At 72.5% G+C, this 56915-nt stretch carries 52 protein-coding genes (1 of these 52 cut by a window edge); 20 read left to right on the top strand and 32 right to left on the bottom strand.

What is annotated here, in order from left to right; genetic code table 11:
• The 4 genes in view from IEZ03_RS10765 to IEZ03_RS10750 are tightly spaced (at most 11 nt apart) and all read right to left on the bottom strand, a layout consistent with a single transcriptional unit that may run on beyond the window.
• Positions 1–6: the start of a FecCD family ABC transporter permease gene (locus IEZ03_RS10765; protein ID WP_184888645.1), read on the bottom strand. The gene continues 1014 nt to the left of window position 1, outside the view; 6 of the gene's 1020 nt are visible here — the first part of the coding sequence; it begins with the start codon at positions 4–6; the stop codon falls past the left edge of the window.
• Positions 3–1067 carry a FecCD family ABC transporter permease gene (locus IEZ03_RS10760; RefSeq protein ID WP_229808199.1) on the bottom strand — a complete coding sequence of 355 codons (1065 nt, stop codon included), beginning with the start codon at positions 1065–1067 and terminating at the stop codon, positions 3–5. Before IEZ03_RS10760 ends, IEZ03_RS10765 begins: the two co-directional genes overlap by 4 nt.
• Positions 1054–1887, bottom strand: coding sequence for a siderophore-interacting protein (locus tag IEZ03_RS10755; RefSeq protein WP_184888647.1), 834 nt, complete (start codon positions 1885–1887; stop codon positions 1054–1056). Before IEZ03_RS10755 ends, IEZ03_RS10760 begins: the two co-directional genes overlap by 14 nt.
• 11 nt (positions 1888–1898) lie before the next feature.
• Complete coding sequence (locus tag IEZ03_RS10750) at positions 1899–2894, bottom strand: ABC transporter substrate-binding protein (RefSeq protein WP_184888649.1); 996 nt, start codon at positions 2892–2894, stop codon at positions 1899–1901.
• A gap of 121 nt (positions 2895–3015) precedes the next feature.
• Between IEZ03_RS10750 and IEZ03_RS10745 the strand changes: the two genes are divergently transcribed.
• The gene (locus tag IEZ03_RS10745; RefSeq protein ID WP_184888651.1) at positions 3016–3864 is read left to right on the top strand and encodes a helix-turn-helix transcriptional regulator; all 849 of its coding nucleotides are present in this window, start codon (positions 3016–3018) and stop codon (positions 3862–3864) included.
• Between the two features lie 115 nt (positions 3865–3979).
• Here IEZ03_RS10745 and IEZ03_RS10740 read toward each other — a convergent pair whose 3' ends face one another.
• On the bottom strand, positions 3980–5296 hold the full coding sequence (locus IEZ03_RS10740; protein WP_184888653.1) for a KamA family radical SAM protein: 1317 nt from the start codon (positions 5294–5296) through the stop codon (positions 3980–3982).
• Positions 5297–5675: 379 nt separating this feature from the next.
• Here IEZ03_RS10740 and IEZ03_RS10735 point away from each other — a divergent pair, with 379 nt between their 5' ends.
• From IEZ03_RS10735 to argS, 4 genes are all read left to right on the top strand, one after another.
• Positions 5676–6563: an alpha/beta fold hydrolase gene (locus IEZ03_RS10735; RefSeq protein WP_184888655.1), complete on the top strand. Its 888-nt coding sequence runs from the start codon at positions 5676–5678 to the stop codon at positions 6561–6563.
• Between the two features lie 94 nt (positions 6564–6657).
• Positions 6658–7080 (top strand): hypothetical protein, encoded by a 423-nt coding sequence (locus tag IEZ03_RS10730; RefSeq protein WP_184888657.1) that lies wholly within the window; start codon positions 6658–6660, stop codon positions 7078–7080.
• Between the two features lie 121 nt (positions 7081–7201).
• A complete protein-coding gene (gene plsX, locus IEZ03_RS10725) occupies positions 7202–8404 on the top strand; it encodes a phosphate acyltransferase PlsX (protein ID WP_184888659.1) in 1203 nt (400 codons plus the stop codon).
• A 56-nt stretch (positions 8405–8460) separates the two neighbouring features.
• Complete coding sequence (argS, locus tag IEZ03_RS10720; protein ID WP_184888661.1) at positions 8461–10206, top strand: arginine--tRNA ligase; 1746 nt, start codon at positions 8461–8463, stop codon at positions 10204–10206.
• Positions 10207–10209: 3 nt separating this feature from the next.
• Here the strand turns inward: argS and IEZ03_RS10715 are convergent, their stop codons facing one another.
• From IEZ03_RS10715 to deoC, 6 genes are all read right to left on the bottom strand, one after another.
• Positions 10210–11139, bottom strand: a complete 930-nt coding sequence (locus tag IEZ03_RS10715; RefSeq protein ID WP_184888663.1) for an LLM class flavin-dependent oxidoreductase — start codon at positions 11137–11139, stop codon at positions 10210–10212.
• Positions 11136–11399 (bottom strand): DUF2630 family protein, encoded by a 264-nt coding sequence (locus IEZ03_RS10710; protein ID WP_229808198.1) that lies wholly within the window; start codon positions 11397–11399, stop codon positions 11136–11138. Before IEZ03_RS10710 ends, IEZ03_RS10715 begins: the two co-directional genes overlap by 4 nt.
• Positions 11389–12291 (bottom strand): hypothetical protein, encoded by a 903-nt coding sequence (locus IEZ03_RS10705; protein ID WP_184888665.1) that lies wholly within the window; start codon positions 12289–12291, stop codon positions 11389–11391. Before IEZ03_RS10705 ends, IEZ03_RS10710 begins: the two co-directional genes overlap by 11 nt.
• Positions 12292–12373: 82 nt before the next feature.
• Complete coding sequence (locus IEZ03_RS10700) at positions 12374–13243, bottom strand: aldehyde dehydrogenase family protein (protein WP_184888667.1); 870 nt, start codon at positions 13241–13243, stop codon at positions 12374–12376.
• Positions 13236–14678, bottom strand: a complete 1443-nt coding sequence (locus tag IEZ03_RS10695; RefSeq protein WP_221480887.1) for an aldehyde dehydrogenase family protein — start codon at positions 14676–14678, stop codon at positions 13236–13238. The genes IEZ03_RS10700 and IEZ03_RS10695 overlap by 8 nt, the downstream gene beginning before the upstream one ends.
• Positions 14679–14681: 3 nt before the next feature.
• Positions 14682–15611, bottom strand: a complete 930-nt coding sequence (deoC, locus tag IEZ03_RS10690) for a deoxyribose-phosphate aldolase (RefSeq protein WP_184888669.1) — start codon at positions 15609–15611, stop codon at positions 14682–14684.
• A 107-nt stretch (positions 15612–15718) separates the two neighbouring features.
• Between deoC and IEZ03_RS10685 the strand changes: the two genes are divergently transcribed.
• Positions 15719–16123, top strand: coding sequence for a GntR family transcriptional regulator (locus IEZ03_RS10685; protein ID WP_132044376.1), 405 nt, complete (start codon positions 15719–15721; stop codon positions 16121–16123).
• 14 nt (positions 16124–16137) lie between these two features.
• On the opposite strand, the gene IEZ03_RS10680 is transcribed toward IEZ03_RS10685, so the two are convergent.
• Entirely contained in the window at positions 16138–17349 is a 1212-nt protein-coding gene (locus IEZ03_RS10680; protein WP_184888672.1) for an RNA-guided endonuclease InsQ/TnpB family protein, read from the bottom strand.
• Positions 17350–17421: 72 nt separating this feature from the next.
• On the opposite strand from IEZ03_RS10680, the gene IEZ03_RS10675 reads away from it, so the two are divergent.
• Both IEZ03_RS10675 and IEZ03_RS10670 read left to right on the top strand, forming a co-directional pair.
• The gene (locus IEZ03_RS10675) at positions 17422–18393 is read left to right on the top strand and encodes an ABC transporter ATP-binding protein (protein WP_184888674.1); all 972 of its coding nucleotides are present in this window, start codon (positions 17422–17424) and stop codon (positions 18391–18393) included.
• Positions 18390–19424, top strand: coding sequence for an ABC-2 membrane transporter-related protein (locus IEZ03_RS10670; RefSeq protein WP_184888676.1), 1035 nt, complete (start codon positions 18390–18392; stop codon positions 19422–19424). The genes IEZ03_RS10675 and IEZ03_RS10670 overlap by 4 nt, the downstream gene beginning before the upstream one ends.
• A gap of 102 nt (positions 19425–19526) precedes the next feature.
• Here IEZ03_RS10670 and IEZ03_RS38530 read toward each other — a convergent pair whose 3' ends face one another.
• The gene (locus IEZ03_RS38530; RefSeq protein ID WP_184888678.1) at positions 19527–20285 is read right to left on the bottom strand and encodes an IclR family transcriptional regulator; all 759 of its coding nucleotides are present in this window, start codon (positions 20283–20285) and stop codon (positions 19527–19529) included.
• Positions 20286–20494: 209 nt separating this feature from the next.
• Between IEZ03_RS38530 and IEZ03_RS10660 the strand changes: the two genes are divergently transcribed.
• Positions 20495–22474 carry an acyl-CoA dehydrogenase family protein gene (locus tag IEZ03_RS10660; protein WP_184888680.1) on the top strand — a complete coding sequence of 660 codons (1980 nt, stop codon included), beginning with the start codon at positions 20495–20497 and terminating at the stop codon, positions 22472–22474.
• Positions 22475–22722: 248 nt separating this feature from the next.
• Positions 22723–23553 carry a class I SAM-dependent methyltransferase gene (locus IEZ03_RS10655; RefSeq protein ID WP_184888683.1) on the top strand — a complete coding sequence of 277 codons (831 nt, stop codon included), beginning with the start codon at positions 22723–22725 and terminating at the stop codon, positions 23551–23553.
• Positions 23554–23850: 297 nt separating this feature from the next.
• On the opposite strand, the gene IEZ03_RS38695 is transcribed toward IEZ03_RS10655, so the two are convergent.
• Both IEZ03_RS38695 and IEZ03_RS10645 read right to left on the bottom strand, forming a co-directional pair.
• Positions 23851–26769, bottom strand: coding sequence for a helix-turn-helix transcriptional regulator (locus tag IEZ03_RS38695; protein WP_308427957.1), 2919 nt, complete (start codon positions 26767–26769; stop codon positions 23851–23853).
• 42 nt (positions 26770–26811) lie between these two features.
• Positions 26812–27846 (bottom strand): CaiB/BaiF CoA transferase family protein, encoded by a 1035-nt coding sequence (locus IEZ03_RS10645; protein WP_184888685.1) that lies wholly within the window; start codon positions 27844–27846, stop codon positions 26812–26814.
• Between the two features lie 195 nt (positions 27847–28041).
• On the opposite strand from IEZ03_RS10645, the gene IEZ03_RS10640 reads away from it, so the two are divergent.
• Positions 28042–29706: an LLM class flavin-dependent oxidoreductase gene (locus tag IEZ03_RS10640; RefSeq protein ID WP_221480888.1), complete on the top strand. Its 1665-nt coding sequence runs from the start codon at positions 28042–28044 to the stop codon at positions 29704–29706.
• A 204-nt stretch (positions 29707–29910) separates the two neighbouring features.
• On the opposite strand, the gene IEZ03_RS10635 is transcribed toward IEZ03_RS10640, so the two are convergent.
• Entirely contained in the window at positions 29911–30648 is a 738-nt protein-coding gene (locus tag IEZ03_RS10635) for a hypothetical protein (protein WP_184888689.1), read from the bottom strand.
• A gap of 56 nt (positions 30649–30704) precedes the next feature.
• Positions 30705–31223 (bottom strand): ATP-binding protein, encoded by a 519-nt coding sequence (locus IEZ03_RS10630; RefSeq protein WP_184888690.1) that lies wholly within the window; start codon positions 31221–31223, stop codon positions 30705–30707.
• Between IEZ03_RS10630 and IEZ03_RS10625 the strand changes: the two genes are divergently transcribed.
• From IEZ03_RS10625 to IEZ03_RS10605, 5 genes are all read left to right on the top strand, one after another.
• Positions 31206–32129: a helix-turn-helix domain-containing protein gene (locus tag IEZ03_RS10625; RefSeq protein WP_184888692.1), complete on the top strand. Its 924-nt coding sequence runs from the start codon at positions 31206–31208 to the stop codon at positions 32127–32129. The genes IEZ03_RS10630 and IEZ03_RS10625 overlap by 18 nt on opposite strands.
• Entirely contained in the window at positions 32126–32326 is a 201-nt protein-coding gene (locus tag IEZ03_RS10620) for a DUF397 domain-containing protein (RefSeq protein ID WP_184888694.1), read from the top strand. Before IEZ03_RS10625 ends, IEZ03_RS10620 begins: the two co-directional genes overlap by 4 nt.
• A gap of 209 nt (positions 32327–32535) precedes the next feature.
• Positions 32536–33933: an HNH endonuclease signature motif containing protein gene (locus IEZ03_RS10615; RefSeq protein ID WP_184888696.1), complete on the top strand. Its 1398-nt coding sequence runs from the start codon at positions 32536–32538 to the stop codon at positions 33931–33933.
• A 359-nt stretch (positions 33934–34292) separates the two neighbouring features.
• On the top strand, positions 34293–34748 hold the full coding sequence (locus IEZ03_RS10610; protein ID WP_184888698.1) for a GNAT family N-acetyltransferase: 456 nt from the start codon (positions 34293–34295) through the stop codon (positions 34746–34748).
• Between the two features lie 51 nt (positions 34749–34799).
• Positions 34800–35543, top strand: a complete 744-nt coding sequence (locus tag IEZ03_RS10605) for a class I SAM-dependent methyltransferase (RefSeq protein ID WP_184888700.1) — start codon at positions 34800–34802, stop codon at positions 35541–35543.
• 82 nt (positions 35544–35625) lie between these two features.
• Here IEZ03_RS10605 and IEZ03_RS10600 read toward each other — a convergent pair whose 3' ends face one another.
• The 4 genes from IEZ03_RS10600 to ahcY (IEZ03_RS10585) form a co-directional block, all read right to left on the bottom strand.
• The gene (locus IEZ03_RS10600; protein WP_184888702.1) at positions 35626–36513 is read right to left on the bottom strand and encodes a hypothetical protein; all 888 of its coding nucleotides are present in this window, start codon (positions 36511–36513) and stop codon (positions 35626–35628) included.
• 113 nt (positions 36514–36626) lie between these two features.
• On the bottom strand, positions 36627–37205 hold the full coding sequence (locus IEZ03_RS10595; RefSeq protein WP_184888704.1) for a hypothetical protein: 579 nt from the start codon (positions 37203–37205) through the stop codon (positions 36627–36629).
• Positions 37206–37210: 5 nt separating this feature from the next.
• Positions 37211–38467 carry an adenosylhomocysteinase gene (ahcY, locus tag IEZ03_RS10590; RefSeq protein ID WP_184888706.1) on the bottom strand — a complete coding sequence of 419 codons (1257 nt, stop codon included), beginning with the start codon at positions 38465–38467 and terminating at the stop codon, positions 37211–37213.
• Between the two features lie 233 nt (positions 38468–38700).
• Positions 38701–40131, bottom strand: coding sequence for an adenosylhomocysteinase (gene ahcY, locus IEZ03_RS10585; RefSeq protein ID WP_184888708.1), 1431 nt, complete (start codon positions 40129–40131; stop codon positions 38701–38703).
• Between the two features lie 133 nt (positions 40132–40264).
• On the opposite strand from ahcY (IEZ03_RS10585), the gene IEZ03_RS10580 reads away from it, so the two are divergent.
• The gene (locus IEZ03_RS10580) at positions 40265–40624 is read left to right on the top strand and encodes a MerR family transcriptional regulator (protein WP_184888710.1); all 360 of its coding nucleotides are present in this window, start codon (positions 40265–40267) and stop codon (positions 40622–40624) included.
• A gap of 24 nt (positions 40625–40648) precedes the next feature.
• On the opposite strand, the gene IEZ03_RS10575 is transcribed toward IEZ03_RS10580, so the two are convergent.
• From IEZ03_RS10575 to IEZ03_RS10545, 7 genes are all read right to left on the bottom strand, one after another.
• On the bottom strand, positions 40649–41320 hold the full coding sequence (locus tag IEZ03_RS10575) for a response regulator (protein ID WP_184888712.1): 672 nt from the start codon (positions 41318–41320) through the stop codon (positions 40649–40651).
• Positions 41321–41347: 27 nt separating this feature from the next.
• Entirely contained in the window at positions 41348–42979 is a 1632-nt protein-coding gene (locus IEZ03_RS37750; RefSeq protein ID WP_229808196.1) for a sensor histidine kinase, read from the bottom strand.
• Positions 42980–43388: 409 nt separating this feature from the next.
• The gene (locus IEZ03_RS10565) at positions 43389–44369 is read right to left on the bottom strand and encodes a cation diffusion facilitator family transporter (protein WP_184888714.1); all 981 of its coding nucleotides are present in this window, start codon (positions 44367–44369) and stop codon (positions 43389–43391) included.
• Entirely contained in the window at positions 44366–45553 is a 1188-nt protein-coding gene (locus IEZ03_RS10560; protein WP_184888716.1) for an SIS domain-containing protein, read from the bottom strand. The genes IEZ03_RS10565 and IEZ03_RS10560 overlap by 4 nt, the downstream gene beginning before the upstream one ends.
• Positions 45554–45596: 43 nt before the next feature.
• On the bottom strand, positions 45597–45779 hold the full coding sequence (locus IEZ03_RS10555) for a Trm112 family protein (protein ID WP_184888718.1): 183 nt from the start codon (positions 45777–45779) through the stop codon (positions 45597–45599).
• A 40-nt stretch (positions 45780–45819) separates the two neighbouring features.
• Positions 45820–47175: a phosphomannomutase/phosphoglucomutase gene (locus IEZ03_RS10550; protein WP_184888720.1), complete on the bottom strand. Its 1356-nt coding sequence runs from the start codon at positions 47173–47175 to the stop codon at positions 45820–45822.
• A 228-nt stretch (positions 47176–47403) separates the two neighbouring features.
• Complete coding sequence (locus tag IEZ03_RS10545; RefSeq protein ID WP_132044426.1) at positions 47404–47784, bottom strand: DUF3499 domain-containing protein; 381 nt, start codon at positions 47782–47784, stop codon at positions 47404–47406.
• 307 nt (positions 47785–48091) lie between these two features.
• On the opposite strand from IEZ03_RS10545, the gene IEZ03_RS10540 reads away from it, so the two are divergent.
• On the top strand, positions 48092–48481 hold the full coding sequence (locus tag IEZ03_RS10540) for a metallopeptidase family protein (RefSeq protein ID WP_221481719.1): 390 nt from the start codon (positions 48092–48094) through the stop codon (positions 48479–48481).
• A 9-nt stretch (positions 48482–48490) separates the two neighbouring features.
• On the opposite strand, the gene IEZ03_RS10535 is transcribed toward IEZ03_RS10540, so the two are convergent.
• From IEZ03_RS10535 to IEZ03_RS10520, 4 genes are all read right to left on the bottom strand, one after another.
• Complete coding sequence (locus IEZ03_RS10535; RefSeq protein ID WP_184888722.1) at positions 48491–50044, bottom strand: DUF5719 family protein; 1554 nt, start codon at positions 50042–50044, stop codon at positions 48491–48493.
• Entirely contained in the window at positions 50041–53340 is a 3300-nt protein-coding gene (locus IEZ03_RS10530; protein WP_184888724.1) for a glycosyltransferase, read from the bottom strand. Before IEZ03_RS10530 ends, IEZ03_RS10535 begins: the two co-directional genes overlap by 4 nt.
• A gap of 223 nt (positions 53341–53563) precedes the next feature.
• On the bottom strand, positions 53564–53827 hold the full coding sequence (locus IEZ03_RS10525) for a WhiB family transcriptional regulator (RefSeq protein WP_021594342.1): 264 nt from the start codon (positions 53825–53827) through the stop codon (positions 53564–53566).
• 283 nt (positions 53828–54110) lie between these two features.
• Positions 54111–55103: a hypothetical protein gene (locus IEZ03_RS10520; protein ID WP_184888726.1), complete on the bottom strand. Its 993-nt coding sequence runs from the start codon at positions 55101–55103 to the stop codon at positions 54111–54113.
• Positions 55104–55244: 141 nt separating this feature from the next.
• Between IEZ03_RS10520 and cofD the strand changes: the two genes are divergently transcribed.
• Together cofD and IEZ03_RS37745 are read left to right on the top strand one after the other, a co-directional pair.
• The gene (gene cofD / locus IEZ03_RS10515; RefSeq protein ID WP_184888728.1) at positions 55245–56198 is read left to right on the top strand and encodes a 2-phospho-L-lactate transferase; all 954 of its coding nucleotides are present in this window, start codon (positions 55245–55247) and stop codon (positions 56196–56198) included.
• On the top strand, positions 56195–56915 hold a 721-nt coding region (locus tag IEZ03_RS37745; protein WP_229808195.1), incomplete at its 3' end, for a coenzyme F420-0:L-glutamate ligase. The genes cofD and IEZ03_RS37745, both read left to right, overlap by 4 nt.

Raw genomic sequence — 56915 nt, 5'->3', positions numbered from 1 at the left:
GCTCACAGCTCCACCGCCCCGTACCGCCGGACGACCCAGATCAGCGCGGGGCCGCCGAGGAACGCGGTGACGACGGCCACGGGCACCTCGCCGGTCGGCAGCAGTACCCGCGCCCCGATGTCGGAGACGAGCATCAGGATGGGGCCGAGCAGCATCGTGTAGCCCATCAGCCACGGGATCGACCCGCGCGCGGCGTGCCGCGCCAGGTGCGGGACGATCAGCCCCACGAACGCGATCGGCCCCGCGACGGCGGTCGCGGCCCCGGCCAGGACGGTGACGAGCGCGAGCACCGCCACCCTCGTCCGGGCGACGCGGGCGCCGAGCGCATGCGCGACGTCCTCGCCGAGCGCGATCCCCGACAGGGGGCGGGTCGCCAGCAGCGCGCCGGCGAGGGCGAGGACGATCGCGAGCAGCGGCACCTCGAACGGCGTCTGCTCCCGCCCGGCGAGCGACCCGACCGACCAGAACCGGAACCGGTCCAGGACGTCCGGGTACAGCAGCCGCAGCGCGAGCGACATCCCCGACAGCACGAACGTGAAGGCGACGCCGGCGAGGACGAGCCGCAGCGGGACGGTCCGGCCGACGCCGTAGACCACCAGCGAGGCGACCACCGCGCCGACCAGCGCGAGCCCGAGCTGGGCGGTCTGCGACCCGGCGATCCCGAGCACCGTGCCGACGGTGATCGCGAACCCGGCGCCGGAGGTCACGCCGAGGATGCCGGGTTCGGCGAGGGGGTTGCGGGTCAGCGTCTGGATGAGCGTGCCCGCTGTGCCGAGGGCCGCGCCCACGCAGATGGCGAGGATCGTCCGCGGCACCCGGATGTCGCGGACGATCACGTGCTCGTTCGTCCCCGCGTAGCCGGTCAGCGCCCGCCACACCTCCTGCGGCGGCGTGCGGCCCGCCCCGACGGCCAGGCTCGCGCCCGCGCAGACCGCCAGGAGCAGGACGGCGCCCGCCAGGAGCACGACCCGCCGGTCCAGGCCGGGCCGGGGGGACGCGGAAGGAGCGGAGCCCGCCTCCGCCAGGCCGCGCCCCGCCGTTCCGGGCGCCGGATCAGTCGTCCTCAAGCCCCGCCACTCCGCGCTTCCAGTAGCCGGTGAACAGCGCGTCCAGCCGCCCCTCGCCCTTGAGCTCGCGGGCCCAGGCGCGCAGCGGCTTGATCGCCCCCGCCTCCCCGGCGGCGAACAGGAACGTGCGGCCCGCGGGCGGGTCGAGCGCCCGGACGGCGTCCGCCAGCGGGGACCGCTCGCCGTCCCGGACGAGCCAGGTGACCTCCACCCCGTCGCGGGCCGCGAGCGGGTAGGCGTGGTCGGCGGCGTCCCCGGTCTCGATGACCAGCCGGGCGGACACGTCCTGCGGGGACTCCTCCAGCCACCGCGCCGCGGCGGGCAGCGCGGTGGCGTCGACCGCGAACAGGTAGTGGTCGTAGTTGTGCGGGAACGCCTTGGCGCCGGGCGGGCCGGCGACCGCGACCTCGTCCCCCGGCCGGGCGGCCGCCGCCCAGTCCGAGGCGAGCCCGCCCGGGTGCAGGACGAAGTCGAGGTCGAGTTCGCGGGCCTCGGCGTCGAAGCGGCGGATCGTGTACTTGCGGGCGGGCGGCAGCGGCCTCGGCCAGTCCAGTTCGAGGTCGGCGTTGACGACCGGGAGGCGGCGGGCGCCGTCCGCGTCCGGGAAGACGATCTTCACGTGGTCGTCGGCCTGGTAGGTGTGGAACCCGTCCAGCTCCGGCCCGCCCACGGTCAGCCGCAGGATGCTGCGCGTGATCTGCTCGCGGCGCACCACCCGGACGGTGCGGATGCCGATCGGGTACCCGATGCGGCGGACGCCCGTGCCCGTCCGGTGGTGCTCCAGGACCCGGCCGCGCGGATCCCGCCGGTCGATGCTCACCGGTGCCCCGCTCACTGCCCGAGCAGCGGCGCGAGCGCCTTGTCGACCTCGTCCAGCGTCCGCATCGCCGACTCGTAGGTCGCCGCCTCGGTGTAGCGGACGGGGTATGCCTTGCCGTCCTTGACGGCCGGCAGGTTCTTCCACAGCTTGGAGTCGAGCACGTACTTCACCTCCGCGGCGGGCTTGCCGTCGGCCTCGACCGTGTAGGTGATGGCGTCGGCGTCCCCGAGGCTCTTGGGCAGTTCCTCGATGGAGGGGTACTCGCTGACGTCCTCGGCGCCGCCGCCCTTCTCCTTGACCTCGCCGTAGTAGGCGACGCCCATGTCCTGGGCGATGTTGGTCCCCCACGAGCCCGCGAACTCGCGCATGAACGTCCCGGCGGAGATGTCGCCGTAGGCGCCGACATGCCCGAACTTCACGCCTGCCAGGGCGTCCTGGTATTTGGCCTTGAGGTCCGCGGCCTTCTTCTCGTACGCGGCCTTCGCCGTCGCGAGCTCGCCGCTCTGGCCGGCGGCGTCGGCCTGCCGCTGCGAGAGCTCGCGCCACGCCGACGGCAGCGTCGGCCCGATGACCGCGACCGGGGCGATCGATTCGAGGCGCTTCAGGTCGAGGTCGGCGAGGGCGGGCTTCGGGACGCCGATGACGATGAGGTCCGGGTCGGCCTTGGCGACGGCCTCGTAGTTGGTGTCGGCGGCCCGCTCCCCCGCGACCTTGGTGAGGCCGTCGTACGTCTTGCGGTCGTCCTCGCTCATCAGCGGCAGGCCGCGCTTCCAGGACGAGATCCCGACCAGCTTCGCCTTGGCCTCGATGAGGACCGGCACGGCGTATCCGGTCGCGACGACCCGCTGCGGCTCGACGGGGATCGTGACCTTGCCGTTGTCGGCCTCGAAGACCCGCGTCTCGGCGGAGCCGCCGGACGCGGAGTCCGAGCCGGATCCGCAGGCGGTGGCGAGGACGAGCGCGGCGGCCACCGCGCCGGCGAGTCTCCAGGGCTTGCGAGAGTGCATGGTCGTGTTTCCTTCAGGGTGTTGCAGGGACGCTCGGGGGCCGGCACCCCGCTGACATGGGCCGACGCCTGGTTAGGTTAGCCTTACTTAAATCGCGCCCATATCGCTGGGAGGACATCCTGTGCCGGTCACACGACACCTCTGGGACGATCCCGAGTCGTGCGAGGAGTACGGCTACGGCCTCGGCGCACCCGACGGGATCCTCGTGCTCAAGTACCGCTCCTCGGGCGGCCTGGCGTTCGGCGAGAACCGCGAGGACTTCCTGCACCAGCTCTACTGGTCACCGGACGGCATCCTCGCGACGCTGTACGGGTCGGCTACCACGTTCCTCGGTCCGGGCGAGGCGTTCTGGGTGATGCGCGCCGTCAGCCACGACGTGCGCGCGGGCGACCGGCAGACCGTCTACCGGATCTGCCTGCGCGAGGCACCGGCCGCCCTGAACGGCCTCCGCGCGGGCCCGGCGACCATCGACGCCGAGGCAGCGCGGCTGATCGAGACGATCGCCCGCCGCGGCTGCGACGAGGCGACCGCGCTCGCCGCCCGCCGCCGCATCCTGAGCGGCCTCGGGGCACCGACCGCCCCCGCGCCCCCGGCGCACGTCCACGGGACGGGCCTGGCGCTGTCCGTCGCCCGCGCCCTTTCCCACGACCCCGCCGACCCGACCCGACTGGACGAGTGGGCCGAGCGGCTGCGGGTGAGCACCAAGACGCTCCAGCGCGACTTCGTCCGCGAGTTCGGCATGCCCTACACCCAGTGGCGGACCCGCCTCCGCCTGCGCGCCGCCCGCGTCCTCCTGGACTCCCACCCCGTCACCAAGGTCGCCCACCAGGTCGGCTACGCCAGCGCCTCCGCCTTCATCACGGCCTTCACAAAGGAATACGGCCAGACCCCCGGAAGAATCAGCACTAGCCCAGGGGGAACCCCCGCTCCGCACGACGAGCCGTTTCCCGATCCGCTCCGCGTCTCGTGAAACGGCCCGCTTTGTTACCCAGGGGGCGACCCCCTGGAACCCCCGCTCCGCACGACGAGCCGTTTCCCGATCCGCTCCGCGTCTCGTGAAACGGCCCGCCGTGCGGCGGGTCGTCCTACTTCTGCCAGGGGAAGCGGTCGGTGAAGGCCGGCTTCAGGTCGTCCAGCCAGACCGCGTTCGGGTCGTACTGGGCGTAGAAGGGCTTGCCCACCAGGTCGGCGTCGCGGCACTGGATGAGGTGGAGCGCGAACGCCTTCTCACCGGCCAGGTCCACGACGCCGTCCACGCAGACCTTGCCCGGGGTGGCGGACATGGACGGTCCGCGGACGGTGCGGGCGAGGCCGGAGACGTTCTTGTAGGCGTCCCGGAAGATCTCGTACGCGTCGGCGAGCGGGACGGCGAAGTAGTCCTGCGGGCCCGTGTCGCGCTCGACGAACATGTAGTACGGGATCAGGCCCATCCGGGTCTGGGTGCGCCACATGCTCTCCCAGTCGGCGGCGCTGTCGTTGATCGTCCGGATCAGCGGCGCCTGGGTGCGGATGACCGCGCCGGTGTCGCGGATGCGGCGGCACGCCTCGGCGACCATGAGCGGTTCGAGCTCGCGCGGGTGGGAGAAGTGCGCCATGAACGCCAGGTTCTTGCCCGACGCCACGACCTGCTCGAACATGCGGAGCATGTCGTCGGCGTCCGGGTCGGTGACGAACTTCTGCGGCCAGTACGCGAGGGACTTGGTGCCGATGCGGATCGACTCGAGCTGGTCGAGTTCGAGCAGCGGCTCGATGTAGCGGCGCAGCACGGTCTCGCCCATGATCATGGCGTCCCCGCCGGTGAACAGCACGCTGGTCACCTCGGGGTGCGAGACGATGTAGTCGCGCAGGGCGGTGACGTCGTCGCCCGCCATCTTGAGGTCGGCCTCGCCGACGAACTGCGCCCAGCGGAAGCAGTACGTGCAGTACGCGTGGCAGGTCTGCCCCTGCTTCGGGAAGTACAGGACGGTCTCGTCGTACTTGTGCTGCATCCCGGGGATCTTGCCGTCGCCGAAGCTCGGGATGTTGAGCTCCATCTGCCCGGCGGGGTGCGGGTTCAGCTTCATCCGCACGCGGTGGGCGGCGGCCTCGATCTCGGCCTTGGGCGCCTCGCGGCGCAGGAGGTCGGACAGGTGCGCGACGTCCTCGGGCGGGAGCATGTCCTCCTGCGGGAACACCAGCCGGTAGATCGGGTCGTCGGGCGCTGCCGACCAGTCGATGAGCTCCTCGATGACGTACGCGTTCGTCCGGAACGGCAGGACCGTGGCCACCGCCCGGGTCGCGAGGCGCTGCGCGGGCGACAGCCCCGCACGAGCGGTCAGCTCGTCGAGGTGCTTCGCCGTGAAGGCGCGGAACTTGCGACCAGTGGACCGCACTGCCGGCGCCGCGTCGTTCACCAGTGTCACGTGTTGGTACTCCTTGCTGTCAGCGGGGAAGCGCACCCCCCGGGTGCGTCGTCACGGACGGTGATCAGAAGTTCGTGGGACACCCCCATTCAACCGTTTAGGACGTGTTCCTACCGAATTGATACCCCCTAGCCGGTCGGAAAAAAGCTGGTCAAGGACGATCCAGACAAATCGCCTGGACATCATCGTTGACTTTTCGCCGCTTGTACAACGACTACGGCACGTCAACATCTTCGTTCGGCGAAGGGCAAGGTTGCGCAGCGGTCACCGGCGCGGACGCTGCCAGGGGTTTCGCGGGCGCGCAGCCGTGTCGGCCGCGGCCGCGGCGGTCGGAAATACTGGGCGCGGCGGGACGGGACGGGGCGGTCGAGGGGGCGCGATGGGCGAGATCGTGAACGTGGGGCGCGAGCAGGTGCACGCCGTGGAGTCCGGGCCGGTGGACGGCGTCCCGCTGCTGCTGACCTCCGGCCTCGGCGGCGCCTGGTTCGACTGGGACCCGACGGCCGCCCTGCTGCGGGAGCGGTACCGGGTGACGGTGTTCGACCGTCCCGGACTCGGCCTCAGCCCCGCCGGGGTCGCCCCGCCCACGCTGCGCCGCGACGCCGCGATCCTGGAGGCGCTGGCCGAGCGGGCCGGGCGGCCGGTGGTCGTCCTCGCGCACTCGATGGCCGCGTTCCACGCCGAGGCGCTGGCCAGGCTGCGGCCCGATCTCGTGCGGGGGACGGTGCTCGTCGACCCGAGCCACGAGCCCGAAGCGCGTGCGGCCGTCCGCCCGGCGGCGGTGCTGACCCCGCTGGCCACGGCGGCCGGTGTCCTGCTCGGCGCGACCCGGCTCGCGCGGGCCGCCGGGCCGTCCGGGCGGCGGCTGGCCCTCCGGGGGACGAGCCGCCGCGAGGACGCCGTCCCCGCGGACGTCATCCGCTCGGTCTACGGGCGCGGGACGGTCATCGGGACGGTGCTCGCGGAGGAACTGGCCTACCGGGAGGCGGCCGCCGACCTGGCGCGGCTGCGCGAGCGGCGGCCGTTCCCGCCCGTCCCGCTCGTGGTCGTGACGGCGCTGGGCGACGTGTCGGGGGCCGGCAGGAAGCGGGAGTGGGCGCGGGGGCACGCGCGGCTCGCCGCGATGAGCCCGCTCGGGCGGCAGGTCGTGCTCCCGGACGCCCTCCACATGGTGCCGCTCGACCGTCCCGGCGTGCTCGCCGACGCGGTCGCCGGCGCGGTCGCCGGCGTGTGCGGCGCCGAGGTCGCGGAGCGCGAAGGCGCGTGACTCGCGGACCGGCAACGAATCCGCATACGAAACGAAAAGATCAATCACCCGGTGCATACGCCCTCGCACTGTCGGTGACTACACCTGTGTGGAGATGACTCAAACGGTCCGGCAACTCGGCCGTAAGAAGATCCTGATCCTGGGGGCCGCCGCCGCGCTCCTGGTGCTGGCACTGGTGGGCGGCGCCGTCGCGTACCTGGTGTTCCGCGGCGAGGAGCTGACGTACCAGACCCAGGCGGCGATGCGGAAGGCGCTGCCGGTGACGGCCGCCGCCGAGCTGCACGAGCACGGCGTCAAGCTCGCCGAGCCGCTGAAGTGCGCGGACCTGCCCGGCGCGACGCAGGACGAGCTGCGGGTGTCCTGCGCCGGGACGACCTCGGACAAGAAGCCGGTCGCGGTCTTCGGCAGCGGCGACCGGGAGACGGCCGAGAGCCACTACACGATCCTCGTCGCCGGGAAGCCCGTGGTGGAGAACGCGCCGTGCCTGGGCGCCGACTGCCACGGTGAGGAGGGCTAGCCCGGAGGGTGACGATCACCACTCCGGCCGGGTGCCGTCAAGACGGGTGAAAGAACGTCCTACGATGCGATGAGCTGCGTTCTTGCGGCGCACCGCGTTCTTCCACCCTTCTGGAGCGGCCATGACCGGCGATGGCGAGCCGCCGCGCCCCGCGACGCCTCGCCGCGGGACGGCGCCCCGCCCGCTGCCCATCGCGGTGGACACCATGGGCGGCGACCACGCCCCGGAGGAGATCGTCGCCGGTGCGGTGGCCGCGGTCCGCGACCACGACGTCCGCCTCGTGCTGGTCGGGCAGGCGTGGCGGATCCGGCGCGAGCTGGACCTGTACGGCATGGTCGGCAAGATCCCGATCGTGCACGCCGACGAGGCCCTCGACATGGGCGAGGGCGCGCTGGCGAGCTGGCGCAAGCCCCGCTCGTCCATCGCGATCGCCTGCCATCTGATCAAGCAGGGCCGGGCGTCGGCGCTGGTGTCGGCGGGCAGCACCGCAGGGGTCGTGGCGACGTCGCGGCTGCGGCTGAAGGGGCAGCAGGGCGTGCTGCGCCCGGCGATCGCGGTGACGCTGCCGACGCGGCCGCGTCCCACGATCATGCTGGACGCGGGCGCCACCACGGACGTCAAGCCGGAGGGCCTCGTCCAGTTCGCCGCGCTCGGCACCGCCTACGCGCAGATCCTGCTGGGCCTCGAACGCCCGACCGTCGGGCTCCTGACGATCGGCACCGAACCGGCCAAGGGCAACAAGACGACCAGGCGCGCCCACGAGCTGCTCACCACCGGCAGCCACGGCATGGAGTTCACGGGCAACGTCGAGGGCCACGACCTCCTGACGGGCAAGGTCGACGTCGTCGTCACCGACGGGTTCACCGGCAACGTCGCGCTCAAGACCATGGAGGGCACGATCCGGACGGCGTTCGCGGAGGTCCGCGACGCGATGACGTCCACTCCGGCCGCGCGGATGGGCGCCCTCCTGCAGCGCCGCCGCTTCCAGGACCTCCGCGACCGCCTCGACCCCGACACCTACGGCGGCGGCGTCCTGCTCGGCCTGAACGGGACGGTCGTCATCGCGCACGGCGCGTCCCGGGCCCGCGCCGTCACGTCGGCGTGCGACCTCGCGCACCGGCTCGCCGCCGGGCGGATCGTGGAGCGGATCCGCGAGCAGGTCGCGCTGACCCGCACGTCGCGGTTCGGGCGCTGGACGCACGGCGACCGGGACGGCACCGACCGGCAGCCGGACCGCACCCCGGAGGACGTCCCGCGCCTGCCGGAGGCGCGGCCCGCCGCCGACACCGTGCCCGACCGCAAGGAGCCGCCCGCCGCGCCGTAGCCCGCGCGGCGGAAAACCGGGTCCGGGCGGCGGCCGGGCGCCGATAACCTTGGCACATGTCCGATCCGCAACTCGTACTCGCCGCCCGGGTCCAGGCCGCGCTCAGCGCCGCCTTCGGACCGTCGTACGCGGACACCGACCCGGTCATCCGGCCGTCGCAGTTCGCCGACCTTCAGGCCAACGTGGCGCTGCCGCTGGCCAAGAAGCTGGGCCGCAAGCCGCGAGACGTGGCCCAGGAGATCGTCGCGAACCTCGACACCGCCGGTGTCGTGGCGGACGTCCAGGTCAGCGGGCCGGGCTTCATCAACCTGACGCTGAGCGACGCGTGGATCGCCGGCGAGGCGCAGCGGACGCTGGAGGACGAGCGGCTCGCCGTCCCCACCGCGGAGAAGCCGCAGAAGGTCGTCGTCGAGTACTCCTCCCCGAACGTGGCGAAGGAGATGCACGTCGGGCACCTGCGGACCACGATCGTCGGGGACGCCATCGCGCGGATCCTGGACTTCCTCGGCCACGACGTCGTCCGCGACAACCACGTCGGCGACTGGGGCACCCCGTTCGGCATGCTGATCGAGCACCTGCTCGACCTCGGCGAGGAGGCCGCCGCGCGGGGCGACTCGTCCGTCAGCGACCTGACCGCGTTCTACCAGGCCGCGCGGGAGAAGTTCGACGGCGATCCCGAGTTCGCCGACCGGTCCCGTACGCGGGTCGTCAAGCTCCAGGCGGGCGACCCGGAGACGCTGCGGCTGTGGCAGGTCCTCGTGGACGTGTCCAAGCAGTACTTCAACGACGTCTACGGGCGGCTCGGCGTCACGCTCACCGACGACGACATCAGGGGCGAGAGCTTCTACAACGACCTGCTCGCCCCCACCGCCCGGGAGCTGGAGGACAAGGGCATCGCGGTGATCAGCGACGGGGCGCTGTGCGCGTTCCCGCCCGGCTTCACCGGCCGCGAGGGCGAGCCGCTGCCCGTGATCATCCGCAAGAGCGACGGCGGCTACAACTACTCCACCACCGACCTCGCGACGATCCGGTACCGGGTCGACACCGAGCACGTCGACCGGATGGTCTACGTGGTGGGCGCGCCGCAGTCGCTGCACTTCCAGATGGTGTTCGCCGTGTCGCGGATGGCCGGCTGGCTGGACGACGAGGTCAAGGCGGAGCACGCCCAGATCGGCAACGTCCTCGGCACCGACGGCAAGATCCTGCGGACCCGCGCGGGCGGCACCGTCAAGCTCTCCGAACTGCTGGACGAGGCGGTCGAGCGGGCCGGCGCCGTGTTCGACGGGATCCAGCACGACGAGCCCTTCGACGACGCCACCCGGGAGGCGATCGTCCGGGACGTCGCCATGGGCGCGGTGAAGTACGCCGACCTGTCGGTCGCCCGCGACAGCGAGTACATCTTCGACTTCGACCGGATGATCTCGTTCAACGGCAAGACCGGCCCGTACCTGCAGTACGCGGCGGCGCGGATCCGGTCGATCTTCCGCAAGGGCGGGCTCGCGCCGGAGGACGCCACGGGCCCGATCGTCGTCGGCCACCCCGCCGAGCGGGCGCTGGCGCTGGAACTGCTCGGCTTCGGCGCCGTCCTCAAGCAGGCGGGCGACACCGCCGAGCCGCACCGCCTGGCGAGCTACATCTACGCGGTCGCGGACGCCTACACGACGTTCTACGAGAACTGCCCCGTCCTGAAGGCCCCGGACGACGAGACCAGGGCCTCCCGCCTGGCCCTGTGCGCCGCGACCCTCCGCACGCTGGTGACCGGCCTGTCCCTCCTGGGCGTCCCCACCCCCACACGCATGTGACGCTCAGCCGGGGGTTCCAGGGGCGGCCCCTTGGGCGGACACGGCTCCGGAGCGCTCTTTGGTGACCTGTTCCCGGACGGCCGGGACGATCTCCAGCGCGAACTCCGCGAGCTGCTCTGGAGCACCGGCGTACAGGAACGTGTCGACGCCGTGGCCGACGGCCAGTTCGGTGAGTTCGTAGATCCACTGGCGGGACGGGCCGTGCAGGAAGCCGCGGCTGCCCTGTCCGTCGATCGCGCCTTCCAGGACGTAGCCGCGGCGGATGTCGGCGGGGTCGCGGCCCGCGGCGGCCGCGGCGGCGTCGAGGCGCAGCTGCCCGTCGGCGAGCCGTTTCGGCGGGACGAGCGACGACGGCGCGAGCCAGCCGTCGGCGACGCGCCCCGCGAGGTCGATGCCGCGCGGGCCCGTGACGCCGAGCCAGATGCCGATCTGGTGCGCCGGCGCGGGGCCGCCCTGCACGGTCGTGAAGCGGTAGTGGTCGCCGTGGAGGCGCAGCCCGTTCTGGTCGCTCCAGTGCAGCCGGATGACCTGCACGGCCTCTTCGAGGGCGCGGCGGGCCGCGGCGGCGCCGAGCCGCCCGCCCCCGTACGCCTCGACGCCGTCCCAGGCCGTGCCCGCGCCGAGGCCGAGCTCGACGCGGCCGCCGCTGAGCCGGTCCATCGTCGCGATGGCCTTGGCCAGCACGGCGGGCGGGCGCAGCGGCAGGCACGCCACCGCGGGCAGCACCCGGATGCGGGACGTGACGGCCAGCACCGCCGCCATCAGCGCCGGCGCGTCCGCGGTGTCGCGGCGGTACGGCTGGTCGCGGACGCCGAGGAGGTCGAGGCCGAACCGGTCGGCGTCCTGCGCGGTGCGGATCAGCGGCGCGGCCATGTCCGGGGCGAGGGACACGCCGAACCGCAGCGGCCCGCGCCGCCGCCTCGCCGGGGTCATTGCAGGTAGCCTTCGACCTCGTCCGGCGGCCGGACCCGCTCGCCGCCGGGGTCGCCGCCGGCCTCCAGCCGGGCCCGGCGGCGGCGCAGCAGGTCCCAGCACTGGTCCAGCGCGACCTCGAGCGCCTCCAGCCGCCGGTGCTCCTCCTCGCGTCCCAGCTCGTCGCGCCGGTAGCGCTCGCGGAGCCGCTGCTCCTCGCCGACGTACTCGTCGATGCGCGCCAGGACGTCCCGCTCGTCCAGCGGCCCGTCAGCGGCCACGGTCGCCGGTTCCGGTGAGCCCGCTGAGGAACCCGCCGCTGGTCCGCGTCGAGTGCTGGAGCGGGCCGGTCTTCGGCTCCACGAGCGAGGACGCCGCCGGCCTCGCCCCGGACGCGGCGGGCTTCGCGGCGGTGCCCGACGACTTCGACCTGGTCGCCGCGGACGACTTCGACGCGCCGGTCCGGGCCGAGGCCGCCGACCTGGACCCGCCGCTCGCGGCGGACGTCCGGCGGGTCGTGCCCGATGCCGACGCCGCCTCCTTCTTCGCGGTGCTCTTCTTGGCGGCGGTCTTGGCGCCCGTGCTCTTCGTCGCCGTGCTCTTCGTGCCGGTGCTCTTCGCGGCCGTGCTCTTGGTGCCCGTGCTCTTGGTGCCCGTGCTCTTGGTGCCCGTGCTCCTCGTGCTCGTGCTCTTGGCGGCCGTGCTCTTCGTGCCCGTGCTCTTCGAGTTCGCCGGCCCGGCCGTCGTGGTGATGGCCTTCGCGGCCGCGTCCATCGCCTTCGCGGCGTCGGCCATCGCCTTGGTCGCGCTGGTCATCGCCTTCGTCATCGCCGTCATGGCCTTGGCGGACGAGGACGCCTTGGTCGCCAGCGACTTCATCTGCGTCGCGGCCGTCTTGGCCTCGCTCGCCGCCTTCGTGACCCGGGTCGCGGCCGCCGACGCCGACGCCGACGTCCGGCCGGACGAGGCCGGCTTCTTCGCCGTGCCGTTCTTCGCGGCCGCCGATCGGCTCGCCGCGGTCTTCGAGCTCGCCGTGGTCTTCGAGTTCGCCGTGGTCTTCGAGTTCGCCGTGGTCTTCGAGTTCGACCTGGCCGCCGACGTGCTCTTCGCCGCCGGTTTCCTCGCCGTGGTGGACTTTTTCGCAGACGCGGTCTTCGCGGTCTTGGTAGGCACTGATCTCCCCCCAGTGATGATCAGCCGAGGGGAGGTCTATTCCACCGAAAGCGACCTTCTACACACGCAGCGTCATCCGAGATCAGACGCCCACGGGATGCCAGACGGTCTTGGTCTCCAGGAACGCGGTCAGCCGGGCGGTTCCCGGCTCCGCGGTCCAGGCGGCGCCGTCCGGGCGCAGGACGCGCTTGAGGTTCCCCGCGGCGCGCTCCTCCAGGTCCGGGACGTCCCCGGGCGCCGCCCCGGTGAGGTCGACGGCGTTGACGTCCATGTGGTCGGCGAGCCACGGCGCGAGTTCGGCGCGGTGCCCGGTCAGGACGTTGACCACGCCGCCGGGCAGGTCGGACGTGGCCAGCACCTCGGCCAGCGTGATCGCCGGCAGGGGCGCCGGTTCGGACGCGACCACGACGGCGGTGTTCCCGGACACGATCACCGGGGCCACCACCGACACGAGGCCGAGCAGCGGCGAGTCGGGCGCGACGACGGCGACGACGCCGGTCGGCTCGGGCGTGGAGAAGTTGAAGAACGGGCCGGACACCGGGTTCGCCGAGCCGGCGACCGCGGTGATCTTGTCGGCCCAGCCCGCGTACCAGACCCACCGGTCGACGGCGGCGTCCGCCTCGGCGGCGGCCTGCGACTTGCTGAGGCCCGTCTGGCGGAGTTCGGCCACGAACTGGTCGCGCCGCCCTTCGAGCATCTCGGCGACGCGGTAGAGGATCTGGCCGCGGTTGTAGGCGGTCCGGCCCGACCAGCCGGGGAACGCCTTGCGGGCCGCGGAGACCGCGTCGCGGGCGTCCTTGCGGGACGCGCGGGACGCGTTGGCGACGAAACGGTCCTTGGCATCGGTGACCACGTACGACCTGCCGGATTCGGAACGGGGGAACGCACCGCCGATGAACAGCTTGTAGGTCTTGCGCACGGCGAGACGCTCGGATCCTGTCTTGTCAGGCACTGAGGTAGCCCTCCAGTCCGTGGCGTCCGCCCTCGCGGCCGAACCCCGATTCCTTGTAGCCGCCGAACGGGGAGGCCGGATCGAACTTGTTGAAGGTGTTGGCCCAGACCACGCCGGCGCGGAGCCGCTGCGCCGTCCAGAGGATCTGCGAGCCCTTCTCCGTCCAGATCCCGGCGGAGAGCCCGTAGGGCGTGTTGTTGGCCTTGGTCACGGCCTCCTCCGGCGTCCGGAACGTCAGCACCGAGAGGACGGGCCCGAAGATCTCCTCCCGCGCGATCCGGTGCGACTGCGCGACGTCGGTGAAGACCGTGGGCGCGAACCAGAACCCCTGGGCGGGCAGTTCGCAGGGCGGCGACCAGCGCGCCGCGCCCTCCCGCTCGCCCGCGTCGGACAGCTCCCGGATCTTGGCGAGCTGCGCGGCGGAGTTGATCGCGCCGACGTCGGTGTTCTTGTCGAGCGGGTCCCCGATCCGCAGCGTCGCCATCCGGGCCTTCAGCCGCTCCAGCAGCTCCCCGGCGACCGACTCCTGGACCAGCAGCCGCGACCCCGCGCAGCACACGTGGCCCTGGTTGAAGAAGATGCCGTTCACGATGCCCTCGACGGCCTGGTCGAGCGCGGCGTCGTCGAACACGATGTTGGCGGCCTTGCCCCCGAGTTCCAGGGTGAGCTTCTTCCGCGTCCCGGCGACGACCCGGGCGATCTGCCGCCCGACCTCGGTCGAGCCGGTGAAGGCGACCTTGTCGATCCCGTCGTGCGCGACGAGCGCGCGGCCGGTCTCCCCCGCGCCGGTGACGATGTTGACGACGCCCGGCGGCAGCTCGGCCTGGCGGCAGATGTCGGCGAACAGCAGCGCCGTCAGCGGGGTCGTCTCGGCGGGCTTGAGCACGACGGTGTTGCCGCAGGCCAGCGCGGGGGCGATCTTCCAGGCCAGCATCAGCAGCGGGAAGTTCCAGGGGATCACCTGGCCCGCCACGCCCAGGGGTTTCGGGTCGTCCCCGAACCCGGCGTGCCGCAGCTTGTCGGCCCAACCGGCGTAGTAGAAGAAGTGCGCGGCGACCAGCGGCAGGTCCACGTCCCGCGACTCGCGGATCGGCTTGCCGTTGTCGATCGACTCCAGCACCGCCAGCTCCCGCGAGCGCTCCTGGACGATCCGGGCGATCCGGTACAGGTACTTGGCGCGCTCGCGCCCCGGCATCGGCCCCCACACCTCGTCGAACGCGCGGCGGGCGGCCTTGACGGCGCGGTCGACGTCCGCCTCGTCCGCGCAGGCGACGTCGGCGAGGACGGTCTCGTCGGCGGGGTTGATCGTCTTGAACGGCTCGCCGTGCCCGTCGGTGAACTCGCCGTCGACGAACAGCCCGTAGGAGCCGCGGATGTCGACGACGGAGCGGGACTCGGGCGCGGGCGCGTACTCGAAGATGTTCTCGGAAGCCATCGCTCAGTCCAGGGTGAAGTAGTCGGGACCGGAGTACACCCCGGTGGCCAGCTTGCGGCGCTGCATCAGCAGGTCGTTCAGCACGCTGGACGCCCCGAGCCGGAACCATTCGGGCGTCAGCCAGTCCGGCCCGGCGGTCTCGTTCACCAGCACCAGGTACTTGATCGCGTCCTTGGTGGTGCGGATCCCGCCCGCCGGCTTGACGCCGACCTGCCGTCCCGTGGCCGCCCGGAAGTCGCGGACCGCCTCCAGCATCACCAGCGTCACCGGGAGCGTCGCCGCGGGCGACACCTTCCCGGTGGAGGTCTTGATGAAGTCCGCGCCGGCCCGCATCGCGAGCCACGAGGCGCGCCGCACGTTGTCGAGCGTGGCCAGTTCCCCGGTCTCCAGGATCACCTTCAGGTGCGCGTCGCCGCAGGTCTCCTTGACCGCGACGATCTCCTCGAAGACCTTGGTGTAGTCGCCGGACAGGAACGCGCCCCGGTCGATCACCATGTCGATCTCCGCCGCGCCCGCGGCGACCGCCGCGCGGGTGTCGGCGAGCTTCGCCTCCAGCGGCGCCCGCCCCGACGGGAACGAGGTCGCCACGCTCGCGACGCCGATGCCCGTCCCCTCCAGCGCCCGGACGGCGACGCCGACCAGGTCGGAGTAGACGCACACCGCCGCCACCCGCGGCACCGACGCGTCGGCCGGGTCCGGATGCGCGGCCTTGGCGCACAGCGCCCGCACCTTCCCGGCGGTGTCCGCGCCTTCCAGCGTGGTCAGGTCCACCATCGAGATCGCCAGGTCGATCGCCGCGGCCTTGGCCGTCGTCTTGATCGACCGGGTCGCCAGGCGCGCGGCCCGCTCCTCGGCGCCGACCCGGTCCACGCCCGGCAGCCCGTGCAGTTGGGCGCGCAACTCGGCGGCGCCGCTAAGAGTCTCCGTTGACACGCCCCCAGCATCGCCGAACTACGCCCCAGGCACAAAACGCCCACCAATCCGTTTCCAGGTTGACATCGGGGAGTACCAGATGCCTAAAGTACTAGCATCCTAGTTAAATGGAGGTGCCGGTGATCGAGTTCCATCTGGACTCCGGGTCCGGGGTGTCGCCCTACATGCAGCTCGTCCGGCAGGTGAAGCACGCGCTGCGGCTCGGTCTGCTGCGGGTGGGCGACCAGCTCCCCACCGTCAAGGACGTGGTGGCGCAGCTCGCGATCAACCCGAACACCGTGCTCAAGGCTTACCGGGAGCTGGAGCACGAGGGCCTCGTCGCGCCGCGTCCGGGCGTGGGGACGTTCGTGACGCGGACGCTGGCCGGCGACTCGCTCGCCGCGCACGGCCCGCTCCGCAAGGACCTGCAGCGCTGGCTGGCCAAGGCACGGCTCGCCGGGCTGGACGACGAGAGCATCGAGGCGCTGTTCATGACGACCTTTCGGTCCGCCGCACAGGAGGACATAGCTTGACTTCCTCCCGCGCCCTAAAGGCGGGGATTTCCGACCGTTGCCGGTTGGGTTTCCTGCTTCATTGCCGACTGCCCCGCTCGGGAGGACTCCCGTCGAGGTCTGACATCGGCTCCACAGGCCGACACCGCCAGCCCGGCGGCCACGATGTTGCGTGCGGCGTTGACGTCCCGGTCGTGCCGGGAACCGCACCCGCCGCACTCCCACTCCCGCACATCCAGCGGCATGCCCTCGCGGACGATCCCGCACCGCGAGCACGTCTTGGAGGAGGGCAACCACCGGTCGACCACCACCAGGTCGCGGCCGTACCAGCCGGCCTTGTACTCCAGCATCATCCGCAACTGCCGCCACGCCGCATCCGAGATCGCACGCGCCAGGCCGTGGTTACCGACCATCCCTGCGACGTTGAGGTTCTCGATCACGACCACTTGGTTCTCGTGGACGAGCCGAGTCGACAGCTTGTGCAGAAAATCCCGCCGCCGGTCGGCGATACGGGCATGGATCCGCGCCACCCGGATGCGGGCCTTGTCCCGGTTGGCCGACCCGGGGGCCTTGCGGGACAGATCCCGCTGTGCCCTGGCCAGACGTTCACGGTCGCGGCGCTCATGCCGAGGGTTGGTGATCTTCTCCCCGGTCGACAGGGTCACCAGCGAGGTGATCCCGACGTCCACGCCCACGGCCGCCTTAACCGGGGCCAGGGGCGCGATGATGTCGGTGCACAGGATCGAGCAGAACCAACGGCCCGCCCCGTCCCGGGAGATGGTCACCGTGGACGGCTGCGCCCCGTCCGGCAGCGGACGCGACCACACGATCGCCAGCGGCTCGGACATCCTGGCCAGCGTCAGCTCGCCGTCGCGCCACCGAAACGCCGAGCGGGTGTATTCCGCCGACGCCCGCGACTTCTTACGGGCCTTGAACCGCGGATACCTCGCACGACCGGCGAAGAAGTTGGTGAACGCGGTCTGCAGGTGCCGCAGTACCTGCTGCAACGGCACCGACGACACCTCGTTCAAGAACCCCAGCTCGTCGGTCTTCTTCCACGCCGTCAACGCGGCCGAGGACTGCACATACGAAATGCGCCGCTGCTCGGTGCGCCAGGCGCGGGTGCGTTCGGCCAGCGCCTTGTTGTAGACCAGCCGGACACAACCGAACGTGCGGGCCAGTTCGGCCGCCTGCTCGCCTGTGGGGTGGAAGCGGTACCGGAAAGCCCGCTTCACCTGCCGCGCCATACCCGGCAACCTAGCGATACGGGTATGCGGCCGCGGCCGTTTCGCAAGAAGAGCGGTGAACGGCGCTCCACCATGACGGCGGATCGCCCTGCCATCTCCTGCTCCGCAGGAGTCCGTTTCCTCCCCCGCCTGAAGGCAGGGGTTTCCGCAAGGAGAGCCCGATGCACCACCGCGCTGCAGGCCGAGGGCCTGGGCAAGAGATACGGGAAGCGCTGGGCGCTCTCCGACTGCACACTCGACCTCCCGGCGGGACGGGTCATCGGCCTGGTCGGGCCGAACGGCGCCGGGAAGACGACGCTGCTGAACCTGGCGGTCGGCCAGCTCACGCCGACCGCGGGCGGCATCCGGGTCCTGGGCGGACGCCCCGCGAGCGGGCCGGAGCAGCTCGCCAAGGTCGGGTACGTCGCCCAGGACACGCCCACCTACGCCGGGCTGACCGTCGCCGAGCACCTGAAGCTCGGCGCGCGGCTCAACCCGGGCTGGGACGACGCCCTCGCCCGGGACCGCATCGAGCGGCTCGGCCTGGACCCCGCGCGCAAGGCCGGGAAGCTGTCCGGCGGGCAGCGCGCCCAGCTGGCCCTCACGCTCGGCATCGCCAAACGCCCTCGGTTACTGGTGCTGGACGAACCGGTCGCCGCGCTCGACCCGCTGGCCCGCCGCGAGTTCCTGCAGGGCCTGATGGAGGCCGCGGTCGAGCACTCGCTCAGCGTCGTGCTCTCCTCCCACTTGGTCATGGACCTGGAGCGGACCTGCGACTACCTGGTCGTGCTCGTCGAGTCCCGCGTCCGGGTGGCCGGGGACGTCGACGACCTGCTCGCCGCCCACCACCGGCTGACCGGGCCGCGCCGCGACCCGGCGACCCTGCCCGCCGGCCAGGAGGTCGTGTCCGAGAGCCACACCGACCGGCAGAGCACCCTCATCGTCCGGACGGACGGGCCGATCCACGACCCCGCCTGGACGGTCGGCCAGGTCGGGCTGGAAGACCTCGTCCTGGCCTACATGGCCTCCTCCCCGTCCCGTCCGAGCCTGGAGGCGATCCGATGATCTGGCTGACGCTCCGGCAGTTCCGCCTCCAGGGCGCGGTCGTGTTCGCCGGCCTCGCCGTGCTCGGCGCCGCCCTGTTGATCACCGGGCCGGGCCTCGCGGACGAGTACGCCGCCGGGACCGCGTCCTGCGCCACCGACAACGCGTGCGAGGAGTTCGCCCGGCAGTTCGTCATCAAGCACCAGGCCCTCTACGGCGCGCTGCTCGCCATCGTGGTCGGCCTTCCGGGCCTCGTCGGCGTCTTCTGGGGCGCGCCCCTGATCGCCCGGGAGATCGAGGCGGGAACGCACCGCCTCGCCTGGAACCAGAGCGTGACGCGCACCCGCTGGCTGGCCGTCAAGGTCGGCCTCGTCGGGCTGGCCTCCATGGCGGCCGCGGGGATCGCCGTCTTCGCCGTGGACCGGTGGTCCGACCCCCTCGCCGCGGCCGCGGCGCCCCGCTCCTCGCGGATCATGCCGCTGCTGTTCGACGCGCACGGCATCGCCCCGGTCGGCTACGCGGCGTTCGCGTTCGCGCTCGGCGTCACCGTCGGGGTGCTCGTCCGCCGCACCCTGCCGGCCATGGCGATCACGCTCGCGGTGTTCGCCGCCGTCCAGGTCGCGGTGCCGCTGTGGGTCCGCCCGCACCTCATCCCGCCGGAGCGCGGCGCCGTCGCGATCACGTCCGGCAACCTGGACTCGCTGATGCTGCACAACGACAGCCTGACCGTGCGGACCCAGGCGGGGGCCGGGACCTGGACGCTCGAGAACCACACCGTCGACGCGTCCGGCCGCAAGGTCGAGAAGCTGCCCGCCTCCATCGGCGCGGGCCCGTGCGCACCGCCGGGACCCAGGCCGGGCTCGGACGCGCCCCCCGGACCGGCGCAGGAATGCTTCGACGCGTTCGCGCAGCAGGGCTACAAGCAGTACGTGGTCTACCACCCCGCCGATCGCTTCTGGCCGCTCCAGTGGGCCGAGACGGGGCTGTTCGCCGTTCTCACCCTGGGGCTGACGGGGTTCTGCTTCTACTGGACGCGCCGCCGCATCTCCTAGAAGTCGCTGACCGCCACCGGTGCGTCGTTCGCGCGTCCCACGCCCCACATCGTGGACGCACCGGTCACGGCGACGCCGTCCAGCGTCACTCTGGCCGGGACGTCAGGGGGTCAGCGTCAGCGTGCGCTGGATCTCGTCGGCGGTCGCGCGCATCCGGTGGGCGGAGCGCTCGACCCTGGCGAGCTTGGCGGGGCGGCAGGAGATGGCGAGGGCGCCGACGATGGTGCCGGTGGCGTCGGTGACCGGGACGGCGGCGCAGGCGGTGCCGAGGGCGTACTCCTCGCGGTCGTACTGCAGGCCGCCCGGCGATTCGAGGGACCGGAACAGCCGGCCGGGGTCGGTGATGGTGTGCGGGGTCAGGTCGACGAGCGGGTGCCGCGCCAGGTAGTCGCGGCGGCGCTCCTCGTCGAACTGGCTGAGCACGCACTTGCCGATCGCGGTGGCGTGCGCGGCGTCCTCGAAGCCGACCCAGACGTCGACCCGCGGGGCGCGCGGGCCGTCGGCGATGTCGATCAGGCGGATCTCGTCGTCCATGTGCATGCTGAAGTACGCCGCGACGCCCAGCTCGTCCCGCAGGTCCATCAGGGTGGGGCGGATGCGCGCCAGCAGTTGCTGCGCCCTGCTCTGCCCGTGCAGCGCCTCGACCCGCTCGCCCAGCACCCAGACGCCGTCCGGCAGGCGCGTCGCGTAGCCCTCGTGCGCGAGGGTGCGCAGCAGGTGGTAGGTGGTGGCGAGGGGCAGCCTCGCCTCTCGCGCGAGCTGCTTGGCGGGCGCGCCGCTCGGACGTGCCGCGACCACTTCCATGAGCCGCAGGGCGCGCTGCACCGATGCGATGAGTGTGGGTTTGCGTGTCTCATCCATTACCCACAGCGAACCCCTCTGGCCTGGTTCGGTCAAGGCCTCGGCGACGGTCGTCCCATTGGATCACTCCTGACGTGCGCGTGCGGAGGGTTTCCCGATACGGCCTGGGGAATGGGCGCTCACATGTACGGGACTACTCAGAAGTACGACCGGGGCGTAACTTCGGGGCGGAGCCATGGCGCATCCGAGGACCCGCCCGAGGAGGACGCATGAGCCAGACAAGACCCGCGCGCGCCGACCGGCCCGCGCACGTGGACGAGCGGACCGCACGGAAGGTCGCCGAGGAGGCGCGGGAGACCGAGTGGCGGCTGCCGAGCTTCGGCAAGCAGCTCTTCCTCGGGGACTTCCGCCTCGACCTCGTCCACCCGCATCCGCGGCCGGACGACGAGGCCTGTGGCAAGGGCGAGGAGTTCCTCGCCCGGCTCACCGAGTTCTGCGCCACGAAGATCGACCCGGCGCTGATCGAGCGGGAGGCGCGGATCCCGGACGACGTCATCGCGGGCCTGCGCGAACTCGGCGCGCTCGGCATGAAGATCCCCGAGAAGTACGGCGGCCTCGGCCTCAGCCAGCTCTACTACGGGCGGGCGCTGATGGTCGCCGGGTCGGTCAGCCCGGCGCTCGCCGCGCTGCTGTCGGCGCACCAGTCCATCGGCGTCCCGCAGCCGATCAAGATGTTCGGGACGCCGGAGCAGAAGGACGAGTGGCTGCCGCGCTGCGCCCGCCAGGTCAGCGCGTTCCTGCTCACCGAGCCCGACGTCGGCTCCGACCCGGCCCGGCTGCGCGCCACCGCCGTCCCCGACGGCGACGAGTACGTCCTCGACGGCGTCAAGCTGTGGACGACCAACGGCGTCGTCGCCGACCTCGTCGTCGTCATGGCGCGCGTCCCGAAGCAGGACGGGCACCGCGGCGGCATCTCCGCGTTCGTCGTGGACATGGCCACGCCCGGCATCACCGTCGAGAACCGCAACGCGTTCATGGGGCTGCGCGGCATCGAGAACGGCGTCACCCGGTTCCACGACGTCCGCGTCCCCAAGGCGAACCTGATCGGCAAGGAGGGCGCGGGCCTCAAGGTCGCGCTGACCACCCTCAACACCGGGCGGCTCTCGCTGCCCGCGATCTGCGCGGCGAGCGGCAAGTGGGCCGCCAAGATCGCGCGGGAGTGGTCCCGGGAGCGGGTGCAGTGGGGCCGGCCGGTCGGCGAGCACGAGGCCGTCTCCCGCAAGATCGCGTTCATCGCGGCGACCGCGTACGCGATGGAGGCGATGCTCGACCTGTCCAGCCAGCTCGCCGACGACGAGCGCAACGACATCCGGATCGAGGCGGCGCTGGCGAAGCTGTGGTCGTCGGAGATGGCGTGCCGCGCCGCCGACGAGCTGATCCAGCTGCGCGGCGGCCGCGGCTACGAGACGGCCGAGTCGCTCGCGGCGCGCGGCGAGCGCGGGGTGCCCGCCGAGCAGCTGTACCGCGACCTGCGGATCAACCGGATCTTCGAGGGCTCCACCGAGATCATGCACCTGCTGATCGCCCGGGAGGCGGTGGACGCGCACCTGTCGGTCGCCGGCGACATCATCGACCCGGAGGCGTCCGCGGGGAAGAAGGCGCGGGCGGCGGCGAAGGCGGGCGGGTTCTACGCGCGCTGGCTGCCGACGCTGGTCACCGGGGCCGGGCAGCGCCCGAAGTCGTACGCCGAGTTCGGGGCGCTGGCGCGGCACCTGCGGTTCGTCGAGCGGTCCTCCCGCAAGCTGGCCCGGTCGATCTTCTACGCGTCGGGACGCTGGCAGGGCGGGCTGGAGCGCAAGCAGGGCTTCCTCGCCCGGATGGTCGACATCGGGGCCGAGCTGTACGCGATGAGCGCGGTGTGCGTCCGGGCGCAGGCCGACTCGTCCGCGGACGGCCCGCTCGCGAGCGCCGGGGCGGGCGGCGAGGGTCCCGCCACGGCGCCCGGTAAGTCGGCCGTGCTGCTCGCGGACGCCTTCTGCCGGCAGTCGCGCGTCCGGGTCGAGGAACTGTTCGACGGGCTCTGGCGCAACACCGACGCGATGGACGCGAAACTGGCCCGCGCCGTCCTCAAGGGCGACTTCGCCTGGGTGGAGGAGGGCGTGCTCGACCCGTCCATCCCCGGGCCGTGGATCGCGCCGTCCGAGCCGGGTCCGAGCGAGAAGGAGGACGTCCACCGCACCATCGGCTGACCGGGCTTCCGGGCCGGGCAGCCGGGCCGGCGGCCGGGCCGGGCGGCTGACCAGGGCGGTTGACCAGGGCGGACGTGCCCGCGCGCGGCGTGCGGCGGGCGGCGCGCGGTCACCGCGGGGCGTCGGCCGCCCGCGCCTGGGTAGACTGGCCCGGCTTCGCGCCAGAGATCGGACCGTCCGAGCGGATCAGGTCATTCGATCCGGCGAGCGAGAATCCGAGCGCCCACGCACCCAGCGAGCGGGAAGTAATGCATTCACCTGGTCAGAAGAAGTCCATCGCAGGAACCCTCCTCAACCTCGTCGGCAGCAAGCCGAAGAGCGCCGGCGCCGCGCCGGCGCCGCCGGGGGGAGGCGCGGACGGGGACGTCGTCCAGCCCGCCGCCGGAGAGGGCGCGCTGGAGAACCACCTCGGCGGGGACGAGGCCCGCAACTACCGCAAGTACGAGTACGAGACCGTCGCGCCGCACGTCGGGCGGTCCATGCTGGAGGTCGGCTCGGGGCTCGGGCACTTCTCCGAGCAGTTCGCCGGGCGCCTCGACTACCTCGTCGTCAGCGACAACGACCCGTACTGCGTCGGCGAGCTGCGCAAGCGCTACGACGGCAGCGAGGACGTCGAGGTCATCGACCTGGCGCTGCCCGCCGACATCGCGATCCGGCGGAAGGTCGACACCGTCGTGATGATGAACGTCCTGGAGCACATCAAGGACGACGTCCAGGCGCTGCGCGACCTCGCCGCCGTCACCGAGCCCGGCGGCCGGATCGTCATCTGGGTGCCCGGCTACATGCAGCTCTACGGGGACTTCGACCGCAAGGTCGGGCACGTCACCCGCTACACGCCGAAGACGCTGGAGGCGTCGGTCCGCGCGGCGGGCCTCGTCCCCGAGGTGCTCAAGCCGATCAACTTCCTGGGCGGGATCGCCTGGTGGTTCGCGGTCCGCCGGGGCGGCGCCGGCTACCCGGACCCGAAGCTCGTCAAGATCTACGACCGGACGGTCGTGCCGCTCACCCGCACCATCGAGCGCGTGGTCAAGCCGCCGTTCGGGCAGACGGTGTTCTGCGTCGCCCGCGTGCCGCGCTGACGCACCCGCAGGCACGGCCGGATTGGCCGGAACGGGGAAGGGTCACGGAACGTGACCCTTCCCCGTCGCTTTCTTCCAGCCCCGCGAACGGTATGTCGTCCAACACCGCACGCCCCCCGACCGCGAAACTGTGCAGTGGCCGGAACGATGACGGGCCGCCTCTCCGGGCGGCGGAGCACCGCCTGCTTCCGCGGGACGTCACCGCGAAGGCCGGCCACGAAGTTCCCGTGTGGTCCGACGGTTCGGGGGCGGGGGTCCTGCGGAGGGGAGATCCCCGCCACCGAATCAGCCGACCGATCAGCCGACCGGGGTGCCGTTCCGCCCGGCCGGGACGGCGAACAGCGACAGGCGGTGCGCGGTCGCCGCGGCCTCCCCGCGGTTGGCCACGTCCAGCTTCCCGAGGATGTTGGACACGTGCACGCTGGCGGTCTTCACCGAGATGAACAGCGCCTCGGCGATGTCGCGGTTGCTGCGGCCCTCCGCGACCAGGCGCAGCACCTCGTACTCGCGCGGCGTCAGCCCCAGCGGCGCCGCGGACTCGCCGCCGCGGGCGGTGCGGGTGCGGCGCAGCAGGTCGGCGACGCGTTCGCCGAGCGGGACTGCGCCGAGGCCGTCCGCCAGCTCCTCCGCGGTGCGCAGCCGGGCCGCCGCCGCGTCGTGGTCGCCGTCCGCCAGCGCGGCCCGCGCGGCGTTGAGCAGCGCACACGCCCGGCGGTACGGGTTGCCGAGCGCCTCCCACGCCGCCGCGGCCTCCTCCCACGCGGCGAAGTCGAGGACGCCGCGGGCGCGGGCCGCCTCGGCGGCGAACGTCAGCCGGTGCGCCTTCTGCAGCGGGCCGAGGACGTTGAGCCCGGCGGCGCGTTCCTCGATGCGCCGCAGGTCGTCGGCCGCGGCATCGCCTAGCTCGGCGCAGATCGACGCGCCGGTGACCAGCGCGGGCCACGCGTAGCGGGCGTCGTCGGGAAGGCCGGCGTGGTCGAGGACGGGACGCACCGCGTCCAGCCCGGCCTCGGGACGTCCCTCCGCAAGGGCCACGTTGGCCTCCAGCCAGAGGGTGGCGAAGTAGTCCTGGGTCTTCAGCCACTTCATCTTGAGGTTCATGATCTCGCGGGAGCCGACCAGCCGCTTCCGCGCGGTGGCCAGGTCGCCGCGCGCCAGCGCGAGCCAGCCGGACAGGACGAGCAGCGACGTCCTGGTCGTCACGGCCGGATCCTGCTCCATCGCCTGGTTCAGCACGGCGGTCGCCTCGTCCCACCGGCCGAGCGAGACCAGCGGCTCGGCCTGGTTGATGGACAGGAACGTCCCCTGCGTGCGGGCCACGCCGTACTCGCGGGCGAGCTCGATGCCGCGCCCGGCGACCGCGGCGGCCTCCTCGTGCCGTCCCGCGCCCTCCAGGAAATGCGACTTGATCACGTGGAAGCGCAGCAGGACCCGCTGGTCGCCGGTGCTGACCGCCGTCCGGTCGATCTCGGCGAGGTCTTCCTCGTCGAGGTAGTCGACGTCGGCGCAGAACCGGGTGATCAGCGCCTCGGCCTCGGTGACCGGGTCGCCCAGCGCGCGGGCGACCGCGAGCGCCTCGGCCGCCGCGTTGCGCGCCTCGTCGATCTCGGGGGTGAGGCGGACGTAGTTCCCCAGCGTGGACAGCGCCCGCGCGCGCAGCGCCGTCGGCGGGTCGACCGGCAGCATCGCCACGGCGGACCGCAGGTCCTCGACGAAACCCGGGCGCGCCATCTGGTACCGCATGCGCCCGCGCAGTTCGAGCAGCATCGCCACGCGGGCCGGATCGTGGCCGCCGCCCCGCTCCTGGACCGCCTCGACCTCGCGCAGCGCGGCGGTGACGAGCTTGATGCCGCGGTCGTACTCGCCCGCCTCGTCCGCGGCGGCCGCGGCCTGCTCCAGGACGGTGACGTGGTCGGCGCCGATGCGCTCGGCCGCGTCCGGGACCCGGTCCCACAGTTCGAGGACCCGCGACAGCATCGCCAGGCATTCGGCGTAGGCGAGGGCTTTGCGCGCGTCGGCGGCGGCCCGCCACGACGCGGCCAGCGCCCACGTGCTGTCGTGGGCGGACTTCCAGTGGTGGCTCAGCTCGACCCATAGCCGCCCGGACGGCACGAGCCCGGGGTCGTTCTCCAGCGCCTCGGCGTAGCGGCGGTGAAGCCGCGTGTGCTCGCCCGGCAGCAGGTCGTCGTGGATGACCTCGCGGATCAGCGCGTGCCGGAACGCGTAGCCGTCGCCGTCCACCACGAGGACGTTCGCGGCGACGGCGGGGCGCAGCGCGCGGGTCAGCCCGCCGTCGCCGAGGCCGGTGACCGCCGACAGCAGCGCGTGCTCGATGCGGGTGCCGCCGCCGCTCGCGTCGCGCAGCACGTCCTGCGTCTCGTCCGGGAGCCGCTGCACGCCGGCGAGCAGCAGGTCGCGCAGCGACTCGGGCAGCTCGCTCGCCAGCGTGCCGTCGTCGTCGAGCAGCGCCTCGATGAACAGCGGGTTGCCCTCGCTGCGCACGGCGATCCGGTCGACCAGCCCGTGCGGCGGCGTCCCGCCGAGCAGCTCGGTCACGAGCGCGGCGATGTCCGCGCGGGTCAGCGGCGCGATCTCCGCGCGCCGGACCCGGTCGACCCGCTCCAGCCCGGCGAGCAGCGGGCGCAGCGGATGGCTGCGGTGCAGCTCGTCCGACCGGTACGTCACGACGATCAGGATCGGCGCGGTGCCGAGGTTGCGGATCAGGAAGGCCAGCAGGTCGCGGGTGGAGCGGTCGGCCCAGTGCGCGTCCTCCACGACCAGCACGACCGGACCGCGCTCGGCCAGCCGCTCCAGCAGCGTGAGCATGACCTCGAACAGGCGCGCGCGCTCCTCACCGGACGCGGCGTCGCTCTCCGGCTCCCCGAACTCGGGCAGCAGCCGGGCGAGGCCGCCGGTGTCGCCGCGCGGCACGAGCCCGGCGACCCCGTCGGTGCCGATGTCGCGGACGAGGTCGCGCAGGACGGTCGTGAACGGCGCGAACGGCAGGCCGTCGGAGCCGAGTTCCAGGCAGCCGCCGGCGAGCACCCGGGCGCGGCCGTCCACGGACCGGGCGTACTCGCGGATCAGCCGGGTCTTGCCGACACCGGCGTCACCGCCGATGAGCACGGCCCCGGGTGCGGCGGCGAGCGCGTCCTCCAGCTCCGCCAGCTCGGCGGATCTGCCGACCAGGACGGGACTCATCGCACGTGGGCTCACGTCCCCAGCATGCCAAACGGGCCGGACATATCCACCTGAATTTCAGGCCGTGCGACTCCGCCAGGTCTGCCCGCGATGCTCGTCCGGCCCGGCGACGGGGCCTTCGGGCAGCGGCGGGTGGACGGTCGTCCGCACCGGCCCCTCCTCCTGCACCGCACGCCGCCGGAAGTGGTCGAGGCCCAGCATCTCGGCGTGCGACAGCACCGGAGCGACGGGCGCACCGGCCGCGGTCAGCAGCTCGACGGCCTCCGCCCGGGTGAGCTTCGCCACCGCCGCGGTCACGGCCCCGTCCAGCTCCCCGATCCTGCCCAGCCGCTCGACGAAGGGAACGTCCGCGTGCTCGCCGATCCCGAGGGCGTGGCACGTCGCCTTCCAGAGCCGGTCTTCGGAGACCACCCCGAGCGTGATCTTCTGGCCGTCCTTCGTCGGGTAGACGCCGTAGCCGGGCACGGGCCCCGCCCCCGACCGCCGCGTCGCCTCCGGGACGGTGCCGACCCAGTGCGCGAGGACGTCCGCCATCCCGAGGTCGATCCGGTCGCCGGCCCCGGTGGCCCGCGCCTTCATGCAGGCCGCGGTGACCGCGAAGGCGGCCATCGTCGCGGCGGCCATGTCCGCCACCGGAAGCTCGTCGGCCTCCGGCGACACGGCGTCCGGCGGCAGCGCACCCGCGTACGCGCGGTAGTTGATGTCGTGCCCGGGAACGTCCGACAACGGCCCATCGGCGCCGTAGCCGGAGATCGAGCAGTAGACGAGCGCGGGGTTGAGTTCGCGCAGCGCCGCATACCCCACACCGAGCCGGTCGGCGACGCCCGGCCGGAACCCCTCAACGAACACCTCTGCTCCCCCGGCGAGCTCCAGGCACCGCGCGAGCCCGTCCTCGGACTTGAGGTCGAGCACCATGCTGCGCTTGTGCCGGTTGAGGACGTCGAAATGGCTCCGGAACATCCGCATCGGCTCCCCGCCCGGCGGCTCCACCTTGATCACGTCCGCCCCGAGCTGGGCGAGCAGCTGGGTCGCGTACGGACCGGGCCGCCACATCGTCAGATCCAGAACCCGCAGCCCGTCCAGCAGCCCCATGCCCCTCCTCCACCGTCCCGCATCACGGTGCCGCCCCGGCGACGCCCCGTCAAGCGAACGCTTGCTCGTTGTTGACGTGACGTCCAATCGGGGTGAGGCTGGCTCGCAGGGCGACCGGGTGACGGCGGGCGGCGCCACCCGATCCCATACCGGGAGGTGGTTGGGATTAGGTTCTCAGTCTTCTACGAGCACCAGTTGCCGCGGCCTTGGAGTGACGGGCAGGAGCTGAGGCTCTACCAGGACGCGCTCGACCAGGTGGAGATCGCCGATCGGGTGGGGTTCGACTATGTGTGGGAGGTCGAGCACCACTTCCTTGAGGAGTACTCGCATTCTTCGGCGCCGGAGGTGTTTCTCGGGGCCGCTTCGCAGCGGACAAAACGGATTCGGCTCGGGCACGGCATCGTGCAGCTGCCGCCCGCTGTGAACCATCCCGCGCGGATCGCCGAGCGGATCGCGACGCTCGACCTCGTGTCCAACGGGCGCGTCGACTTCGGGACGGGCGAGGCCAGTTCCAGCGCGGAGCTCGGCGGGTTCGGGGTGCGGCGCACCGACAAGCGGGCGCAGTGGCAGGACGCGATCGACGCCATCACCAGGATGTTCGTGGAGGAGCCGTTCGCGGGGTGGAACTCGCCCGACATCCGGATGCCGCCGCGGAACGTGCTGCCGAAGACCGTCCAGAAACCCCACCCGCCGCTCTGGGTGGCGTGCTCGCGCCGGGAGACGATCCAGTTCGCCGCGCGGAACGGGATCGGCGCCCTTTCGTTCTCCTTCGTGGAGCCCGAGGACGCGGGCAGATGGGTGGACGAGTACTACCGCATCATCGAGTCGGACGAATGCGTCCCGGCGGGGTTCGCGGTGAACCCGAACGTGACCGTCGTCCTGCCGATGATGCTGCACGAGGACGAGGCCACCGCGATCGAGCGCGGCATCGACGGCGCGCATTTCTTCGCGTTCGCCCTCGCGCACTACTACGGGTCCACGCCGCACGATCCGGGGCGCACGGACGTGTGGCAGGAGTTCCTGGAGCGGCGCGCCTCGCGCGGTCTGTCCCGGGAGCAGATCATCGCCAACGCCGGGACCCTCAACGTCAACGTCGGCTCGCTGCGCGGCGCGGTGGGGACGCCCGAGCAGGTCGTCGACCTGGTCCGGCGTTACGAATCGGTCGGGGTCGACCAGGTCTCCTTCGTGCTGCAGGCGGGCCCGAACGAGCACGAGCACATCTGCGAGAGCCTGGAGTTGTTCGGGAAGGCGGTGCTTCCGCATTTCACCGAGGGGCGGGAGGAGCGGGAGGCCGCCAAGGCGGAGCGGCTGGCCCCCGCCATCGAGGCCGCGCTCGCGCGCCGGAAACCGGCCCGGACGAGCCCGCCCGGCTACCGCATCGACGAGGAGGCGGAGGTCGCCCGCGCCTCCCGCGGCCGGCGGCCGGTCGAGGACATCCGCGCCGCGGGCCGCAGAAGGTTCCGGCAGGGCTTCTACAAGCTCGTGCACGGCCGTTCCGACGCGCAGATCGAACGCCGGTTCGGCCCCGCGGCGCAACGCGTGTTCTTCGCCGGGATGGCCCGTGCCTACGACCCGTCCGCGTCGGGCGGGTTCACCGGTGAGCTGGAATTCCGTCTGAGCCGTGCGGACGGGGAGGCCGTCTGGACGCTCGGCATCGGCAAGACGCGCGCCCGCGCTCGCCAAGGGCCCGCGAAGGATCCTGCGCTCACGCTCAGTGTGGCTACGGCCGATTTCCTGCGTATTCTCGCCGGAGACGCGAATCCGGCGTCGCTTCTCATGGACGGCCGCCTGGAGCTGAGCGGTGATTTCGAGCTCGCGCCGCGGCTCAGCGAGATGTTCGGCGGGCCGTCCCCCTACTGATGGCGGGTGGCCGTGGTCCCCCGACGTCCACGACCACCCAGAGGTGAGACGCCCGCACCCCGGGTCCGGTTCGAAAAAAGTCAGTACGGCACCGGACGGCTTCGCGGTCTCACCATCGCCGTTCCTCCCGCCGGAAGCCCTCCCACGGTCGAGCAGCGGGACGCCTCCGGCGAGCGCGGCGGCCGTTACCGGCCGGCGGCCCGGCTACTTGGCGGACGGGCGTCCGGCGACCAGGTCGCTCAGCCGGTCGCCGAGCCGCTGCACGGGCCGCCGGTACCGGCGCTCGCGGTTGCGCGCCCACCGCTCCTTCCGGGAGCCCGGCGCGTACCGGCGCCGCGCCCAGGGCGAGTCCGGGCGCGCGAGCCGCACCGCGCCGACCAGCGCGACCACCCCGATGAAGAGCCCGAGGACGCCGGTCCAGATCTTGCCCTTGAGCAGGGCGATCACGGCGACGGCCACGTTGAACAGGAGGGCGAGGGCGATGCCCCACAGGCCGTCGCCGGCCGCGTCGTCCAGTCCCACCGGGTGCAGCCCGAGCAGCAGCAGCCCGGACAGGGCGACGGTGATGAACACGACCTCGACCGACAGCCGGCCCTTCTCGCTCCAGTAGACGTCCCGCAGGTAGAACACGAGCGCGAACTCGTCCAGCACCAGGGCGGCGCCGAGCCCGAACAGGGCCGCGGCGGCCGCCGCCAGCCCGGACGACCCGTCGTCGATGGTCAGCCCGCCAACGCCGCCCACGCACATGAACACGAGGCCGAACACCGCGTGATGGATGTGCTGCCCGCCCGGCGTGACGTTCCCCGGCCACCACCGCACCTGCCGCCGGATCATCCGCACGCTGAACCGGATGAACAGGAACCCGGCGATGAACGCGACCAGGAAGCAGAACAGCCGGAGCCGCCCGGCGTCCGCGATCTCCCGTGTGAACCACTCCCCCACGAGTGAGGCATTCCCCCCGGCGGGCAAGGCGGGGTAACCGCACCGCCAACGGTTCCCTACCGCCGCTCTGCCTTCAACACCGCCCAGACGCTCTTCCCCTCGAACTCCGTCCGGACGCCGTGTTCCCGAGCCAGAGAAGCGACAATTCTCATCCCCCAGCCACCGGGGTCGGGAGCGTCATCCGCGGGTGCTTCTTCGGGCATCGACAGATCGGGCGTGGACACCCGTGGCCTCTCCGGCGAGGAGTCCCACACCTCCACCCGGAGCCCGTCACCCGCGAGAGCCATCCGCAACGCGATCGGCTGGTGAGGCGTGGCCCGCACCGCGTTCGTGAGCAGTTCCGACGCGATGAGCACCGCGTCCTCCGCCGTCTCCTCCGCGAGCCCCCATTGCAGCACCTGCGATTCGACGATCAGACGACCCTGCTGGACGACGTCCGGCAGGGCCAGGAATCCCCGCCGCAAGGCCCGGGGCCCTGCCGCCGTTCTCTCCACCCGAAGCAAGGAGTCCGATATGTCGAATTCGCCCTTTCTGTGATCTCGTCCGACGATCATGCCGTGCACCTCTTCCGTCACTCGACGTATGCGATCCGCCACACATCGTGGAAGCTTCTGGTTATCGTCGGAAGTGGGATCGGCTTTATCGAATTCGATACTTGCGGAGGGCAACTCGTGGTGAATCGGAAGCGACTCGACCCGACCGAGTCAACCGCGGCACTCTTCGGGGCAAAACTCAGGAAGCTTCGGGACGAAGCCGGACTTTCCCAAGCCCAGCTCGCGGAGGCGATCGGCTACTCGAACGACACCATCTCCAAAGTGGAGACCGCCGCCCAAGCCCCGTCCCCGCAGCTCGCCGAGCACATCGACGCCCACTTCGGCACTGGCGACACCTTCCAGGAGCTCCAGCCCCTCGCCGCCAAGGAGGGCATCCCGACCTTCTTCCGCCCCTACGCCGATCTGGAGAGCGGCGCCAACTCGATCCGCGTCTACGAACCGGTCGTCGTCACCGGTCTGTTGCAGATCGAAGAGTACGCTCGCGCAGTCCTCAGCCCTGGTCAGCACGTGAATACCATCGACCTGGCGGTCGACGCCCGCATGAACCGTCAACGCGTCCTGGAGAGGAAGGAGCCTCCGTGGGTGGTGATCGTCATGCTCGAGTCGGTGATCCGGAAAGAGGTCGGCGACAGAGAGATCACCAAGGCCCAACTCGCTCGCGTCCTGGAGCTCTCCAACGAGCCCTACATCAACATTCTGGTCGTCCCGGACGGCGCTCAGGTCTTCCCCGCGGCAGGTTTCACCCTGTTCACATTGGATGACGATCCCGAGATCGCATTCGTGGAGAGCGCGGGCGGCACCGGCCGGGTGATCGAACCGGCCCCTCGGGTGGCGGAGCTCCGACGGCTGTGGGACTTGATCGTCGGCTCCGCTCTCACGGATGTAGCCTCACAGAATCTGATCCGCGAGGTCATGGAGGGCCTGTGAAAGATACGGAGCGCGCTGCGTGGCGCAAGAGCAGCCACAGCAGTCAGGAGGGCGGTACCTGCATCGAACTGGCCTGCCTCGACACCACCATCGCCGTGCGCGACAGCACCGACCCGACCGGGCCCGCCCTCCGGCTCGACCGCCCCGCCCTCACTCGTCTCGTCGCCCGCATCAAGACCGGCGAACTCGACCGCTGACCCCACCCCTCAACCCCCCAGACGATCTTCCCGGGGGGTCTCTGCCGCTCGGTGGCCGAGCCCCGTCACACGCCGTCCGTCCATCCATGGCCGCACCTGCCCAAACGCCCCGGTATCGCGGGCGGGCTATCGATCGGGTCTTAATATTGTCACCTCGAACATCCGTGCGATTGCGAACACGGTCCGGAGTTGTTCGATAGCATTGTGTCATGTGTTCGAGCGAGAACGACGTGGCGTCGATGTCCACCAGCGAGCTGGTGGATGCGGCGGCGTTGATCGCGGCCGAACTCGCCCAGCGCCCGGACGACGGTCCGGCAGCGGCCTGCCTGCGGGACGCCGAGACGCTCGGCCGCACCATCGACCTCCATGAAAGCGCGCTGGCCAGCCTGATCAGGCGGGTGGACGCGTCCGGGCAACTACGCCGCTGGGGCTACCCGTCCGTACGGAGCTGGCTGCGGATCCGGCTGGGAATGCGGGAGGCCCGCGCGAAGGAACGCATCGCTCTCGCCCGCCAACTCCACCGCCTTCCCGTTGTCGCCGCGCGGCTGGCGAGCGGGGACCTCTCCTACGGGTATGCCTCCACCATCGCCGGTGCGGTCACCCGGCTGGACGAGGAGGATTGCGCGGCGGCCGAGAACATCCTGCTCGACCTGGTCGAGCAGGGCCATTCCGCCGGGAAGGTCGCCGCGTTCGGTCATCGGATCACCGACCTGATCGCCGAGCGCGACGGTACCGAAACCCCCGACCCCGACTCCCGTCGCGGGTACGAGCGGTCCTGGATCGACTCCACCCGCTCCCTGGACGGCGGCCGCTACATCAAGGGCTGGCTGAACGCCGAAGACGCCGCCATCTGGGACGGCACCCTCGCACCCTTGGCCAAACCCGCCGGCACCGAGGACGACCGTGACCTGCCCGAACGCATGGCGGCAGCCCTTACCGGGGCCTTGGCCGGTGGGCACAAGGCCACAAAGGTCACCGTCATCTGTGACCTGGACACCCTTACCGGCGGCACCGCCCCGGCCCGCCTCAGCGACGGCACCCCGATCCCCGCCGCCCAGGCCCGCCGCATCGCTTTGGCCGCCGGGGTATCGCCGCTATTGCTGGGGCGCGGTCACCTGCCGCTCTACCTCGGGTACCGAGAACGGTTCGCCACTCCAGGCCAGCGCCGCGTCCTGGAAACCCTCTATCCGACGTGCGCCGTTCAGGAATGCGAGGTTCCCGGCACGCTGTGCGAGGTCGACCATGTGCACGGCTGGTCCCTCGGCCACAGCCCCACCGACATCGACAAGCTCACCCTGACCTGCGGATGGCACAACCGGTGGAAGGCAGCCAACCCCGACCGCATCCACATCACCCGAAACGACGACGGCCACTACACCTACCGGCTCCCGCGCCCCCGGCACACCCGCGGCCACCGCTCACCGTCCAGCACCGCGAGCCCCTGGCAGCAGAAACCGGCGTCTCTACCTTCCCGCCCGACGGGAACCCGCCCGCAACCTCGTCCCCATGCCCCACGCCCCCAACGGACAAGACTCCCCATGGCAAGACCCCCCACCGCACAACCCCGCACCTCCTTGCGAGGATCCCGGCAATCCGCCGGCCCCTGAACGCCTACCGCCCCGGAACATACTTGTGGGGATCGTCTGAACACGCAGCATCCCGGGAACGCAGCATCCCGGGAACGCAGCATCCCGGGAACGCAGCATCCCGGATACGCGCGCCAGGCCCGTCAACAAGGGAGGAGCGACTAGTTCTCCCAGTCTTCAGGGAGCGTCTACTGTTCGCTCGGTCTCTCCCCTTCGCTCGGCCTCTCCACTTCGTACTGCGCTGATCAGCTGGGTTGTCGCTGCCACGTTGGTCGACCACCGTGCGGCATGGGTCAGGCGGCCGGCCGGGACGAAGGAGCGCTTGTCGCGGAATACTTGGACCGTAGATGCGCAGGGTGCCGAAGTGCCGGAGGAGCGGGATGAACATCATCGTTGACGACCTGTCCGGCACGCAGATCGCCGGCTTTCTCCAGGAACACGTCCAGGAGATGCGGTCCATCACGCCGCTGGAGAGCAAGCACGCCCTCGACCTCGAAGCCCTTCGCGCGCCGGACGTCACGTTCTGGTCGGTGATGGACGGCGGTTCGGTGGTGGGCTGCGGGGCCATCAAGAGGCTGGACGCCGCCCACGCCGAACTGAAGTCGATGCGCACGACACCGCGGCGCAAGCGGAGCGGGATCGCGTCACTGCTGCTGGAACACGTCCTCACCGAGGCGAAGCGCATGGGGTTCGCCCGGCTGAGCCTGGAGACCGGCTCGGCCGAGTTCTTCCTCCCCGCCAGGAAGCTGTACGAACGGTTCGGTTTCACCTACTGCGAGCCCTTCGCGGACTACAAGCCCGACCCCAACAGCGTGTTCATGACGCGATCGCTCTGACGCCCCGGAAATCGTTCGCGTGACGGGTGTCGCGGTTTGTACGGTCCAGCGATGGACGATTCAGACGGCTGCTTCGGAGAGCGGGTCGCGGTGGGGTACGACGAGGCGTCCGCGGAGATGTTCGCGGCCGGCGCCGTCGAACCGGCCGTCGAGGTACTCGCGGAACTCGCCGGAGACGGCCGGGCCCTCGAACTGGGGATCGGGACCGGTCGCATAGCGCTGCCGCTGGCGGAACGCGGCGTCGAGGTCCACGGCATAGACATGTCCCGGGCGATGATCGCGCGGCTGCGCGCCAAGCCGGGCGGTGCCGCGATCGGGGTGACGGTCGGCGACTTCGCCGCGGCGCGTGCGGCGGGGACGTTCTCCGTCGTCTACCTGGTGTTCAACACGATCATGAACCTGACGACGCAGGACGCTCAGGTGGCCTGCTTCCGCAACGCGGCCGCCCACCTCGACCCCGGCGGCACGTTCGTGATCGAGGTCGGCGTGCCCGAGCTGCGGCGGCTTCCGCCGGGGCAGGACGTCGTGCCGTTCCAAGTGAGCGAGACGCAGTGGGGCTTCGACGTGTACGACGTGGCCGCCCAGGCGATGAGCTCGCACCACATCGAGGTCGTCGACGGCCGCGGGGAGTACCGCTCGTTCCCGTTCCGGTACGTGTGGCCGGCGGAGCTCGACCTGATGGCCCGGCTCGCCGGGCTGCGCCTGCGCGACCGCTGGGACGGCTGGACGCGCGAGCCCTTCACGAGCGAGAGCGCCCAGCACGTGTCCATCTGGGAGAAACCCCTCACCGGGTGAAGCCGGGCCGGGGATGAGGCCGTGGGCAGGCTACGCGTCTCGATGAGAGGCCGAAGCCCGCCCGCCCACGGCCCGGCCCCGCTCACCCGCCCAGGGAGCGGATCTTGTCGTTGAGGGTGGGGCGCATCTTCTTCAGGCACATGACCGGGAGGTAGGCGCCGTCGGCCGTCATGAGGTGGGTGGACGTGGCGGGGCAGTCCCGCTTCGCCCTGACCCGGCCCTCGATCTTCGCGACGGCCGTCGGGCGGGCGCAGTCGGCCTTCTTCGGGCCGCCGACGGCGTACGAGGGGTCGGCGATGCAGTCACCGGTCGCCAGGACGCCGCCGCCCGCGCCGAGGCACAGCACTGGCCGGGTGAGCTCGCCGCCGCCGAAGGACCGCAGCTTCATGGTCTCCAGCGTCTTCGCCGGGCAGGACGCCTCGGCGTCGACGCGGGCGATCACCTTGCCGTACCAGTTGGCGGAGGTGCAGGCGACCTCCTTGCCGCCGATGCCGAAGGAGCCGCCGCTGACGCAGTCCCCGACCGACAGCAGTGCGCCGCCCGCGCCCGGGTCGCCCGGGTGGGGGCCGTCGAGGTTGCGGACGCACGCCTCGTAGTAGCGCTTGTCGCCCTGTTTGAGGGTGACGTTGCTGACGCCGTCCGTGCCGGCCGGGCAGTCGGGCTCCGACCGGGTGCCGAACTGGTACGCCGTGGCCTGCCGCTCGGCGGTGATCTTGACCACCTTGGCCCTGGCCGCGGGGTCGTCGCACTTCACCCGGGTACTGGCCGGGATCTTGTTGCCCGTGCCGTTCCCGAAGCCCGTGTCGATGCACTGCTCGGCCTTGAGCGGGCCGCTCAGCCGGCCCCCGGCGCTCTGGACGGCCACCAGTACCACGGCCACCACCCCGAGGACGACGACGACCGCGAGCCCGGCCAGCACGAACACGAGCGGTGACCGCTTCCCGGCCGGTGGCGGGGCGGGAGCGCCCATCGGCGGAACGGGGGGCGGCTGTCCCTGCCCCGGTGGCTGGCCGTACAAGTCCGCGACCTCCTGATCATCGTGGGAGGTAAGGGACCTTATCGGGAAACGTCCGCCGCCCGTCGCTAGAGGCGGAGATTGGGCGGGGACTCAAGCTCGGTGAGCTCGATGCCGGGCGCGGCGACGACGACGTCGCCCGCCAGGTGCACCGCCTCGATCTCGCCCGTGGCCAGGTCAGTGATCTCGTACTGCGCGACCGGTAGCGGTTCGGTGTCGGTCTCGTAGACCGCCGTCCCGGACCGGTGCCAGCGCCAGGTCGTCGTCAGCGGCGCGAGGGACGGGCCGTTCAGCTGGACGAGGCGCACATCGGTCTCCGCGTTCTCGTCCAGCGCCAGCGAGTGCGCGATCGCCACGAGGAAACCGGGCGAGTCGGACAGGAAGCCGGCCGCGCGCTCCGTGTGCTCCGTCCCCGTCTCACCGGCGGCGCGCACCCAGGCGAGCTTCGGACCGGTGAGACCGCCGCGCAGCCACCAGGTCGGCGTGACGAGCTCGACGCGGATCTGCCGCCAGCGCGCGTCCGTCACCAGGTCGACGCGGACGCCGTCGGAGCGCCGGGCCGTGTACCGCCACCCGCCGGGCCCCGGCGCGCACTGGAAGCGCTCCTCGATCTCTCCCTCCAGGTGGAGGTAGGCGCCTGCGGGCATCGGGGTCAGGACCCGATGCGCCAGGAGCGCAGGTAGTCCTCTTGCTCCTTCGAGAGGTGGTCGATGTCGATGGACATCGACGCCAGCTTGAGGCGGGCCACCTCCGTGTCGATCTCCTTCGGGACGTCGTGCACGGCCGGCGAGAGGGTCGCGTGGGCGGTCGCGAGCCACGCGCAGGTGAGGGCCTGGTCGGCGAACGACATGTCCATCACGGCGGCCGGGTGCCCTTCGGCGGCGGCGAGGTTGACCAGCCGCCCCTCCGCGAGCAGGACGAGGCGGCGCCCGTCGGCCAGGACGTACTCGTCGGCCTGCGGGCGGACGCCCCGGTGGACCTCGACGGCCATCTCTGCCAGGGCGCGGACATCGATCTCGACATCGAAGTGGCCGGAGTTGGCGAGGATCGCGCCGTCCTTCATGACGGCGAGGTGCTCCCCGTTCACCACGTCCCGGTTGCCGGTGACCGTGATGAAGACGTCGCCGTCGGCGGCCGCCTGCGCCATCGGCTGGACGGCGAAGCCCTGCAGCGCCGCGTCCAGCGCCTTCACCGGGTCGATCTCCGTGACCACGACCCGGGCGCCGAGGCCGCGGGCCCGCTCGGCCAGCCCCCGGCCGCAGTAGCCGAACCCGGCGATGACGATCGTCTTCCCCGCGAGCAGCGTGTTCGTCGCGCGGACGATGCCGTCCAGGGTTGACTGCCCGGTCCCGTACCGGTTGTCGAACATGTGCTTCGTGTCGGTGTCGTTGACCGCGACCATCGGGAAGCGGAGCGCACCCTCGAAGGCCATCTGGTGCAGCCGGATGACACCCGTCGTCGTCTGCTCGCAGCCCGCCTTGACCGTGCCGAGCAGGTCGGTCCGGTCGGTGTGCAGGGTGTTGACCAGGTCGCAGCCGTCGTCCAGGACGAAGTCGGGCCCGGTCTCCAGCGCCTTGTGGATGTGGGCGTAGTACCCCTCGCGGTCGGTACCGGCCCGCGCGAAGACCTCGGCCCCGTACTCCTGGACGAGCGCGGCGGCGGTGTCGTCCTGCGTGGAGAGCGGATTGGACGCGGCGAGCGCGACACTGGCGCCCCCGGCCTGGAGCGTGCGGATGAGCCCGGCGGTCTCGGTCGTGATGTGCATGCACGCCGCGACCTTCAGCCCGTCCAGGGGACGCTCGGCGGCGAACCGCTCCCGGATCTGCCGCAGCACGGGCATGCTCCGGTCGGCCCACTCGATCCGCTTGACGCCCTCATACGCCAGCGAAGCATCCGCGATATCGCTCATCAGCCCCCCTCAGGCGCGGACCGCCGCACCACTCCTACGACAACATCGGTCGGCACACCAGCCACGCGACAACCCGAACCGTCGCGATTGCGTCCGAAGGCAGGTTTCGAGCCTGCGAGAAACCTGATCGCGCAGCGAGCCGCTAGGCGAGTCGGAGCGATGCAGCAATCGCACGCGTGTGCCCGTGGTGGAGGGCGCCCCAGCGCCCTCCACCACGGGCACCGCCAATAAACTCAGTAACGGTAGTGGTCGGGCTTGTACGGGCCTTCGACGTGGACGCCGATGTAGGCGGCCTGCTCCTTGGTCAGCTCGGTGAGCTTGACGCCGAGCGCGTCCAGGTGGAGGCGGGCGACCTTCTCGTCCAGGTGCTTGGGCAGGACGTACACGCCGATCGGGTACTCGTCGGTCTTGGTGAACAGCTCGATCTGCGCGATGACCTGGTTGGTGAACGAGTTCGACATCACGAACGACGGGTGGCCGGTGGCGCAGCCCAGGTTCATGAGGCGGCCCTCGGCGAGGACGATGATCGAGTGGCCGTCGGCGAAGCGCCACTCGTGCACCTGCGGCTTGATCTCGATCTTCTCGATGCCGGGGGTCTTGGCGAGGCCGGCCATGTCGATCTCGTTGTCGAAGTGCCCGATGTTGGACACGATCGCCTGGTGCTTCATCCGGCCCATGTGCTCGGCCGTGATGATGTTGAAGTTGCCGGTGGTGGTGACGAAGATGTCGGCGGTGTCGACGACGTCGTCCAGGGTGGTGACCTGGAAGCCGTCCATCGCGGCCTGCAGCGCGCAGATCGGGTCGATCTCCGTCACGATCACGCGGGCGCCCTGGCCGCGCAGCGCGTCGGCGCAGCCCTTGCCGACGTCGCCGTAGCCGCACACGACCGCGACCTTGCCGCCGATGAGGACGTCGGTGGCGCGGTTCAGGCCGTCGATGACGGAGTGGCGGCAGCCGTACTTGTTGTCGAACTTCGACTTGGTGACCGAGTCGTTGACGTTGATCGCCGGGAACGCGAGCGTGCCGGCCTTCGCCATCTCGTAGAGGCGGTGGACGCCGGTCGTGGTCTCCTCGGTGACGCCCTTGATCGCGGCGGCCGTCTCGGTCCAGCGGCCGGGCTTCTCGGCGATGGTGCGGCGGAGGGTGTCGAGGATGATGCCCCACTCCTCGGGGTCGTCCTCGGTGGCGGTGGGGACGGCGCCCGCCTTCTCGTACTCGACGCCCTTGAGGACGAGCATGGTCGCGTCGCCGCCGTCGTCCAGGATCATGTTGGGGCCGCTGCCGTCCGGCCACTGCAGGGCCTGGTCGGTGCACCACCAGTACTCTTCGAGCGTCTCGCCCTTCCAGGCGAACACCGGGACGCCCTTCGGGTCGTCGGCGGAGCCGTCACGGCCCACGACGACTGCGGCTGCGGCGTGGTCCTGGGTGGAGAAGATGTTGCAGGACACCCAGCGGACGTCGGCGCCGAGGTCCACCAGGGTCTCGATCAGCACGGCCGTCTGGATGGTCATGTGCAGCGAGCCCATGATCTTGGCGCCGCGCAGCGGCTGGGCGGCGGCGTACTCCTCGCGCACCGCCATCAGGCCCGGCATCTCGTGTTCGGCGAGCCGGATCTCCCGGCGCCCGAAGTCGGCCAGCGACAGGTCGGCGACCTTGTAGTCCATGCTTTCGTTGCTCCTTGGTCCGCGGGATGCGGGTCGGTGCGCGGTGCGTCAACGCCGCGAGTCTACGGTCGGCGCACCGCCGCTGGCACGTCCGGAGGCGACTTCCTGACACAAATTTGTAAGAATGGGCGCCATGCGCATCACGGAGGCCGCCCAGCGGCTCGGCACCTCGCCCCGCATGCTCCGCTACCGCGAGGCCCTCGGGCTGCTGCCGTCCACCCGGGAGGCGGTCTCCGGCAGGGGGCGCGCCGGCGGCCACCGCCAGTTCGGCGACACCGAGCTGCGGGCGGTCGCGCTCGCCCTCGCCCTGGAGAAGCGCTACGACATCGGCCCCGCCGAACTGGCGTTCGGCCTCCGCGTCCTCGCCGAACCGCAGGTACAGGCCCACGTCCGCGAACTGGGCGAACGCATCGGACGCCTCTCCGCACCCCCGACGCGCGCCCTCGACTTCGAGAAGGAGAAGGCCATGAGGCTCCTGCGCCGCCGCCCGTAGCGAGCGCGGGGGCCGGGACCGCGGTCAGCTCGCGTTCTCTCCTGGGACCACCACGCCGGACTCGTAGGCGAGCATGACGGCCTGGGCGCGGTCGCGGAGGCCGAGTTTGGTGAAGACCCGCGCCACGTGCGTCTTGACGGTGTGCTCGCTGACCACGAGGCGTTCGGCGATCTCGCCGTTGGACAGCCCGCCCGCGATGAGGACGAGGACCTCCGACTCGCGGGCCGTCAGCGTCGCCAGCTCCGACGGCGCCTGCGGCCTGCTGCGCCGCTGCTTGGTGAACTCGCGGATGAGCCGCCCGGTGACCTGCGGGGCGAGCAGGGAGTCGCCGCGCGCCACCACCCGGACCGCGGAGACCAGCTCGTCGGCCGTGGCGTCCTTCAGCAGGAAGCCGCTCGCGCCGACCGCGAGCGCCTCGTAGACGTACTCGTCCACGTCGAACGTCGTCAGCACCAGGACGCGGACGCCCTCGGAACCGGGCAGCGCGAGGATGCGGCGGGTCGCCTCGATGCCGTCCATGCCGGGCATCCGGATGTCCATGACCACGACGTCGGGACGGCTGCGCTCGGCGATCCGGACCGCCTCGCGCCCGTCGCCCGCCTCGCCGATGACGGTGATGTCCTCCTGCGCGTCGAGCAGGGCGGCGAACCCGGCCCGCACGATCGTCTGGTCGTCGACGATCAGCACGCTGATCACCGCGGCCGCCCCCCGGGCCGCGCGGGGTCAGCGGCCGCCGGGCGGCGCCTCCGGACCGTGTCCACGGGTGGAACTCCCCTCGCTCGCCAGCGGAAGCTCGGCCTCCACCAGGAAACCGCCCTCGGCGGCCGGGCCGGCGGAGAACCGTCCGCCCAGCATCGTCGCACGTTCCCGCATCCCGACGAGCCCGTGTCCGCCACCGGACTCCGGGGACTGCACACGGGTGCGTCCGGCGTCCCCCGCCGCGGTCCCGGACGCCATGCCCGCTCGGTCGTCCAGTATCGCGGTACGGGAGGCGGGGTCGTCGCGGTTCAGCACCATGGTCGGCGCTGCCGGGTCCTGCCCGGGCGGGACGCGGCCGGGCGGCCCCGGCGGGTGCCGGCCGTCGTCGCGGACGCGGACCGCCAGCCGGTCCGGCAGGAACATCAGGTCGACGCGCACCCCCGCGCCCGGCGCGTGCCGCCGGGCGTTCGTCAGCGCCTCCTGGACGATCCGGTACGCGGACAGCTCGACCGTCGTCGACAGCGCCCGCGGGTCGCCGTGCACGGCGAGGTCGACGTTGCCGCCGGCTCCGCGGTGCTGCTCGATCAGGTCGGGCAGCCGGTCCAGCCGCGGCTGCGGGGAGTTGGCCGCCTCCGGCTCCGGGGTGGCGTCGGCGCGCAGCACGCTGAGCAGCCGGCGCATCTCCACCAGCGCCTCCCGCGCGGTCTTGGCGATCTCGGTGTAGCCGGCGCGGGCCTCGGGCGACAGGTTCTCCATCGTGTACGGGGCGGTCTCCGCCTGCACCGCGATCATCGACACGGAGTGCGCGACGACGTCGTGCAGCTCGCGGGCGATGCGGGCGCGCTCGCGCATCACGGCCTGCTCCCGCTGGACGGCGGTGAGCCGGGTGAGGGTCTCGTTGGTGCGTTCGGCGGCCGCAGCCTCGGTGCGTCCGGCCGACTCCACGACGCGGCGCGCGTCGCCGAGGCCGATGGCGGCGAGGACGGCGAGGAACGCCGCCGGCCACGGGATCTCGTCCAGCGAGCCCGCCGCCAGGTACACGACCGCGAGCGTCGCGACGCTGCCCGCCGCGAGGACGCCGGTGGACTGGCGGGGCAGCTGCCGTCCCAGCGCGTACAGCGTGTAGAGGGCCGCGAACCCGGTGGTGATGAGCAGGCTCTCGCCGGTGAGCAGGGTGGCCGCGACCGTGCCGAGCACCACGGCCGCGACCGGGCGCAGGTTCTCCCGGCGCCAGACGAGCGGCAGCGTCGCCGCGACCGCGAACCCGCCCGCGAGGCTGATCGGCGACTCGGCGCGCGGCGCCAGCTCGGCGAGGGCCGCGACGGTCAGCGCGAGCCCGGTCAGCGGCGCGAAGTACCAGGAGGCGGCGAACTCCCGCCACGCGCCGATCCACCGGGGCAGCGGCGCCGTCGCGTCCGCCGGGCCGCCGGGGGCTCCCGGCGGGTGCGGCGCCGGCTGGCGGCCCACGCCGTTCAGCCGTGCGGCCAGCCGCACGGCGAGCGGGCGGAGCAGGGTGCCGATGCCGGTCAGGATCCACAGCAGCAGCTGGCCGACGCCCGCCACGATCCGGCCGGACAGCCGCCACGCGTGGTGCGCGACGGCCGGGCCGAACCCCGCGGGACCGGGTCCGGGCCGGGCCTTGTCATCGGAGGTCACCCTTCAATACTGGCCGCTGGGACGCGCGGATGCCTCACCGTGCGGATGTATGCGGGCGAGCCGGGTCCGCCTGAGGTACCACCCGCGTTCCCTCCCTGAGGGGGACGTGCCGGGGACCAGCGCGAACGTAGTGTCTTAACCGTGACCGCGACGGTGGCCGACGCCGGCGTAGGGGTTCGGCGGGGCCACCGCGGTCACACCAGAACCGCCCGGTTTCAGGGGTCCGGGCGGGGACGCATGGGAAGCACCTCGCCGGACGGCCGCGGTACACGCCTCGTCAGGGGCTCGCCGGTCTCGCCTGGGCTGGGGTCGGCCGGCACGGCGGCGGCCGCCCGGCGAGGGGTTCCGTGCCCGTCCCAGCCGCCCGCGCGGGGCGGCCGGGACGGACGAACGGTCAGTACACGAACGGTCAGGACGACGCCGGAGTCTCCGAATCCTCCGCCGGCTTCGGGACCACCGGGGTCTCCGCGCCCTCCGCGGCGGGCTCCCACAGCGCCGGCTCCAGGTAGATCAGCTTCGCCTCGGGGAACTGCGACCGGATCTTGGCCTCGGCGGCGTCGATGCCCCGGGCCACGTCCACCGCCGTGTCGTCGTGGCTGACGGCGATCTTGGCGGCGATCAGCAACTCCTCCGGGCCCATGTACTGGGTGCGGATGTGGACGAGGCGGTCGACCTGCTCCACCGACTCCAGCGCCTCGACGATCGCGCGCTCGACCTCGGGGTCGGCGCCCTCGCCGATCAGCAGGCTCTTGGTCTCGAACGCCAGGATCACCGCGATCACGGCGAGCAGGACACCGATTCCGATGGTGCCGACGCCGTCCCACACGCCGTCGCCGGTGACCACGGCCATCGTGACGCCGAACAGCGCGAAGAGCAGGCCCACGAGGGCGCCGAGGTCCTCCAGGAGCACGACCGGAAGCTCGGGCGCCTTGGCGCGGCGGATGAACGCCCACCAGGACTGGTCACCGCGGACCTTGTTCGACTCCACGATCGCGGTGCGGAACGAGAAGATCTCCATGATGATCGCGGCGCCCAGCACCCCGAACGCCCAGCCCGGGGACTTGAGCTCCTCCGGGTGGGAGATCTTGTGGTAGCCCTCGTAGAGCGAGAACATCGCCCCGATGGTGAACAGGACGACCGCGACGACGAACGCGTAGAAGTAGCGCTCACGCCCGTAGCCGAACTGGTGTTGCTGCGTCCGGCCGCGCTTGGCGCGCTTGCCGCCCACCAGCAGCAGCGCCTGGTTTCCGGCGTCCGCCACCGAGTGGACCGACTCGGCGATCATCGACGACGAACCGGTGAACAGGAACGCGACGAACTTCGACGCCGCGATTCCGGTGTTGGCGAGCAGCGCGGCGACGATCGCCTTCGTTCCGCCCTCAGCACTCATACCTGGGAAATCCTCGCCTTTAGTTCTTGAATGGCAGGCACCGGAGTGGGGTCCACGCCCAGCGCGATAGCCAAGTAAACCGTGACGTAGTCCGCCAGCGCGATGAGTGTCGCGATTCTCTCCAGCGGGTGCTCGCCCTCGGCGCGGATCTCGGTGACCGCGACGCCCCGGTCGCGGGCCATCGCCGTCGACGCCTCGCTCCGCTTGCGCAGGCGGGGGTGCTCGTCCACGTCCCGCATCATGACGAGGTGCAGCCCGTGTTCGGGGTCGTCGGTACGGTCGCGGAAGAAGTGGTCGTTGTCGGGGGGTGTGGGGGCCGGCCCCCACACTGACCCGTCCGGGTCGGACGGGGAGCCGCCGCGGGCGAAGAAGCCGTCGAACGCCATCACCTGGTTGTGGTCCGCTTCGGGCACCGCGCCGAAGATCCCCGGGTACTTGGCGTTCTCGTTCAGCTGGCTGCACATCCGGTATGCGGCGGTCGCGGCGGGCTCCGAGGAGCCCCAGACCATCGGGAGGTCGCCGGCGAGGTCGAGCGCCATCCGCTTGGCCGGGTTCAGGAACGGCTCGCTGGACGGGCGGCACCGGTGGGCGACGTCCTCCAGCAGGGCGGCGGTGGACTCCAGGGTCTCGTCCGGCACCTGCGCCAGGCCCAGGGTCCGCGCCGCGAGGAGAACGGGGATGGTGAGGCCCCACAGCGCCGCACGGGGCTGCCCCACCGGCCGCACCGGGACGAAGACCCCGCGGCTCCGTTCGGACAGCGCCGCGAGCTGCGAATCCGCCCCGCCGACGAAGAGGAGCCTTGCCCCCCGCCGGGCCGCCTCCGCGGCGATCTCGAGCGTCTCCTCGGTCTCACCGGAGCAGGACACCGCGACGACGAGATCGGCGGCGCCCACCCAGCCGGGCAGCCGGTAGCCGCGCACGGTCGTCACCGGGACCGCGCAGCCGGGCCCGCACACGGCGGCGAGGACGTCTCCGGACAGGCCCGCGGCGCCCATCCCGGCGACCACGATCGCGCGCGGCCGGCCGTCCTCGGCCAGCCCGGCGATCCCCGCCTCGGCCGCCGCCCGCTGCGCCTCGCGGACCTGCGCGGCCGACGACGCGACCTGCCGCAGCATCCCCGCGGGATCGGCCGCCTCGACCGCCGCCGCGTCCTCCAGCCGCGCGGGGTCGAGCCCCGCGCTCATCGCACCGCCCCGGCCCGGCGGCCCGGACCGCGCCGCGGACCGGTCACGGAGCGGGGGTCCTGGCCTCGTCGACGAGCAGGACCGGGATGTCGTCGCGGACGGGGTAGGCGTAGCCGCACGAGCCGGTGCACACCAGCTCGGCGGCGGCCTCGTCGGTGCGGAGCCCGCCGCCGCAGTTGGGGCAGGCGAGGATCTCCAGGAGCCAGGAGTCGAGCTTCAACGTCATGGCAGCGTCTCTTCCCTTCGCAGTCACTTCTCCTGACCGGTCACTTCTCCCTGACGAGGGCCAGGACCTCGTCACGGATCGCCGCCATGGTCGCCTCGTCGCCCGCCTCCGCGTTGAGGCGCAGCAGCGGTTCGGTGTTGGACGGCCGCAGGTTGAACCACCATCCGGCGGCCTCGTCGCCCACGGTCAGCCCGTCGAGCTCGTCGATCGCGACGCCGGGGCGCCCCTCGAAGGCGGCGCGGACCTTGCCGGCCGCGGCCGCCTGGTCGGCGACCTCGCTGTTGATCTCGCCGGACGCCGCGTAGCGGGTGTACTCGCCGAGCAGCTCCGACAGCGGCCCGTGCTGCTGCCCGAGGGCCGCGAGGACGTGCAGGGCGGCGAGCATGCCCGAGTCGGCGAACCAGAAGTCGCGGAAGTAGAAGTGCGCCGAGTGCTCGCCGCCGAACACCGCGCCCGTCTCCGCCATCGTCTGCTTGATGAACGAGTGCCCGACGCGCGTCCGGACGGGCGTCCCGCCGTGCTCGGCGACGATCTCCGGGACGGCCCGCGAGGTGATCAGGTTGTGCACGATCGAGGAGCCGGGGTGCTTGGCCAGCTCGCGCGTCGCGACCAGCGCCGTGATCGCGGACGGGGCGACGATCTCGCCGCGCTCGTCCACGACGAAGCAGCGGTCGGCGTCGCCGTCGAACGCCAGCCCGATGTCGGCGCCGGTCTCGCGCACCTTCGCCTGCAGGTCGCGCAGGTTCTCCGGCTCGATCGGGTTGGCCTCGTGGTTGGGGAAGGTGCCGTCCAGCTCGAAGTACAGCGGCACCAGGTCGATCGGGAGGCCCTCGAACACCGGCGGGACGGTGTGCCCGCCCATGCCGTTGCCCGCGTCCACGACGACCTTGAGCGGGCGGATCGACGACAGGTCGACGAGCGTCTTCAGGTGGTCGGCGTAGCCCTTGAGGACGTCGCGCCGCGTGACCGCGCCCGGCTCGCCGTCGTAGGCGGGGACGCCGTTCTCGATCATCTCGCGGATCTCGGCGAGGCCGGTGTCCTGGCCGACGGGCCGGGCGCCGGAGCGGCACAGCTTCAGCCCGTTGTACTTGGCGGGGTTGTGGCTCGCGGTGAACATCGCGCCGGGCAGGTCGAGGCTGCCGCTGGCGTAGTAGAGCAGGTCGGTGGAGCCGAGCCCGGCCTCGATCACGTCCGCGCCCTGTGAGACCGCGCCCCGCGCGAACGCCTCCGAGAGCGGGACCGACGACTCGCGCATGTCGTGCGCGGTGACGATCGCGCTCGCCCCGGTCACCCGGACGAAGGCCGCGCCCGCCGCCTCGGCGGTCGCGGTGTCGAGCTCGTCCGGCACGACACCGCGGATGTCGTACGCCTTGAAGATCTTGGCGAGGTCGCCCACTCCTGCTCCCTGTCCGAAGAAACCGGCCTGGTAGGAACCCGGCCCGGGTGAGCGCCGCCCGGCGGCGGCGGCCCCGGGAACGGCGACAGGGACACGAGCCTACCGGGACGGGCGGACGCGGCCGGACGGGAAGTCGCCGCACCGGCACCGGGATTCCCCGCGGGCGGACCTTCCCCAGCGGGCGGCCCTCACTCCCGGCCGGGCTGCGTCACTCTTGGCCGGGCTGCGTCACTCTTGGCCGGGCTGTGTCGCCGCGGGCTCCGAGCGGAGCACCCGCAGGTGGCCGCGGCGGCCGACCTCGGTGCCCTGGCCGACCGGCTCCTGGCCGGGGCCGGGAGCGGGCTTGGCGGCCTCGCGGACGGCGTCGGCGAGGGCCTCCAGGTCGTCCGCGCTGGGCTCGGCCTCCTCCTCGACCGGCAGCCGCACCAGTTCCCAGCCCATCGGGGCGGTGAGCCGCTCGGAATGCTCCGCGCACAGGTCGTAGCAGTGCGGCTCGGCGTACGTGGCTAGCGGCCCCAAGACCGCGGTGGAGTCACGGTAGACGTACGTGAGCGTGAACACTGCAGGCGCCTTGCAGGCGGTGCGGGAGCAGGTACGGACGGGGCTCACGATGGCTGACCGTACCCCCCTCCCCCCGGCTCCGCCACCACCCGGGCGCACGTGTCGCCGTTACCGGGCGAATTCCGGGGTAACAACTACATTCCGTATGGACTCCGACCCTCACCGTGCGGTCTCTGGACAGGGTGCGGCGGCCGTGTCAACCGATGCCCCCCACGGCCCCCTGACGACCTCCTGGTTGCCGTTGACCCGTGACACCCGATGGCACGCGCGGCGGCAGAGGTACTCTTGAGGCGTGCGATCCCGTGTGGCAGGCGTACGGCGTCGCGATCGGCGCGGTCGCGGCGTTCGCGGTCCTCTGACACCCCCGCAGGCGCCGGTCTCGCGCACCCGCGCGGAGCGGTTCGACGACCTCGTGGACGACGAGGTCCGGCGGCTGCACCTGCGCTGGGGCCGGGAACTGGCCAGGGTCGCGTTCACGGTCGAGGACGTCCCCGCCGTCGAGCCGTGGTTCGACGGCCCCGTCCCGCTCGGGCAGACCGTCGTGCAGCCCACGCCCCCCGGCGAGCCCGCCGCGGCCGAGCGGCCGGTGCGCATCGTGGTGTTCCGCCGTCCCGTCGAGGCACGCGCCACCGGGGAGGCGGAGATATCCCTGCTGATCCGCGACCTGCTCGTCGAGGAGGTCGCGGACCTGCTCGGCCTGTCCCCCGAGTCCGTCGACCCGAGCTACGACTCCCCCGACGACTGACCCCCGGCGCTAGCCGGGGATGAGCGCCGTCTGCGAGTCGGCCGTGTCCGGCAGGTGGATGGCCGTGCGGGCGGGGATGATCGGCAGGACGGTGAACAGGTACCCGCCGCCCTTGCCCTTGGCGAGGACGCGGGATGCGTGGACGGGTCCCGAGCCGGGCTTCGGGACGATCACGACGCCGTAGGCCGCGTCCTCTCCGCCGCTCCCCGCCGGGGCCTCCAGTTCGGCCCGGACGGTGCTCCCGGCCGGAATCTTGATGTCCTCGGGGGCGCTCGCGCCGCCGGCGTTCAAGGTCCTGACCTGGACGGTCGCCGCACCGGCCGGGGCGCTGACGAGGAGGGCGGAGTCGAAGCGGTTGTCGGCGACGATGCCGGGCCCGGACTCGGTGAGCGGCGGGGTGGCGGTGCCGTAGGCGACGTCGGCGCCGCGCTGGGCGGCGAAGCCCGCGATGACCGGGTGGTCCGCGAGGAGCCGGACGGCCGCCGCCTTCCCGAGGAGGGCGCGGTCGAGGGCGACGGACGTGACGCTCCCGGCGGGCGCGTCCACGATCTCCCGGCCCTGCGGGTTGTACGTGCCCTCCGTGGTGATCACCTGCACCCTGATCTGCGCGTCGGACTCGCCGGGCACGGCGACGAGCAGGCGGCGCGCGCCGGACCCGTCCGGCACCCCGGGGACGATCAGCGACTTCGCGGGGGCGTGCGAGCGGGGCAGCCACTCGATGCCCTTCTTCTCGCCGACCCGGACGCGCACGGACGCCGCGACGCGGCCGGTGCTCGTCCGGACGCGCAGGCCGAGGTCGGCGGCGGACTTCACGACGTCGCCGAGGCCCTCGGCCGACTCGCCGATCTTCACGACCCTGGTGGTGTAGGGGTCGACGCGTATGCCGCGGCCGTCGACGCTCTCCAGGGGGCCTTCGCCGGAGAGGGCGGTGAGGTCGACGAACGCGGGCTGCCCGTCGACGTTGGTGAGGTAGAGGTCGAGTTCGTCGGCGGAGTCCGGTCCGGGCCCCATGAACCAGTGGTCGGTGCCGGGTACGGCGCAGCGGGTGCCGGCGAGCCCGCGGTCGGGGCCGCCGTCCCAGTGGGTGGTCTGCTCGGCCTCCAGCCCGGCGGCCATGGCCCCGGTGGCGCGGAGGGTGTAGGAGTCCTCGCCGGTCTTGGTGCTCTCGTCCCAGCCCTGGCCGGGCGCCGACATGGCCCCGAGCGCGGGGCCGCCCTTGGTCGGCGTCATGGCGACGCTCCCGCCGCCCTTCCGGTCGGGGAGGGACTGCATGGCCAGCCGTCCGCCCTCGTGGCCCGGGCACACCATCACGGCGGTCGTGACGAACGCCTCCCGGCCGTTCTCGGAGGCCTCTCCCGGACGGGAGAACGTCGCCGCGCCGTACAGCGACGCCAGGGCGACGAGCACCAGGGCGGCGGTGGCGTAGCGGAGGGTGAGCAGGCGCAGGATCTTGTCCAGGTCGACGTCCTTGACGTCGGCCTTCAGGTTCGGCCTCCAATTCGGCTTCAGCTTCAAGTTCAGCTTCGGCTTCAGCTTGAGCTTCGGCCAGAGGTTCGGCTTCACGAGACCTCCTCCGGGCTGGGCTCCGCCGCCGGTTCGGCGGCCGGCGCCTCGTGCCGGACGCGGGAGCGGTGGTGACCGCGGCGGCGGCCCCGCCTGCCGCGGCGCCGCTCGCGCTCACCGGCGAACGACCCGCTGAAGGGCAGGGTGTCGGCCCGCGCGCCGGGCATCGCGAGCGCGACCACCAGCAGGACGGCGATGCCCTGGACGACCATCCACGCGTGCCGCATGGTCATGGACCGGTGCAGCCGGAACTCTCCTCCGGCGGCGGGGATGTCGTAGCCCTGCGCCCAGCCGTCCACCGTCCGCGCCTTGGCCTCCCGGCCGTTCAGGGTCGCCCGCCACCCTCCGTCGGCGGGTTCGGCCAGGAGCAGTGTGCGCTGCCCGCCACCGGGCGGGACCTTGGTGCGGGCGTCGATGCGTCCGGCGCGCAGCGGCGTCACCGTGTCGCCCTCGACGAGCATCATCCGGGCGGACGGCGCGTGGAGCCGCCACACGGCGAACGTCCCCGTGCGGCTGAGGCGCAGCAGTTCGGGCGCCGCGTCGAGGGCCTTGGTGATGGGGTCCGTCCTGGGGTAGGGCACGACGATGTACTGGACGCCCATCCGGGTCAGCGCGGGCCCGGCATCGCCCTCCTGGCCCGCGACGAGACCGGCGACGAGGCCGTCCAGGCGGTCGCGGGCCGGGCCGCCGGCCATGACCTCGGACTCGCCGATCCTCGGGCCCGCGTCGCGGAGGACCGTGTAGGAGACGCGTCCCGTCGGCTCCTTGTGCAGGACGAGTGTCCGCGCCCCGCCGGGCGCGTGCACGAACGCGGGCACCGTGTCCGGGTCGACCTCGGTCAGCGGGCCGCCCGCGCCGCCGCCGACCCAGAACCCGGCGGCCAGCACGGGGGCGCTGAGCGCGGCGAGGCACACCGCCGCACCGCCCGTCCGGTACAGCGCGTGACCGCTCGCCAGGGCCTCGGTGGCGCGCAGGACCGCGGCGGTCGCGGCGAACAGCACCCCGGCGCCCGCGAAGATCAGCGCGACGCCCGGCCAGGCGGGCGCCGGGTCGGCGCCCTTGGTCACGGTGGCGGCGCTGGTCAGCGTCGCGACGAGCAGCCCGAAGATGGCCAGCAGCCAGCCGGCGAGCACCGCGTTGCGGCGGGGCCGCAGCGGCAGCGCGCACACGGCGACCGCGAACAGCCCGGCGAGCGCCCACCGCGCGGGGGTGCCGGGCCCGCCCGGGTCGAGGAGCAGCAGGCCGTCCGCGGCGGCGGGCTCGAACCGCCGGTGCAGGCCCGCCTCGGTGAGGAACCGCGACGGGTGCAGCAGGAGGCCGGCCGTCCACGGCAGCATCAGCAGCGGCGGGACGCCGAGCGCGATGGCGAGGTGCCGCCGCCCGCGCGGCCCCGGCCGGTCGAACAGCGCCCACACCATCGCGGCGGCGGCCACGCCGATCAGCCAGGTGACCGGGACGAACGCCATCGCGACGGCCAGCAGCAGCGCGACCGTCCACGCGGACCGCCCGGCGCGCTTGCGCAGCGTCCGGGCGTGCAGGGCGGCATCGGGGGCGGCGGCGCCGTCCTTCGGTGCGCACGCGCGCGGGACTCCGTACACGCGGGCGGCGTGCACGGCGATCAACGGGAGCAGGACGTGCACGACGGCCGTCCCCAGGCGTCCGCCGGCGACGGCCCCGGTGGCGGACGGCAGCAGCGCGTACACGGCGGCGAACCACGCCCGGACGGCGGCGACGGGCACGCGCAGGCCGCTCGGGCGAGCACGCCGGCCCGGCCGCAACGGGGGCGTCACCAGCAGCCGGGACGCGTAGTAGGCGGTGAGGCCCGCGAGCGGCACGCTCCCCAGCAGCAGGACCGACACCGCCAGCCACGGCTTGCCGAACAGGACCGTGGACAGGACGGCGAGGATCCCGACGTACGGCGGGCTGCCCGCGTCGCTGCCGAGCCCGACCGGATGCCAGCCGGACAGGTACTGCGCCCACAGGTCGCTCGCGCCGCCCCACGCGGGCACGAGCGCGCCGCCGCCGAGCCGCCCGGCGGCGGTGAGCAGGGAGCGCTCCGCGGCGACCGCGACGGCGGCCAGCGCCAGCACGACGATGACGCCGGGGCGGGCGAGGAACCGGCGGATCGGGCCGGGCTCGGAGACCTGCTCCCCGTCGGCGTCCTCCTGGTCGCGCGCATGGTCGCGCTCGTGGGCGGCGAGGTACTCCGCCATCGCCTCGACCGTGCGGCGCAGGACCACCCGGCGGGCCTGGAAGCGCCGGATGCTGCGGTGCGCGCGCGTCCGGCCGTCCACCCTGGCGGCCCGCGCGCGCCGCAGCCGGCCCGGGTCGCGCAGCACGTCGCCGAGCGCGCGGACCTCCTCGCGGGCCGCCGCTGGCCGCTTGGTGAGCACCAGGTAGAGCGCGTGGACGAGGGACGCCCAGACGTTGCGGGCCAGCGCCCGCAGCATCGCGGGGAGCGGCTGGTTGGCGAGCAGCGTGTGGACGGCGTTGCGGCGGTCGCGGCGGGCCGGGTGCTCGGCGGTCATGCCGATCTCGCGGAGCCCCCGCCGGGCCGCCTCCGCGTGGTACACGACCGCGTCGGTCGCGGTCACCACCCGGTGCCCGGCGGCGTGCACCCGCCAGCAGAAGTCCAGGTCGTCGCGGAAGAGGCCGTACTCGACGTCGAAGCCGCCGAGCCGGTCCCACACGTCGCGGCGGACCAGCATCCCGGCGCTGCCGACGGCCAGCACGTCGCGGACGCCGTCGTGCTGCCCCTGGTCGAACTCGCGCCGGTCCAGGCCGGTCTCGCGGCGGCCGGCGGCGTCGACGGTGACGCCCAGCTCGCGCAGGACGTGCCGGTCGTCCCAGTCGCGGACCTTGGGGCCGAGCACCGCCACGTTGGGGTCGGTGTCAGCGGTCCGCAGCAGGTGCGCGAGGGCGTCGGGCGCCGGCGCGGAGTCGTCGTGCAGGAGCCAGATCCACTCGACGCGCGCCGGATGCTCGTAGGGGTTCGGCTGGTGGGCGGAACCGGGGTCGTCGGCGGGGACGGGGGCGGACGCGGCGTCCTGGCGGAGGGCCTCCGCGACGGCCTCGCCGTAGCCGGTGGTGCGCGGCAGCGTGAGGACCGCGGGCCGGCCGAGCACCTCGGCGAGGACCGCGGGCCCGCGGTCGCGGCTTCCGGTGTCCACGGTCACGAGGCGCTGCACCGGACGCGCCTGCGTCAGCAGCGCCTTCAGCGTCTCCGGGAGCCACCGCGCACCGTCGTGGGTGACGAGGACGGCCGTGACGACATGGCGATCGAGAGTGGGGGCCAAGGGGTCGCTCGATCTGTGGGACGACAGGTGCGTGGCTGATACGACAGCAGCCGTGCCGGCCCGGGGGCCGGCACGGCTGACAACTGTACGCGTGGCCGCCCCGCGCACGCCCTGGATCGCCGAGATCCGGGTGCGCGGCCGGTCCGGCCGGGTCTCCCCCGTAGAAGACCCCGGGGCCGTCGCGGACCCCGGGCCGGCCCGCGAGCCGCGCGGCCGGCCGGCGTCAGACCGCCTGGCGCTTCAGCTTGCGGCGTTCCCGCTCGGAGAGCCCTCCCCAGATGCCGAAACGTTCGTCGTGCTGCAGCGCGTACTCAAGGCACTCCGTACGCACCTCGCATGCCCGGCACACCTTCTTGGCCTCGCGAGTGGAGCCGCCCTTCTCCGGAAAAAACGCCTCCGGGTCGGTCTGCGCGCAGAGTGCGCGCTCCTGCCAGCCCAACTCTTCACCGTCTGTGCCGTGCGCCAGCGGGATGACCACCTCGCTCACAGCGCACCTCCCTGCCCGTGGAACCCCCTGGTCAATGCCTTCCCTCCGGTTACTTCCCCCGAGAAGGCATTGAAACTACACCGACGAAATTACACGCGTGTAGCGCCCGCCCCGTCAAGCCGGAGAGCTTTCCGGGGCGACTTAGCGGGTTATGCCGGGCGAGCGAGCTGACCCGTGGATGAAGATCGGTAAAACCGGCGGTCACCGCGGGAGCACCGCGCGGCATTCGGCGCGGGCATTCGGCGCCCGGAATCAGCGCCGGGGCGGCCGGGTCATCGCGGGGTCACTGCGGAGGCGGGGGGCGGTTGTCCCGGTACCAGTCGCCGCCCTCGTCGGGGCGCTGCTCACCGCCGGGCGCGGGCTGGGTGCCCTGCGGCCCCTGCTCCGAACCGCCGTACTGGCGGGTCCACTCGCCCATCTCCTCCTGGTCGGAGGTGGGCTGGGCCTGCCCGTAGCCCTGCTGGCCGCCCGTCTGGTAGCCGCCCTGCTGACCGTACTGCTGGTAGTCCTGCTGGCCGTACTGCTGCTGGCCGTAGCCCTGCTGGTAGTCCTGCTGCTGGCCGTACTGCTGCTGCTCGTACCCCTGCTGGCCCGGCTGGCCCTGCTGCTCGTACCCGGGCCGGCCCGCCTGCTGCCCCTCGGCGCCGGACTGCTGGCCGTACTGCTGGTACTGCTGGTACTGCTGCTGCCCGTAGCCCTGCTGGCCGTACTGCTGCTGGCCTGGCTGGGCCTGCTGGCCGGGCTGCCCCTGCTGACCGGGCTGGCCGGGCTGCCCCTGCTGGTAGCCGAAGTCGGGGTAGCCCTGCTGCATCTGCTGCTGGCCCGGCTGCGGGCGCGGCGGCTGCATCCCCTGGAAGACGGTGTAGACGTACCAGGCGCCGACGCCGACCACGGCGAGCTTCCCGGCGCCGATGAGGAACACCGACAGCTTCGTGAGCGCGCCCGCGGACTCGGAGTCGGTGAGCATCCCGCTCAGCCAGGAGATCAGGCCGAACACGGCGATGCCGCCGAGCACCCCGAGGGCGCCCATGGTGATCGTCCGGGCCTGCGGCGTGGGGCGGTCGCCCCAGGTCACCAGCAGGACGGCGAGGACGAGGATGCCGACGATCCCGATCTGCAGGAACATCCCGTCACGGGTCTCGAGCAGGGCGCGGAAGGTGAACGTCCCATCGTCGCCGATGAGCGTGATGATGCCCGCGAGCAGCTGCACGCCCGCCGAGGCGAGCAGTACCCAGGCGGCCGGTTCGCGCAGGCGCTGGACGGCTTCCTTGTTCACGGTGACATCTCCAGACAGAGGCGACGCGATTACACGCCAAAGCTTGGCATAGATTCCACCCGCGAACCCACCGGGGCGGGCCGCCTCGCGCGGGCGGGCACGCCGTGCGCCGGAAATGGCGCCATGGATACGCTGGACGTCATGAAGATCGTGGTGCTGGCGGGCGGTATCGGCGGGGCGCGCTTTCTGCGCGGGCTGCGGTCGGCGGCTCCCGAAGCGGAGATCACCGTCATCGGCAACACCGGGGACGACATCTCCCTTTTCGGGCTTCGGGTGTGCCCCGACCTGGACACCGTGATGTACACGCTCGGCGGCGGCGTCAACGAGGACCAGGGCTGGGGCCGGGCCGACGAGACGTTCACCGTCAAGGAGGAGCTCGCCGCCTACGGTGTCGGGCCGAGCTGGTTCGGGCTGGGCGACCGCGACTTCGCGACCCACATCGTCCGGACGCAGATGCTCGCGGCGGGGTACAAGCTGTCGGCGGTGACCGAGGCGCTGTGCGACCGGTGGCGGCCGGGCGTCCGGCTGATCCCGATGACCGACGACCAGGTCGAGACGCACGTGGTCGTCGAGGACGAGCAGGGGCGCCGGGCGATCCACTTCCAGGAGTGGTGGGTGCGGCTGCGCGCGTCCGTCCCGGCCCTGTCGATCGCGGCGGTCGGCGCGGAGGACGCCAAGCCCGCGCCGGGCGTGCTCGCGGCGATCGAGGCGGCCGACGTGGTGCTGTTCCCGCCGTCCAACCCGGTCGTGAGCATCGGGACGATCCTCGCGGTGCCCGGCATCCGGGACGCGGTCGCGACCAGGACGGTCGTCGGCGTCTCCCCGATCATCGGCGGCGCCCCCGTGAGCGGCATGGCCGACGCCTGCCTGACCGCGATCGGCACCGAGACGTCGGCGCGGGCGGTCGCCGAGCTGTACGGGCTCGGGCTGCTGGACGGCTGGCTCGTGGACGAGGCCGACGCCGCCGTGCGGGTGGAGGGCATAGAGGTGCGGTCGCGTCCCCTGCTGATGACGGACGAGGCGGCGACGGCGGACATCGCCCGCGCCGCGCTCGACCTCGCGGTGGAGCTGAAGCGGGCGGAGGAGTCGCGGTGAGCCGGCTGGAGGTGCTCGGGGTCCCCGGGCTGCCGGAGGTCGCGGAGGGCGACGACATCGCGGCGCTGATCCCGGCGGACGCCGTGCGGGACGGCGACGTCGTGGTCGTCACCTCCAAGATCGTGAGCAAGGCGGAGGGGCGGGTCCTGGTCGCGGACGACCGGGAGAAGGCGATCGAGGCGGAGACCGTGCGGGTGGTCGCGCGGCGGGCGCACGACCGCGGCGAGACGCGGATCGTGGAGACGCGGCAGGGGCTCGTCCTCGCGGCGGCCGGGGTGGACGCGTCCAACACGAGGCCCGGCACGGTGCTGCTGCTGCCGGAGGACCCGGACGCCTCGGCCCGCCGCATCCGGGCGGGCCTGCGCGAGCGGACCGGCGCGGACGTCGCGGTCATCGTCTCCGACACGCTCGGGCGGCCCTGGCGCAACGGGCTGATCGACGCGGCGATCGGCCTCGCCGGCCTGGAGCCGCTCAGCGACCTGCGCGGCCGCGACGACTCCTACGGCAACCGCCTCGACGCCACGATCACCGCCGTCGCCGACGAGATCGCGGCGGCCGCGGAACTGGTGAAGGGCAAGCTCGACGGGGTGCCGGTCGCGCTCGTCCGCGGCCTGTCCGCCCTGGTCACGAAGGAGGACGGGCCGGGCGCGCGGGCGCTGGTCCGCCCGCCCGGCGAGGACATGTTCCGGTGGGGGCCGTCCGAGGTGCTGTACGCGC

The organism is Actinomadura livida, assembly GCF_014648675.1.
Taxonomy (GTDB): domain Bacteria; phylum Actinomycetota; class Actinomycetes; order Streptosporangiales; family Streptosporangiaceae; genus Spirillospora; species Spirillospora livida.
The sequence above is the reverse complement of the archived record's forward strand: the minus strand, read 5'-3'. Positions and strand labels throughout refer to the sequence as shown.

Excerpts from the sequence above, each read along its gene's own strand:
- IEZ03_RS10750 (WP_184888649.1), bottom strand. The coding sequence starts at position 2,894 with ATGCACTCTCGCAAGCCCTGGAGACTCGCCGGCGCGGTGGCCGCCGCG.
- IEZ03_RS10735 (WP_184888655.1), top strand. The coding sequence starts at position 5,676 with ATGGGCGAGATCGTGAACGTGGGGCGCGAGCAGGTGCACGCCGTGGAG.
- IEZ03_RS10730 (WP_184888657.1), top strand. The coding sequence starts at position 6,658 with ATGACTCAAACGGTCCGGCAACTCGGCCGTAAGAAGATCCTGATCCTG.
- plsX (WP_184888659.1), top strand. The coding sequence starts at position 7,202 with ATGACCGGCGATGGCGAGCCGCCGCGCCCCGCGACGCCTCGCCGCGGG.
- argS (WP_184888661.1), top strand. The coding sequence starts at position 8,461 with ATGTCCGATCCGCAACTCGTACTCGCCGCCCGGGTCCAGGCCGCGCTC.
- IEZ03_RS10715 (WP_184888663.1), bottom strand. The coding sequence starts at position 11,139 with ATGACCCCGGCGAGGCGGCGGCGCGGGCCGCTGCGGTTCGGCGTGTCC.
- IEZ03_RS10695 (WP_221480887.1), bottom strand. The coding sequence starts at position 14,678 with ATGGCTTCCGAGAACATCTTCGAGTACGCGCCCGCGCCCGAGTCCCGC.
- IEZ03_RS10685 (WP_132044376.1), top strand. The coding sequence starts at position 15,719 with ATGGAGGTGCCGGTGATCGAGTTCCATCTGGACTCCGGGTCCGGGGTG.
- IEZ03_RS10680 (WP_184888672.1), bottom strand. The coding sequence starts at position 17,349 with ATGGCGCGGCAGGTGAAGCGGGCTTTCCGGTACCGCTTCCACCCCACA.
- IEZ03_RS10675 (WP_184888674.1), top strand. The coding sequence starts at position 17,422 with ATGACGGCGGATCGCCCTGCCATCTCCTGCTCCGCAGGAGTCCGTTTC.
- IEZ03_RS10670 (WP_184888676.1), top strand. The coding sequence starts at position 18,390 with ATGATCTGGCTGACGCTCCGGCAGTTCCGCCTCCAGGGCGCGGTCGTG.
- IEZ03_RS38530 (WP_184888678.1), bottom strand. The coding sequence starts at position 20,285 with ATGGATGAGACACGCAAACCCACACTCATCGCATCGGTGCAGCGCGCC.
- IEZ03_RS10660 (WP_184888680.1), top strand. The coding sequence starts at position 20,495 with ATGAGCCAGACAAGACCCGCGCGCGCCGACCGGCCCGCGCACGTGGAC.
- IEZ03_RS10655 (WP_184888683.1), top strand. The coding sequence starts at position 22,723 with ATGCATTCACCTGGTCAGAAGAAGTCCATCGCAGGAACCCTCCTCAAC.
- IEZ03_RS10645 (WP_184888685.1), bottom strand. The coding sequence starts at position 27,846 with ATGGGGCTGCTGGACGGGCTGCGGGTTCTGGATCTGACGATGTGGCGG.
- IEZ03_RS10615 (WP_184888696.1), top strand. The coding sequence starts at position 32,536 with ATGTGTTCGAGCGAGAACGACGTGGCGTCGATGTCCACCAGCGAGCTG.
- IEZ03_RS10610 (WP_184888698.1), top strand. The coding sequence starts at position 34,293 with ATGAACATCATCGTTGACGACCTGTCCGGCACGCAGATCGCCGGCTTT.
- IEZ03_RS10605 (WP_184888700.1), top strand. The coding sequence starts at position 34,800 with ATGGACGATTCAGACGGCTGCTTCGGAGAGCGGGTCGCGGTGGGGTAC.
- IEZ03_RS10600 (WP_184888702.1), bottom strand. The coding sequence starts at position 36,513 with ATGGGCGCTCCCGCCCCGCCACCGGCCGGGAAGCGGTCACCGCTCGTG.
- IEZ03_RS10595 (WP_184888704.1), bottom strand. The coding sequence starts at position 37,205 with ATGCCCGCAGGCGCCTACCTCCACCTGGAGGGAGAGATCGAGGAGCGC.
- ahcY (WP_184888706.1), bottom strand. The coding sequence starts at position 38,467 with ATGAGCGATATCGCGGATGCTTCGCTGGCGTATGAGGGCGTCAAGCGG.
- ahcY (WP_184888708.1), bottom strand. The coding sequence starts at position 40,131 with ATGGACTACAAGGTCGCCGACCTGTCGCTGGCCGACTTCGGGCGCCGG.
- IEZ03_RS10580 (WP_184888710.1), top strand. The coding sequence starts at position 40,265 with ATGCGCATCACGGAGGCCGCCCAGCGGCTCGGCACCTCGCCCCGCATG.
- IEZ03_RS10565 (WP_184888714.1), bottom strand. The coding sequence starts at position 44,369 with ATGAGTGCTGAGGGCGGAACGAAGGCGATCGTCGCCGCGCTGCTCGCC.
- IEZ03_RS10560 (WP_184888716.1), bottom strand. The coding sequence starts at position 45,553 with ATGAGCGCGGGGCTCGACCCCGCGCGGCTGGAGGACGCGGCGGCGGTC.
- IEZ03_RS10555 (WP_184888718.1), bottom strand. The coding sequence starts at position 45,779 with ATGACGTTGAAGCTCGACTCCTGGCTCCTGGAGATCCTCGCCTGCCCC.
- cofD (WP_184888728.1), top strand. The coding sequence starts at position 55,245 with ATGAAGATCGTGGTGCTGGCGGGCGGTATCGGCGGGGCGCGCTTTCTG.